This is a genomic window from Streptomyces hokutonensis (assembly GCF_042751305.1).
Taxonomy (GTDB): domain Bacteria; phylum Actinomycetota; class Actinomycetes; order Streptomycetales; family Streptomycetaceae; genus Streptomyces; species Streptomyces hokutonensis_A.
The window spans coordinates 239649-296229 of sequence record NZ_JBHYWD010000010.1 but is presented as its reverse complement, the minus strand read 5'-3'; the positions used below and the strand labels follow the sequence as shown (position 1 = coordinate 296229).

Below are 56581 nucleotides of genomic sequence, written 5' to 3'. Positions count from 1 at the left end.
CGTGGTCGGCGAGTTCCTGGATGAGACACAGGCCCCGGCCGTTCTCCGCCTCGCTCGGGGCCGGGCGGACGGCCTGTGCGCGCGCGAAGCCGGGGCCCGAGTCGGCGACCTCGATACGGCACTTCTCGCCGTCGAGGTACGCGGTGACGCGGTACGCCTCCGAGGACGCGCCGGGCTCGGTGTCGCCGCCGTGCTCGACGGCGTTGGCGCACGCCTCGCTGAGGGCGACCGAGAGGTCGTAGGAGATGTCCGGGTCGACGCCCGCGGTCTCCATCGTGCCGAGGAGAAGCCGGCGGGCGAGCGGAACGCTCGCGGCCTCGCGCCTCAGATGGAGTGACCACCAGATGCTCATGCTCCAGCCTCCCGGCCGCGGCTCGACATACCGATACCTATTGCCGCCAGTGCCCCTGTGTAAGCACGGAGTTGACGTGATGCCGCCCATATGGGGGATGTGTCCGAAACGTAATTGGTGTATCCGGAGGTAGCTCACGTCGGAGAGTGACCTTTGTGATCTATGACACATTATCGTCCCGGTGTGGCGGACCTGCCGTATGGCGCCCGCAGAGCCGGTGCGATGATGAGCCCGCCATGACTGCCCCCCACCCACGTACGGCGCGCTCCGGAGGTGAACTCCGGGTCCTGCGGGCCGCGGTGTTCGCCGCGGTCTGTGTCGTGCTGGCCGCGGCCGGTCATGGCATCGCCTCCTGCGCCACCGTGCCCCTGTGGACACTCGGCGCGGGCTTCCTCGCCACGTTCCTGGTCGTCGCGCCGCTCGCCGGACGCGAGCGCTCGCTGCCTGGGATCGCGGCGCTGCTCGCGGTCGGACAGACCGTGCTGCACACGCTGTTCGGGCTCGGCCAGACAGCCGGTACGTCGACCACCGGCGGCCTGTCCGCGTCCGACGCCTCGCTCGTCGCCCGCGCCGCGCATCTGCTGTGCGGGACCACCGCGGCGGCGATCAGCCCGGCACACGCCCACCAACTCCTCGTCAACGCGCGGCTGCTGCCGACCTCCGGCTCGATGAGCGGGATGAGCGGGATGAACGGCATGGGGCCGATGCACCACCCGGCGGACGCCATGTCCACCTCCGCCGCCTCCTCCATGTCGCTGTTCCCGTCCGTGTCCATGCTGCTCGGCCACCTCCTCGCGGCACTCGCCGCGGGCTGGCTGCTGCGGCACGGGGACCTGGCGCTGCGGCGCCTGATGGAACTGTCGGCGCACGGAGTCGCCGAAGGGGCGCTCGTACGGTCCCTGCGCGGGGCCCTCGCCCTGGTGCGCGCCCTGCGGGCCGGACTGCCGGGGGCGCCCGGGACAGGCCCGCGGCTGCGGCGTACCGCCCACTTCGCGCCGCCCGCGCCGCACACCACGGCGCTCCAGCACTCGGTGATCCGGCGCGGCCCGCCTTCGGCCGCCGCCCACGTCCTCGCCGCCTGACGCGACGCGACCACCGCCACCGCACTCCTTTCGTGCGTGGAGAGGCCGCCGTCGTGCGGCACGCGCGCGTGCCCGGCTTTTTCCGCCGGGAAACCCCTGGTGTCAACCCGGGTGTTCGCGCGCCCCCTCTTCACCACCGGAACTCACTCGAACTCGAAGTGGAGTGCTCCCTTCCATGAAGGCTTCTCGTATCGCCGCCGCCGCTGCCGTCGCCGGCTCGGCCGTTGTCGTCCTGTCCTCCCCCGCCTTCGCGCACGTCTCCGTGCAGCCGGAGGGCACGGCCGTCAAGGGCGGCTACGCGGTCGTCGACTTCAAGGTCCCGAACGAGCGCGACGACGCCTCGACCACCAAGCTCGAGGTCACCTTCCCGACCGACCACCCACTGGCCTCCGTGATGCCGGAGCCGATCAGCGGCTGGACCGTCAAGGTCACCAAGTCGAAGCTGGCCAAGCCCGCCGAGATGCACGGCGAGACGATCACCGAGGCCGTCACCAAGGTCACCTGGACCGCGACCGGCAAGGGCGTCGAGCCCGGCTACTTCCAGAAGTTCCCGGTCTCCGTCGGCATGCTGCCCACGGACACCGACCAGCTCGTCTTCAAGGCCCTCCAGACGTACTCCGACAAGGAGGTCGTGCGCTGGATCGAGGTGCAGAAGGACGGCGCGGAGGAGCCCGAGAACCCGGCTCCGACGCTTGAGCTGACCTCCGCCTCCGCCTCCGGCGCGACCGCCGAGGACGCCTCCGAGAAGACCGAGAACACCGCCGCAGACACCACGTCCGCCGCCGACTCCTCCGACACCACCGCCCGCGTCCTCGGCGTGGTCGGCATCGCCGTCGGCGCGGCCGGTGTGGCGTACGGAGTTCTCGCCGGCCGACGCCGTACGACCGTCTGAGGCCCGTCCGCTCATGGTGCGCACAGGGGTCCGTGCGACTCTTGCGTACGACCCCGGTGCGCGCCGGAGCTCTCACAACTGGGACATTTTTCCTATGCGCAAGAAGACGTTCGCGGCGGCAGCGCTGCTCGCCGCCGCCACCCTGACGCTCTCCGCCTGCGGCAGCGGCGACGACGGCAACAGCCCCGTCGCCGTGGTCTCCGAGGACACCGCGACCCAGGCCGCCACCGTGCTCGACACCCCGTTCACGAAGCCTGACCTGGTCCTCACGGACACGCACGGCAAGAAGTACGACTTCCGGGCGGAGACCAAGAACCGGCCGACGCTGATCTACTTCGGCTACACCCACTGCCCGGACATCTGCCCGCTGACGATGAACAACATCGCCGTCGCGAAGAAGTCGCTGCCCAAGGCCGAGCAGGACAAGCTGCTGGTCGTGTTCGTCACCACCGATCCGGCCCGGGACACCGCGTCGGAACTCGGCAAGTGGCTCAAGGGCATCGACACCCAGTTCGTCGGCCTGACCGGCGACTTCGCGACCATCCAGGCCGGCGCCCGCACCCTGGGCATCTCCATCGAGCCGACATCCAAGGACAAGAACGGCAAGCTCGTCTCCGTCCACGGCACCCAGGTCGTCGCGTTCTCCCCGAAGACCAACGGTGGTTACCTTCTCTACGGCCAGGACACCACCGTCGACGACTACACCAAGGACCTCCCCAAGATCATCAAGGGGGAGACGCCGTGAGGCGGTTCGCCGGGCCCGTCGCGGTGCTGACCGGCGCGCTGGTCCTCACCGGCTGCGGCGGCTCGGACGACGCGAAGGCCCAGCTCTCCGTCGGCTCCGCCTACATGCCCCAGCCGGTCTCGGACATGGCGGCGGGCTTCCTGGACATCGCCAACAAGGGCGGCGCGAAGGACGAGTTGACCTCCGTCACGAGCAACGTCGGCCCGGTCTCCGTGCACGAGACGGTCGGCCAGGCGATGGAGGAGGTGCAGTCGCTCGATGTGCCCGCGCACGGTCAACTCGTGTTCAAGAGCGGCGGCAACCACCTGATGTTCGACAAGCTGAAGCACACGCTGAAGCAGGGCGACAACGTGACCGTCAAGCTGCACTTTGCCAAGTCCGGCCCTCTCACGGTTGAGATGCCCGTGAAGTCGGCGACGTACAACCCCACGACCGGGCACTGAGGGAGGGACCCCCACCTTGAAGACGACCATCACCCCCCGAGTCCGCACGCTGGTGCTGCTGTTCGTGGCCGTCGTCGGCATGCTGTTCGCGGGTGCCGGGACGGCCTCCGCGCACGCCGCCCTGACCGGCAGCGACCCCTCTTCGGGGGTGGTGGTCAACAAGGCCCCGACACAGGTCTCGCTCACCTTCTCCGAGAAGGTCGCGACGAACAACAACTCGCTGCGCGTGCTCGACCCGAAGGGCAAACGCGTCGACGTCGGCAAGCCGTCCAACATCAGCGGTACGACGTACGCCACGCAGATCCGCAGCGGACTGCCCGACGGCACCTACACGGTGGCCTGGCAGGTCGTGTCCGCGGACAGCCACCCCGTGGGCGGCGCCTTCACCTTCTCGATCGGCTCCCCCTCGAAGACCACCGTCTCCGCGGCGGCCGAACAGGACGTCGGCGGCGGGCTCGTCGGCGGGCTGTACGGCTTCGGGCGCTACATGTCGTACGCCGGCTTCATCGTCATGATCGGCGGCGCCGCCTTCGTCCTGGCCTGCTGGCAGCGGGGCGCCGGGGTACGCGCCCTCCAGCGGCTTGTCGTCTCCGGGTGGGTCTCGCTCACCGCGGCGACTCTCTGGCTGCTGCTCCTGCGCGGCTCGTACACGACCTCCGGGAAGTTCGGCGACATCTTCGACCTGAACCTCCTCGGCCAGGTCCTCCAGACCAAGACGGGCGCCTCGCTCGTCTCCCGGCTGCTGCTGCTCGCCGCCGCCGCGCTGTTCATCGCCGTCCTCTTCGGGGCCTACGACAAGCGGGAGGACGAGGAGAAGCGGGACCTGACCTTCGGTCTCGCGATCGGCGGCGGTGTGGTGGCCGCCGGGCTCGCCGCGAGCTGGGCACTGTCCGAGCACGCCTCGACCGGCTTGCAGCCCGGCATCGCGATGCCCGTCGACGTCGTCCACCTGCTGGCCGTCGCGGCCTGGCTCGGCGGCCTCACCGCCCTCCTCGTCTCGCTGTACCGGGCGCCCGCCGACAACCCCGTCGGACGGGCCGTCGTACAGCGCTTCTCGCGCCTCGCGTTCGGCAGTGTCGTCGCGCTCGTCGCGACCGGCGTCTACCAGTCCTGGCGCCAGCTCGGCTCCTGGTCGGCGTTCACCGACACCGGGTACGGGCAGCTGCTGCTCGTCAAGATCGGGCTCGTGGCGCTGCTCGTGGGGATCGCGTCGATCTCCCGGCGGTGGACGGCGCGGCTGGCGGACACGGCCGGGACTTCCGCGGCGGCAAAGGCAGTTGAAGAAGCCCAGGCGAGCGAGCCGGAGAAGGAGCACGTCACGGCGTCCGCCAAGACCGGCGGTTCGTCGGCCGCGTCCGGTGACTCCAAGCGCGCCGCCCAACTCGCGCGCCAGCAGGCCGCCGTGGACAGCACCCGGCAGAAGCGGCTGCGGGACGCCGACCCGAACCTCTTCGGGCTGCGCCGCTCGGTCCTCGCCGAGGCCGCCGTCGCGGTGGTCGTCCTCGCCGTGACCACGGCCCTGACGGCCACCGAGCCGGGCCGAACGGAGGAGGACGCCAAGGCGGCGAAGGCCTCCTCCTCGTCCTCTTCCTCGTCGTCCTCGGGCGCGCTGACCCTGGACATGTCCTTCGACACCGGAGGCACGGACGGCAAGGGCGTCATCCGGGTCGACATCGACCCCGCGCGGGTGGGCGGCAACGAGATGCACGTCTATGTGCAGCGCCCCAACGGCCGGGCCTTCGACGTCCCCGAGGTGAAGGTCGCCTTCACGCTCGCCGCGAAGAAGATCGGCCCGCTGCCCGTGACGCCCGACCGCATCACCACCGGGCACTGGGCGGCGAACGGAATCCAGATCCCCATGGCGGGCGACTGGAAGATCTCGGTGACCGTGCGGACCTCCGACATCGACCAGACCACCGTCGACAAGAACGCGCAGATCGGCTGAACCACGCCATGCCTGACCAGTCCATTCCCGAGGCTCGCACCGTAAAGGCACCTCCCGGGGGGGTCGTTTCCGAAAACGCCTCCCCCGGGGAGGGTGTTTCCCGCCGACGGCTCCTCGGTACGGCCGGTGCCACCGGGCTCGTGCTCGGCGCGGCGGGCGGGGCCGTGGGGTACGCGGCTGCCCCCGCCGGGGCCACTCCGCTGACCTCGCTCGGCGCGGACAGGGCAATGTTTCACGGGAAACATCAGCCCGGCATCACCGAGGGCCTCCAGGCGCGCGGCCATCTGGTCGCCTTCGACCTGGCGGCGGGCGCGAGCCGCAAGGAGGCGGCGGCCCTGCTGCGCCGCTGGTCGACGACCGCCCAGCGGCTGATGGCGGGCGAGCCGGCGGCGCAGGACGACACGGATGTCGCCCGGGACGCGGGGCCCTCGTCGCTGACGATCACCTTCGGCTTCGGCAACAGCTTCTTCTCCCGTACGGGCCTGGAGAAGCAGCGCCCCGCCTCCCTCGACCCGCTCCCCGACTTCTCCTCCGACCAGCTCGACAGGTCGCGCAGCAACGGCGACCTGTGGGTGCAGATCGGCGCCGACGACGCCCTGGTCGCCTTCCACGCCCTGCGCACGATCCAGAAGGACGCGGGCAGCGCCGCGAAGGTCCGCTGGCAGATGAACGGCTTCAACCGGACGCCGGGTGCGACGGCCCACAAGATGACGGCCCGCAATCTGATGGGCCAGCTCGACGGCACCCGCAACCCCAAGCCGACCGAGTCCGACTTCGACAAACGGATCTTCGTGCCGGCGTCCGGCTCGAACGACCCGGCGTGGATGGCGAACGGCTCCTACGCCGTCGTACGCCGGATCCGCATGCTCCTCGACGACTGGGAGAAGCTCTCGACCGGCGCCCAGGAGAACGTCGTCGGGCGCCGCAAGTCCAACGGGGCGCCCCTTTCCGGGGGCGGTGAGACGACCGCGATGGACCTGGAGAAGACCGACGCGAAGGGCGCCCTGGTCGTCCCCATCAACGCGCACGCCCGAATCGCCCGCCCCGACCAGAACGGCGGCGCGGCGATGCTCCGGCGCCCCTTCTCGTACCACGACGGCATCGCGGCCGACGGCACCCCGGACGCCGGGCTCCTCTTCGTCTGCTGGCAGGCAGACCCGCTGCGCGGCTTCGTCACCGTCCAGCGCAAGCTCGACCGCGGCGACGCCCTGTCGACGTACATCCGGCACGAGGCGAGCGGCCTGTTCGCGGTGCCGGGCGGGGCGGCGGAGGGCGAGTACGTGGGGCAGCGGCTGCTGGAGGGGTGAGCGGTCGCCCGTTGGGGTGGCCGGTCAGGGAAGGGTGCACCGGCTTCCGCAAGGCCCATTAGGGTGAAGTCATGCCAGCCAGCTACGCGTATCTCGGCCCTGAGGGCACCTTCACCGAAGTCGCCCTGCGGACGCTTCCCGAGGCGGCCACCCGGGAGCTGATCCCGTATGTGTCGGTGCAGTCCGCGCTCGACGCGGTGCGTACCGGTGAGGCCGAGGCCGCGTTCGTGCCGATCGAGAACTCCGTCGAGGGCGGTATCACCACCACCCTGGACGAGCTGGTCGCGGGCGCGCCGCTGATGATCTACCGCGAGGTCCTGCTGTCGATCACCTTCGCGCTGCTGGTCAGGCCCGGCACGAAGATCTCCGACATCAAGACGGTCTCGGCGCACCCGGCCGCCCAGCCGCAGGTCCGCAACTGGATGAAGGCGAACCTCCCGGACGCCCTGTGGGAGTCGGCCGCCTCGAACGCGGACGCCGCCCGTCTGGTCCAGGAGGGCCGCTACGACGCCGCGTTCGCCGGTGAGTTCGCCGCCGCGCGGTACGGGCTGGAGGCCCTGGAGACGGAGATCCACGACGCGGAGAACGCGCAGACCCGGTTCGTGCTGGTGGGCAGGCCCGCCCGCCCGGCGGCGCCGACCGGCGCGGACAAGACGTCGGTCGTGATCTGGCAGCGCGACGACCACCCCGGCGGTCTGCGCGACCTGCTCGGCGAGTTCGCCACCCGCGGCATCAACCTCATGCTGCTGCAGTCGCGCCCGACCGGCGCCGGCATCGGCAACTACTGCTTCTGCGTCGACGCCGAGGGACACATCTCGGACCGTCGCGTCGCCGAGGCCCTGATGGGGCTCAAGCGGATCTGTCTGCAGGTGCGCTTCCTCGGTTCGTACCCGCGCGCGGACGTCGGCGTGGACGGGGTGCGGCCGCTGTTCCCGGGGACCTCGGACGAGGAGTTCCTGTCGGCTGCGGACTGGGTCGCGCACTGCCAGGACGGCCGTTTCTGACCGACAGTGCACCGGCAGTGCACCAACAGTGCTCCGGTAGTACCTGCGTATCTTCGTTATCCACAGAAGTTATCCACAGGCCCACTTCTCGACCTGGGGACAAGTCGACAGCGGAGCATCAGTCTGTCGACAAATCTCCCTACAGGCCCCCGGCGCGTGCACCGGCGCGTAGGTCACTCTTCGTCCACCCGTTTCCTTCGGGCAATCCTATGGAGCGACGCAATTCCACCCGAAAGTGGGTGTGAGGGACGTTTGGGTCGGGAATTCCTTGCCCCGGAGACCCCTTCAGGAATGATCACTTCCGGCATCCACAGATCTTCCACACAGCCTGTGGATAACTCTTCCGGGATGTGGATTCCTGTGGACAACCACGGCCTCAAGTCCCGTTTCCCACAAGGGATTCGAGTCAACGGGCCGCCCCGCGCCTGCCCCGTTCCAGGGAGTGGGACGCTCTTTTATTGACTCGTATCCACCGGCGTTGACACTCTGCGCAATTACCTCATAACTGGATGTAAGCCTCAGTTCGGAATACCAAGTCGTGAGCCGGAACCCCGCACCGGTAGCCTGGTCCGCGTGATTGACCTTCGCCTGCTCCGTGAGGACCCCGACCGTGTGCGCGCGTCCCAGCGCGCCCGTGGAGAGGACGTCGCGCTCGTCGACGCTCTCCTGTCCGCCGACGAGCGACGCAGGTCGTCCGGCGTCCGCTTCGACGAGCTGCGTTCCGAGCAGAAGAGCATCGGCAAGCTCATCTCCAAGGCCTCAGGGGACGAGAAGGCCGAGCTGCTCAAGAAGACGGGACAGCTCGCCGCCGACGTCAAGGCGGCCGACGCCGAGCAGCACGAGGCGGACGAGGAGACCAAGCGCCTCGCGCTCCAGCTCGGCAACCTCGTGCACCCGGACGTGCCCGTGGGCGGCGAGGAGGACTTCGTCGTCCTGGAGACGCACGGCACGATCCGCGACTTTGCCGCCGAGGGCTTCGAGCCCAAGGACCATCTGGAGCTCGGCGAGGCGCTGGGCGCCATCGACGTCGAGCGCGGCGCCAAGGTGTCCGGCTCGCGCTTCTACTACCTCACCGGCGTCGGCGCCCTCCTGGAGCTGGCGCTCGTCAACGCGGCGATCGCGCAGGCCACGGAGGCCGGCTTCGTCCCGATGCTGACCCCGGCGCTGGTCCGCCCGCGCGCCATGGAGGGCACCGGCTTCCTCGGCCAGGCCGCGGAGAACGTGTACCACCTGGAGAAGGACGACTTCTACCTGGTCGGCACCTCCGAGGTCCCCCTCGCGGCCTACCACATGGACGAGATCCTCGAGGCCGACAAGCTCCCGCTGCGCTACGCGGGCTTCTCCCCGTGCTTCCGCCGCGAGGCCGGCACCTACGGCAAGGACACGCGCGGCATCTTCCGCGTGCACCAGTTCGACAAGGTCGAGATGTTCTCGTACGTCCTCCCCGAGGACGCGGAGAACGAGCACCGGCGGCTCCTGGACTGGGAGAAGCAGTGGCTGGACGGCCTCGAACTGCCCTACCAGGTCATCGACGTGGCCTCGGGCGACCTGGGCGCCTCCGCCTCCCGCAAGTTCGACTGCGAGGCGTGGATCCCGACCCAGGGCAAGTACCGCGAGCTGACCTCGGCCTCCAACTGTGACAGCTTCCAGGCCCGCCGGCTCTCCGTACGGCTGCGCGACGGCAAGAAGGTGCAGCCGCTGGCCACGCTCAACGGCACGCTGTGTGCCGTACCGCGCACGATCGTGGCGATCCTGGAGAACCACCAGCTGGCCGACGGCTCGGTGCGGGTGCCCGAGGTGCTGCGCCCGTATCTCGGCGGCCGTGAGGTCCTGGAGCCGGTCGCCAAGTGAGCACCGGCTTCCCGTACAAGCTGATCGCGACCGACCTCGACGGAACGCTCCTGCGCTCCGACGAGTCGGTCTCGCCGCGCACCCGTGCCGCCCTCGCGGCGGCCGCGGAGGCCGGTGCCGCGCACATCGTGGTGACCGGCCGCGCGGTCCCCTGGACCCGGCACATCCTCGACGACCTCGGCTACGAGGGCCTCGCGGTCTGCGGCCAGGGTGCCCAGGTGTACGACGCCGGGGAGCACCGCCTGCTGACCTCGGTGACGCTGGACCGGCAGCTGGCGGGGGTGGCGCTCGCCAAGATCGAGGCGGAGGTCGGCCCGCTGTATCTGGCGGCGAGCCGGGACGGCCTGGACGGCGATGTGCTGGTCGGCGACGGCTACACGGTGACCGGTTCGCTGCCCTCGACCCCGCTCTCGGACGTGTCCGAGTTGTGGGCGGCGCCGCTGAACAAGATCTACATCCAGCACCCGACCCTCACGGACGACCAGCTCGCCGAGGCGGCGACGCTCGCGGCCGGCGGTTTCGTCTCGGTCGCGATGGCCGGCGAGGGCATCGTCGAGCTGCTTCCGCTGGGCCTGACCAAGGCGACCGGCCTGTCGCTGGCTGCCCGCCGCCTGGGCCTGAAGTCCGCCGACACGATCGCCTTCGGCGACATGCCCAACGACATCGCGATGTTCGCGTGGGCGTCCCACGGCGTGGCGATGGCCAACGCCCACGAGGAGCTCAAGGCGGTGGCGGACGAGGTGACGTCCTCGAACGAGGACGACGGCATCGCGGTCGTGCTGGAGCGGTTGCTCGCGTAGGTGTGGGCAACCGCCCCAGCTCGGCTTGCCCCCTCCGACGGGGGGCAACAGGGTGGGCGGCCCACGCGATAATGAGTCGCGTGCTCGAAGCGGCCGCCCCGGGCAGCTCCCCGTGGTGGGCGACTCGACGGAGGGGTAACTACTCCGGAGACCGCCGCGGGCTGCCCTGAAGGGAGTCGGACGTCCTGTCGTGCATCGACATCGTCCAGCTCCTCTCCCAGTCGGTGGCGCCGGCTGCTCCGGCGTCGACAGAACAACTGTGCCTGTACGCCGAGTTGGACGCCACCGAATAAAAGGGACAGCCGCGTGATGAGCAGGGGACGGCCGTGTGACGGCTAGCCCCGTCGCCACCTGCGCCGACGCGCCTTGCTGAAGAACCAGCCCGCGGGCGGCTCGTCCGAGCGCCAGGGCTGCGGCTCGGGCGACTCGTTGCGCCAGCGGGCCGCGAGCATCCGGGCGCGCGCGGACGGCTCGGCCGTCTCGGCGGACCGTATGAAGTCGTCGTCCAGGACCAACTTGTCCCAGCCGTCCCCCGGTTCGGCCTGACCGCCGCCGTACGTTGCCTCTCCAGCCATCCCCGTTCCTCCTAGCCGTGCGTCCCCGTTTGCCCAGTGTGCCCGGACAGAGATGAAGCCCCCGTCAAGATCAGGACCTGTCATTCCTCGCCGGCGAGGGTCAGCGAGCGCAGCTTCTGTCCGGCGTACCAGGTCGCTCCGACGGTGACCGCGACCAGGAAGATCGTCGCCGTGGTCAGCCCGACGTCCGAGGTCACCAGCTCCCCGCCGGACACCTTGTGGGCGACGGCCAGGGACCACTGCTGGACGCTGAGCGTGCGGGCGCCTGCGACCAGGGAGCCGAACAGGGCCTCCCAGACGAGGGCGTAGACGAGCCCGAAGACCACCGCGTGCCGCGAGACCGTGCCGAGCAGCAGGAAGAGTGCCGCGTAGGCGATGGAGGCGACCAGGGCGGCCACCGTGTAGGCGACGGCGATCTGCTGTCCGTTGCCGTTCAGGATGAGCCCGGAGATCAGCATGGGGACCGCCGAGAACACCATGGTGACGCCGACCGCCACGATCAGCTTGGTGAAGATGATCGTGGGCCGCTTCAGCGGCTTGGACAGCAGGTACACCACGGAGCCGTCGTCGATCTCCGGCCCGATCGCGCCGGTGCCCGCGATGACGCCGATGATCGGCACCATCGTGGCGAGGCCGAGGCCGCCCAGCACGTCGACGGCGGTCTGGTCGTCGGCGCCGGCGAGGGCACGCACCACCACGGAGATCACGATCAGCAGCAGGGGCAGGGCGCCCAGGATGAGGGCCCGGCGCTTGCCGAGCAGGGCCCTGTAGGTGAGTCGGGCGACTGTGGGGTCGTACATCTCTTGGCCTCCTACGCCGCGACGAGATACGAGAAGACGGACTCGAGGGACTCGTCCGACGGCGAGACCGTGAGCAGGCGGATGCCGTGGTCCTTGGCCACCCGGGGCAGCAGGGCGGTGAACCGGCCGAAGTCGACGGCCTGGATGCGCAGCGCGCCCTCGGCGAGGTCGACCTCGATGCCCGAGGTCGACGGGTCGGCGATCAGGGCGGCCGCAAGAGCGCGGTCGTCGCTGGAGCGGACCAGGTAGCGGTGCGGGCGGTCGGTCATCAGGCGGCGGATCTTGCGGAAGTCGCCGCTGGCCGCGTGCCGTCCGGCGACGACGACCTCGATGTGCCAGGCGAGCTGTTCGACCTCTTCGAGGATGTGGGACGAGAACAGCACCGTGCGGCCCTCGTCGCCCATCCGCCGCAGCAGGTCCATGAGCTGCATGCGCTGGCGCGGGTCCATGCCGTTGAAGGGCTCGTCGAGCAGGAGCAGCGACGGTTCGTGTACCAGCGCGGACGCCATCTTCACGCGCTGGCGCATGCCCTTGGAGTACGTGGAGATCTTGCGGTCCTGCGCGTACTCCATCTCGACGGTCGCCAGCGCCTTCTGGGCCGCCTTGGCGCCGAGACCGTGCAACTCGGCGTTGGCGACGACGAATTCACGCCCGGTGAGGAAGTCGTACATCCCCTCGCGCTCGGGGACGATCCCAATGTGCTTGTAGATCTGCTCGTTGCGCCACACCTGCTGGCCGTCGAGGGTGACGGTGCCGGTGGAGGGGGCGAGGAAGCCGCCCATCATGTTGATGAGGGTGGACTTTCCGGCGCCGTTGGGGCCGAGGAGTCCGGTGACTCCGGGGCCGACGTTCATGGTGATGTCGTTGACGGCGACCACGTTGCCGAACCAGCGGGAGACATGGTCGATGGAGAGCGTGGTCACAGGCCCACCTTCCGGTAGCGGCGGATCAGGAGGCCGTAGGTCGCGGCGATGAGGCCCAGGACGGCGAGGACGTAGACGACACCTTGCGCGTGGCTGGGGCCGACGCCTCCGGGGAACGCCGAACTCGCGCCCAGGAAGGCCGACTGGAGGCCGTCGATCAGCGTGACGGGCGAGAAGAGACCGATCCAGGGGATGGCGTTCGTGGCGTTCTGCGCGTCGGCGATGGCCTGGAGGGTGGAGACGGCGCCGTAGGAGATGGTCAGTACGGCGATGACGGCCGCGATGCCGAAGCCGCGGCGCGGGGTGACCGCCGCGATGACCAGGCCGATGCCGGCGAAGAGCAGGGAGAGGAGGGTCACGGAGACGAGGCCCTGGGCGAAGCCCTTGGTCTGGTCGGCGAAGTCGAGCTTCGCGAGCAACGCTCCTACGTAGAGCACGATCAGAGGCGCGGCGGTCAGGATGAACATGGCCGAGGCGAGGGCCGCGAACTTGGCCCGCACGTAGTCGGCGGTCTCGATAGGCCGCGAGAAGTACAGCGGGACGGTCTTGAAGCGCAGGTCGCGGGAGACGGACTGGGGTGCCTGGGAGGCGACATAGAGGCTGATGACGGCCTGCATGATGATCGCGTAGCGGGTGTAGTCGACGGGCAGGTCCTTGGCCTTCGTGGCGACCGCGACGGCCACCATGATGGCCGCGGGCACGCACATGACCACGAACAGCAGCATCGGCAGCACCTTGGACTTCACCGAGCGGCCGAGGCCGTAGGCGCCGCGCAGGGACTGCGAGTAGAGGGAGCGCCGGGCGTAGGCACGGCCCAGGCGGGGGCCGTCGTAGTTGCGGTAGCCGATGTTGTGGATACGGGTCTGGTCGCCCGGCTGGGGGACCAGGGGCTGGTCAATTGCCATGGCCTACGGCCTCCTTCCGCTCTGCGTCGCTGTCGGTGCCGGTCTCGGTGTCGGTGAAGACCTCGGAGATGTGGTGGCGGCGCTGCTCCATGCGCACCAGGCCGAGGCCCAGGTCCGCGATCACGTCCCGGACCACGTCGTACGTCTCCTCGCCCGAGGCCGTCAGGAGCAGGACGTGGCCCGCGCCCGGCAGGCCGCTGCCGTCGTGGGTGTCCACCCCGCGCGCGTGGAGCGCCTCGCGCACCGCGCGGGTGCCGTCCGGGTGCTCGTCGGTGTCGGTGACCTCGATCGCCAGGGTCGTCGTGGTCTGGGTGAAGTCCGTGGTGGAGCTGGAGCGCAGGAGCTTGCCGCCGTCGACCACGATCACGTGGTCGCAGGTGCGCTCCAGCTCGCCCAGCAGGTGCGAGGTCACCAGGACCGAGATGCCGAAGTCCGTGTAGATCCGGCGGATCAGGCCGAGCATCTCGTCGCGGCCGACCGGGTCGAGGCCGTTGGTCGGCTCGTCCAGGAAGACCAGCTGCGGGTCGTGGACAAGGGCCTGCGCGAGCTTGACGCGCTGCTTCATGCCCGTCGAGTAGCCGCCGATGGGGCGGTAGCGCTCCTCGTACAGACCGACATGGCGCAGCGTGTCCGCGGTGCGCTCGCGCGCGGCGGTGGGCGGCAGTCCGGACATGCGCGCCATGTGGACGACGAACTCGGTGGCCGAGACGTCGGGCGGCAGGCAGTCGTGCTCCGGCATGTACCCGACGCGCTCGCGGATGTCGGCACCCTTGGTGGCGACATCGAGTCCGAGCACTTCGGCTCGGCCCTCGGAGGCGGGGGACAGACCCAGCAGGATCTTGATCAAGGTCGACTTGCCGGCTCCGTTGGCACCGACGAGCCCCGTCACACCGGGGCCGACGTCCACGGAGAGCCGGTCAAGCGCGGTCACCCGGGGGAACCGCTTGCTCAGGCTTTCGGTCGCGATCACAGTCACGTCTACGAAGGTAGTGACGCGGACCACTCCGGTCGTCACCCCGCAGAGCTGTCCTCACGTCAGACTCCAGACGTACGGGCCCGTAGGGGATGCCCCTACCTGAGAGCTACACGACCCGCCCTCACGGTTGTCCACAGGTAGAGATCAAGGCTATTGACGCAGCCTCTAACAACTGTCACATTCACCAGTGTCAAGTTACGAGCACGTACCGCAGTCAATGTGGACAGGTGGGGCGGTGGCATGACTACGGCGGTGACACGCGAACTCTCCGCGGAACTGCGGGGGTTCAGGGAGGTCCAGCGGCTGGCGTACGAGTGCGCCGAAGCCGTCGCGGCCCGGCTGGAGCCCGGGGTGACCGAGCGGGACGCGGCGCGCATGCAGCGGTCGTGGCTGCGCGCGAGGGGTGTGAGGGACTGGTTCCATCTGCCCTTCGCCTGGTTCGGCGACCGCACGGCGTTCACCAACTTCCGGGTGCCGCTGCAGTTCTTCCCCACGAACCGCCGGCTGGAGCCCGGGATGCCGTTCATTCTGGACATGGCCCCCGTGTACAAGGGATTCACGGCCGACATCGGGTATTCGGGCTCCTTGGGCGCGAACCCGGTGCAGGACCGGCTGATGGCCGACCTGGAGGCCCATCGCGAGCTGCTGCTGCGCGAGGTGCGCGAGCGGCGCCCGCTGCGCGAGATCTACGAGGACGTGGACCGCCTCATGGTCCGCCAGGGCTACGCCAACCGGCATCGCGCGTATCCCTTCGGCGTGATCGCGCACAAGGTCGACCGGGTCGCCGAACGCCCTTGGTCCCCACGGCTGTTCGGGTTCGGCACCCAGGCACTGAAGGGCCTCGCCAGCGACGCTCTGCACGGCCACCGAGACGGCTGGTCCCCGCTGTGGTCGCCGTACCGCTTCTCCGACCACCCCCCGCACCCCGGCCTGTGGGCGGTCGAACCGCATCTCGGATTCCGGGGCACGGGCGCCAAGTTCGAGGAGATCCTCGTCGTCACCGACTCCAAGGACCCTGAACAGAGCGCCTTCTGGCTGGACGACGATCTGCCGCACGTGCGGCGCTGGGCGGAGGACAAGTGACGCTTGAGGGTGCGCGAGAGCGCCGGGTGCGGACCGGCGGGGTCGAGCTGTGCGTGGCCGAGCTGGGGGACGCGTCGAACCCCACCGTGGTCCTGGTGCACGGCTATCCCGACAGCAAGGAGGTGTGGTCCGAGGTCGCGTCCCGGCTGGCGGACCGCTTCCACGTCGTGCTCTACGACGTCCGGGGCCACGGCCGGTCCACGGCCCCGCGGCCGCTGCGGGGCGGGTTCACCCTGGAGAAGCTGACGGACGACTTCCTGGCGGTCGCGGACGCGGTCAGCCCGGACCGGCCGGTGCACCTGGTGGGGCACGACTGGGGCTCGGTGCAGTGCTGGGAGTTCGTCACGGTCGAGCGCACCAAGGGCCGTATCGCCTCCTTCACGTCGATGTCCGGGCCCTCCCTCGACCACTTCGGACACTGGATCAACAAGCGCCTGACCCGGCCCACCCCGCGCCGCGTCGGCCAACTCCTGGGCCAGGGCGCCAAGTCCTGGTACGTGTACCTGCTGCACACGCCCGTGCTGCCCGAACTCGCCTGGCGCGGCCCGCTCGGCAAACGCTGGCCGAAGATCCTGGAGCTCGTCGAGAAGGTGCCCGGCGGCGACTACCCGACCTCCTCGCTGCCCACGGACGCGGCCCACGGCGCCTGGCTGTACCGCGACAACGTCCGCGCCAGGCTGCGCAGGCCGCGCCCGGACGCGTACGCGCACGCGCGCGTGCAGCTCATCACGCCCCTGGGAGACGCGTTTCTCTCCGAGCGGCTCTACGACGGGCTGGAGGAGTGGGCACCGGAGCTGGTGCGGCGGACGCTGCCGGCCAAGCACTGGATCCCGCGCACGCGGCCCGATCAACTGGCCTCCTGGATCACTGAGTTCGTGACGGCCGACGAAGGGGGTCCGGTGACGGCCACGGGGACGGGTAAATACGCCGAGCGGTTCGGCGGGCAGCTCGTGCTGGTCACGGGGGCGGGCAGCGGGATCGGGCGGGCCACGGCGTTCGCGTTCGCCGAGGCGGGCGCGCGCGTGGTGGCCGTCGACCGGGATGCCGAAAGTGCCGCCCGCACCGCCGAGTTGGCCCGGCTGATCGGCGCCCCCGAGGCCTGGGCGGAGGAGGCCGACGTCTCCGACGGACCGGCCATGGAGAAGCTCGCCGCGAAGGTCGCCGGGGAGTACGGCGTGGTGGACGTCCTCGTGAACAACGCCGGAATCGGACTCTCCGGTTCCTTCTTCGACACCACCCCGGAGGACTGGAAGAAGGTCCTCGACGTCAACCTGTGGGGCGTGATCCACGGCTGCCGGCTCTTCGGGAAGCAGATGGCCGAGCGCGGCCAGGGCGGCCACATCGTCAACACCGCGTCGGCGGCGGCCTTCCAGCCCTCCAAGGCGCTGCCCGCCTACAGCACCTCCAAGGCGGCTGTCCTGATGCTCAGCGAGTGCCTGCGCGCGGAACTGTCCGGGCAGGGAATCGGCGTTTCGGCGATATGCCCGGGCCTCGTCAACACCAACATCACATCGACCGCGCACTTCGCCGGGGTCGACGCCGACGAGGAGAAGCGGCGCCAGAAGAGGTCGGCGCGGCTGTACGGGCTGCGGAACTACCCGCCGGAGAAGGTCGCCGACGCGATTCTGCGGGCGGTCGTCCGCGACCAGGCCGTCGTACCGGTCACCCCGGAGGCGCGCGGTGCCCATCTGCTGTCCCGGTTCGCCCCGCGCGCGCTGCGGGCGATCGCCCGCGTGGAGCCGCCGTTGTGACCGCCGCGCCCGAGCACCACCCGAACGAGCTTGATGTGAGCGAGCGCCACGCGATCGCGCCCCGCCGGGTCTCCTTCGACTGGTCGCGCACGCCCCTTCACTGGATCCCGGACGAGCCGACCGCCACGCATGTCGTCAACGTGCTGCACCTGCTGCTGCCGGCGGGGGAGCGGTGGTTCGTGAAGGTCCTCAAGGAGGGCCTGCCGCTGGTCAGGGACCCGGAACTCCTCGCGGACGTCAAGGGGTTCATGGGCCAGGAGGCCACGCACAGCGTGCAGCACGCGCACGTACTGGACCATCTCGCAGCCCAGCGGCTCGACACGGCGGACTTCACCAAGCACGTCGACTTCCTGTTCGAACGGCTGCTGGGCGAACGCCCGCCGCTCGGCGCGCCATTGCCCGAGCGCGAGTGGCTGCGCTTCCGGCTCTCGGTCGTCGCGGCGATCGAGCAGTTCACGGCGGTGCTGGGCGACTGGATCCTGGCCGCCGAGGACCTCGACCGGGCGGGCGCCGACAAGATCATGCTCGACCTGCTGCGCTGGCACGGCGCGGAGGAGGTCGAACACCGCGCGGTGGCCTTCGACATGTTCCAGCACTGCGGAGGCCGCGGTCTCCCCCGGTACGCCCGCCGTATCGCCGGCATGACGGTCACCGCGCCCGTGATGCTCTACCTGTGGGCCTGGGGCACGGCCTACCTGATCCGCCACGATCCCCAGCTCGCCGGGCGCGTCCGCTACTCGCTCGCCGAGCACAACAGGGCCGTACGGAAAGGCCTGTTGCCCACCTGGCGGTCGCTCGGCGCGGCCGTCCCGCGCTATCTGCGGCGCTCCTACCATCCGTCCCGGGAGGGATCGCTGAGCCGCGCGGTGGAGTACCTGAGACGGTCACCGGCGGCACGGACCGGGGCGGGGGCCGCGTGAGTGCCGGGACCGACCCCCGTGAAGTCACCTACCGGATCGAGGATCTCGCCCAGCTCAGCGGGGCCACGGTCCGGACGATCCGCGCCTATCAGGACCGCGGGCTGCTCCCCCGCCCCGAGCGGCGCGGGCGGGCCAACGTGTACGCGGACGTCCATCTCGCCCGGCTCCGCCAGATCGCGGACCTGCTCGACCGCGGCTACACCCTGGCCTCCATCAAGGAGTTGCTGGAGGCCTGGGACGCGGGCCGTGGCCTGGGCGGGGTGCTCGGGCTGGTCGCGGAGGTCGACGGGCCGTGGACGGACGAGGAGGCGGCCCGGATCTCGCGCGCCGAGCTGGAGCGGCGCTTCGGCGGCAGCCCGGACGACGCGGCCGTCGCCGACGCCGTCGAACTCGGCGTACTGGAGCCGGTCCCCGGGGACACCGACTCCTTCCTCGTACCAAGCCCCCAAGAGCTCGCCGTGGCCGTCGAGTTGTGCGCCTCGGGAGTACCGCTGTCCGCGATCTCGTCCCATCTGCGGGAGTTGAGGGTCCAGGTCGAGCACATCGCCTCCCGTTTCCTGGAGTTCACCACCGAGCACGTCTTCGCCCGCTACCTCGAAGGACCGCACCGCCCGACCGAGGCGGACGCGGCCGAGGCGGCCTCTCTCGTACGACGGCTGCGCCCGCTCGCGCAGCAGACTGTGGACGCGGAACTCGCCCGCGCGATGCGGCTGTTCGCCAACCGTTCGCTACGGCAGCACCTGGGGGCGGCGGAGTCTTCGCCGTCGGTGTCCTCGTCACGTTCCGTGGCCGTGCCCGAGGAGACAATGCGGGCTGTGGAGGCGCTGGTTGGAGCGGCGAACGCGGCGGAGTTCGTCGCGCTGGCGGCTGAACGGGAGCTGCGGGCAAGGGCGTTGGATGCGCTCATGCCAAGCGGGCGTCCCCCAGCTGATCTTGACGAACAGGTGTGACATGACAGGGAGTTGTCCACAGAAACGCCAAATCCCCTGTGGATAACTACAGTTGGTTGTGGACCAAACATCAGCCCCAAAAGAAAATGCGTGATCCGCGTCTCTCCCGTCATGCTGAGCGGATGGACGAAAGACGCACCGTGAAGGTGTCGAAGTACCTCTCGAAGCACCTGCGCCACCAGCCCGAGCGGATCGGGCTCACCCTCGACGAGGCCGGCTGGGTCGAGATCGACACGCTGATCGCCGCCTGTGCCGCGCACGGGTTCCGCTTCAGCCGCCAGGAACTCGACCATGTGGTGGCCACGAACGACAAGCGGCGCTTCGCGATCGAGGGCACCCGTATCCGCGCCAGCCAGGGCCACAGCATCGAGGTCGACCTCGGACTGCCCCCGGCCACCCCGCCGTCGTACCTCTTCCACGGCACGGTGGCACGCAACCTGGACGCGATCCGGGCCGAGGGGCTACGGCCCATGAACCGCCACGCCGTGCACCTCTCCGCCGACCGGGAGACCGCGACCCGGGTGGGCGCCCGCCGCGGCCGGCCCGTCGTGCTCGCCGTGGACGCTGGCGCGATGCACGGCGACGGCCATGTGTTCCGGGTCAGCGAGAACGGGGTGTGGCTCACCGAGGCGGTACCCACGCGCTATCTGCGGTTCCCCGAATCCCACTGATCCGCGCGGCCGAGATGTGCCACCGGTGATGGCCCCGGCCACACCACCCCCGGCATGATCAGAGGTATGGACCACTTCCCCAGCACCGAGGCGGCCGTCACCGCCCTGCGTGACATCGCCGCCGAGTACGCGCGTGAGATCGAGGTCACCCACGACATCGGCGCCGACCAGACCTCGCGCCGCACCTCCGCGGGTTTCGGCGTCACCACCGACCCCGACGGTTCACTCCCGCACGAGGCCTTCGTCGAGTTCGGCGGACTGCCCCGGGTGAGCGTGCGGCTCTTCCCCGAGGACGACGCCGTGATCACGGTCGAGGGCATCGCCTGCCCCGACATCGCCCGCGACGACGTCCCCGCCTTCCTCCGCTCCGTGTTCGACGGCCACGCCTACGTAAAGGCCCGCCGTTTCCCGCCCAGTTGCAACCTGATCGTCCCGCTGCCCGGCGACCGGACGCACAAGGAGTGGATCTCGATGATCACCCTCACGCCGTGGCTGAACGGCCGCATCAGATGACGGTTTCACGTGAAACACGGACAGCCGCTTAGCCTGGGATCCATGAACCTGCGCCTGAGCACCGTGATCCTCCCGTACCGCCGCTGGAACGAGGGGAGCCGCGAGGCATGGCAGCGCGCGGAGCAGCTCGGTTTCCACACCGCCTACACCTACGACCATCTGTCCTGGCGCACCTTCCGGGACGGCCCGTGGTTCGGCGCCGTACCGACACTGACCGCCGCAGCGGCAGTCACTGAGCGGATGCGGCTGGGCACGCTCGTCACCTCGCCCAACTTCCGGCACCCGGTGACCCTCGCCAAGGACCTCATCACGCTCGACGACGTCTCCGACGGACGCGTCACCCTCGGCATCGGTGCGGGCGGCTCCGGCTTCGACGCCACCGCCCTCGGACAGGACCCGTGGACCCCACGGGAGCGTGCCGACCGGTTCGGGGAGTTCGTTCCGCTGCTGGACCGGCTGCTCACCGAGGATTCGGTGTCGTACGAGGGTGACTTCTACTCGGCGCACGAGGCCCGGAACATTCCGGGGTGTGTGCAGCGGCCCCGGCTGCCGTTCGCGGTGGCCGCCACCAGGCCCCGTGGTCTGAAGCTCACCGCCCGCCACGGGCAGGCCTGGGTGACCACCGGTGATCCCCGGCTCTTCGAGAGCGGCACTCCCGAGCAGTCGGTTCACGCCATTCGCGGGCAGGCCGAGAAGCTGGCCGACGCCTGCGCGTCGATCGGCCGGGACGCGGCCGAGCTCGACAAGATCCTGCTCACCGGTTTCACCCCGGACCGCGGCCGTCCGCTGGAGTCCCTCGGTGCCTTCGTCGACTTCGCGGGCCGGCATCAGGAACTGGGCTTCACCGACATCGTGATCCACTGGCCGATCCCGGACTCCGACTTCGCGGCGGACGAGAAGGTCTTCGAGCAGATCGCGATGGAAGCCCCCACTCAGCTCCGCTGACCCGGAGGGCGCCCCTGGCCTCGGGCGCAACGACCACTGCTGGGGGCCGTAACCACTCACATGTGCGCACTGCCGCACGGCCGTGCGGGCATATGCGGGAGAATGGTCCGGTGACCTCAGCGACTCGACAGCCCGAGACCCCGGCCTCCGCCGTCCCGCCACGGCTGATCGCCACCGACCTGGACGGCACTCTGCTGCGCGACGACAAGTCGGTGTCCCCCCGCACGGTGGCCGCCCTGGCGGCTGCCGAGGAGGCGGGCATCGAGGTCTTCTTCGTGACCGGTCGCCCGGCCCGCTGGATGGACGTCGTCAGCGACCACGTCCACGGCCACGGCCTGGCGATCTGCGGCAACGGCGCGGCCGTGGTCGACCTGCACGGCGGCCCTGGTGCCCACCGCTTCGTGAAGGTCCGCGAACTGGCCCGGAACAACGCCCTCGACGCCGTACGACTGGTGCGCGAGGCGGCGCCCGGGACCGTGTACGCGATCGAGCAGACCTACGGCTTCTACCAGGAGCCGGCGTATCCGAAGCTGCACCTGGAGATCCCGGACACCCTGGCGCCCGCCGAGAAGCTCCTCGCGCCGGACGCCCCCGGGGCCGACGAACCGGTCCTGAAGATCCTCGCGTTCCACCCCGACCTCGACCCGGACGACTTCCTGACCACCGCCCGCCTCGCCCTGGGCGACCGCGCGAACGTCACCCGCTCCAGCCCCAGCGCCCTGCTGGAGATCAGCGGCCCCGGCGTCTCCAAGGCGAGCACGCTCGCCCTGTGCTGCGCGGAGCGGGGTATCGCGCCCGAGGAGGTCGTCGCCTTCGGGGACATGCCGAACGACGTCGAGATGCTGACGTGGGCGGGGCAGTCGTATGCGATGGGCAACGCGCACCCCGCCGTGCTCGCCGCGGCCTCGGGGCGGACCGTCGACAACAACGAGGACGGCGTGGCGGTCGTCATCGAGCGGATGCTGGCGGAGCGGCGGTAGCTCGCTCAGCCGACGGCCACTCCGCGTGCCTCCAGCCACGGCAGCGGATCGACCGCAGAGTCCGTCTCCGGGGTGGTCCGTACCTCGAAGTGCAGGTGCGGGCCGGTGGAGTTGCCGGTCGTGCCGGACCGGCCGATCCACTGGCCGGCGGTGACCCGGTCACCCTCGTCGACGGCGACGGAGGCGAGGTGGGCGTACTGCGTGCAGTAGCCGCCCGGATGCTCGACCACGATCTGGATGCCGAAGGCGCCGCCGCAGGACACTCGCACCACCCGGCCCGCTCCGGCCGCCCGGACCGGTGTGCCTACGGGCACCGCGAAGTCCTGGCCGGTGTGCCGGTTCGCCCAGCGGGAGCCGCTGCTGCCGAATCCTGCGGACAGTTCGCTCGACTCCACCGGCGCGACCCATGAGGCGGTTTCCGTGGTCGACGGCTGGTCGAGGCGAACGGCGCCCGGGCATGAACCCGCGGCGACCGAGGTGTCCGTCTGCCTGGCACCGAGGGTGTGGCTGTCGCTGTTGCCGGGGCGGGCCGCCAGCACGGCGATCGCGCACAGCAGTACCGGAACGAGCAGAGGGTGACGGCGAGATGAGGGCATGTCAGCGATCGTGACCCGTGCGACGGACCGGCGCCCTGTTCAAGTCGTACGCATGGGGGACAGGGTGGCGCGAACGGCTCAGTGGGGCGCCTGCCACACCACCGTCGTACCGCCTCCGCCGTTGCCGGGCCCGTACCAGCTGTCGCCGCCCAGGGATTCGGCCCGTCGCTTGAGGTTCTTCAGGCCGCTGCGGCGACCGCCCTCCGGGATGCCGACCCCGTCGTCCGCGACGGTGAGCCGGACGCCGGGCCGTCCGTCGGGCAGGGTCGCGGTCGCGTCGACGACGACCTCGATCCGGGTGGCCGCCGCGTGCCGGAAGGCGTTGGAGAGGGCCTCGCGCAGGGCCGCGATGAGGTTCTTGCCGGTGAGGTCACCGACCACGCTGTCGACCGCGCCGACGAAACGGTGCTCGGGTGTGAAACCGAGCGGCACGGCGGCCATGTTGATCTCCCGCAGCACCCGCGTGCGCAGCCCGGAGGGGGCTTCGGTGGGCCCCTGTTGGAGCGCGAAGATCGTGGTGCGGATCTCCTGGATGGTGATGTCGAGTTCGTCGACGGCGTTGCCGACGCCCTGCCGCACCTCGGGGACGAGCGAGTCGCGCCGGGCGCTCTCCAGCATCATGCCGGTGGCGAACAGCCGTTGGATGACCAGGTCGTGCAGATCGCGGGCGATCCGGTCCCGGTCCTCGTACACCGCGAGGCGTTCCCGGTCGCGCTGTGCCTCGGCCATCATCAGCGCGAGCGCGGCCTGCGAGGCGAACTGGATGGCGAGGGTGCGTTCCGCCTCCGTGAACGGCCGCTCGCCCCGCGCCCGAGGGGTGACGAGGGCGCCCAGGACGCGCCCGCCGCTCTGCAGGGGCAGCGCCATGATCGGCCCGTAGGCGCGCGCGAGGGCGCTGATCACACGCGGATCGGTGGCCGCGTCCGCGACGAACACCGGCTGTCCGTCGAGGAGTTGCGCGACGATCTCGCTGTCCGGCGGGACGACTCTGCCGAGCTGGTTCGACGGTTGTTCCGAGGCCACGGCGACGATCTCCATGCCGCCCTCGGTCGCGGGCAGCAGCACGATCCCGGCCGCCGAACCGGACAGCCGGCGGGCCCGTTCCGCGACGACCTGGAGCGCCTCCTCGGCATCCCCGCCGGACAACAGGGCGGTCGTGACGGCCACCGACCCGTCGATCCACCGCTCGCGCTGCTGGGCGGCCTCGTACAGCCGGGCGTTGCCGATCGCGATGCCGGCCTCGGTCGCCAGGACCCGGACCATGTTGACGTCGTCGTCGTTGAAGGTGCCCCCACCGCGTTTCTCGCCCAAATAGAGATTCCCGAAGACCTCTCCCTGGACCCGGATCGGAACACCGAGGAAGGCCCGCATCCGAGGATGGTGCGCGGGGAAGCCCCAGGAGCGCGGATCCTGCGTCACATCCACGAGCCGCACCGGCTCCGGCTCCCGGATGAGCGCGCCGAGCAGCCCCTTGTGCCCGTCGGGAAACCGCCCGATGCGCCGCGCGGTCCCCGCGTCTACCCCGTGGAAGACGAAGTCGGCAAGGGCGTCGCCCTCTTCGTCCACGACACCGAGCCCCGCGAAACGGGCTTCCGTCAGCGTGGCCGCCGCCTCACAGATCCGCTCCAGCGTGGAGTGCAACTCGAGCCCACTGCCCACGGACCGCATCGCGGCCAGCAACTGCGGCACGCGTACGGCCAGTTCGGCGGACAGCCCCGGGGAGGACGACGGGGGACCGGCACTCGCAGCGGCTGACATGCCCCGAGCCTAATTAGTCCTCTTTGTCACGGAAAGTCGAGCGCCTCGACCGCAAGCCTCCCTACCCGGCCGCCACCAGCAGCTCCGACTCCGCCTCCCGCTCCGCCATCCCCCGCAACGGCCCCTCCACCGAGACCAGTCCGGCGTACGGCCCCCGCTGCACGACCCGCCCCTCGTCCAGCACGATCACCTCGTCCACGTCATCGAGTCCCGCCAGCCGGTGCGTGATGAGGAGCGTCGTACGGCCCTCCGTGGCGGCCAGCAGATCGGCGGTGAGCGCGTCGGCGGTCGCCAGGTCGAGGTGTTCGGCGGGCTCGTCGAGCACGAGGACCGGGAAGTCGGCGAGCAGTGCGCGGGCGAGGGCCAGCCGCTGCCGCTGCCCGCCGGACAGCCGCGCCCCGTGCTCACCGACGAGGGTGTCCAGTCCGTCGGGCAGCCCGTCGGCCCAGTCGATCAGCCGGGCCCGCTCCAGCGCGGCTCGCAGTTCGTCCTCGGTCGCGTCCTTCTTCGCGAGCAGCAGGTTCTCGCGCACCGAGCTGTCGAAGAGGTGCGCGTCCTGCGCACACAGCCCGACGAGCCGTCGTACGTCATCACCGTCCAGGGCGTACGCGTCCACGCCGGCCAGCGTGTACGAACCGGCGTCCGCGTCGAGGAAGCGCAGCAGCACCTGCGCCAGCGTCGTCTTGCCGGAACCGGAGGACCCGACCACGGCGACCCGGCGGCCCTTCTCCAGCGTCAGGTTGAGCCCGGCGAGCGCGTCCCGGTCCTGGCCGTTGTGGCGCGCGGCCAGCCCCTGGACAACGAGCGGGAAGGGTGTCGCGGGCGCCTGGCGGGGCCGCTCCGGTTCCCGTACGGGCTCGGGGGCGTCCAGGACCTCGTACACGCGCTCGGCGCTCTTGCGGACCCGCTGCCTGTACTGCACAGCGAGGGGCAGTCCGAGGACGGCCTCGAAGGCGGCGAGCGGGGTGAGGACGACGACGGCCGTCAGGACACCGCTGAGCCGTCCCGCGGCGACGGCTTGGACGGCCACCAGGGCGGTGGCGGCGACGGTCAGTCCGGAGATCAGCGCGGTGAGGCCGTCGCCGAGCGCGGTGGCGGTGGCGGCGCGGGAGGCGATCCGGGTGAGGACGCCGTCCGCGCGCCGGGCCTCGGCGGTGCGGGCGGGCAGTGCGCCAGCGACCGTCAACTCGGCGGTGCCGGTGAGCAGTTCGGTGACGCGGGTGGCGAGCGCCCCACGGGCCGGGGCCAGCCGCCGTTCGGCACGACGGGCCACGGCACCGGTGACGAGGGGGACGCCGACACCGGCGGCGAGGAGACCGACCGCGAGGACGGCACCGGCCTCGGGCAGCAGCCAGGCGGTGAAGCCGACCGTCGCCGCCGAGACGGTGACCGCGACCCCGGCGGGCAGCAGCCAGCGCAGCCAGTAGTCCTGGAGCGCGTCCACGTCGGCGACGAGCCGGGACAGCAGATCGCCCCGGCGGGTGTCGCGGAGTCCGGCAGGTGCCAGCCGCTCAAGGCGCCGGTAGACGGCGACCCGGGTGTCGGCAAGCATCCGCAGCACCGCGTCGTGCGACACGAGTCGCTCCGCGTACCGGAACACGGCCCGCCCGATCCCGAAGGCCCTGGTCGCGGTCACCGCCACCATCAGGTACAGCACGGGCGGCTGCTGCGAGGCCCGCGAGATCAGCCACCCCGAGGTGGCCATGAGCCCAACCGCACTGCCCAGCGCGAGACTTCCGAGCACCAGGGCCAGGGCGAGGCGGCCACGCCGGGCGCCGGACATGGCGCGGACGCGGGAGAGGACGCTGCCCTTGCGGGCCGCGAGCTGTGTCTCGGGCACGTCGACGGCCACGGAACTCACCGTCGCCTCCGCGCTCGGACCGGCGAGCGTCGGCGCGGTCTCCGTGCGGACCACCGCATCGCCCTCCGTCACCCGCACCACCCGGTCCGCCACCGCCAGGAGAGCCGGCCGGTGCACCACGAGCAGGACCGTGCGCCCGACCGCCAACCGCCTCACCGCCTCGACCACTTCGGCCTCGGTCGCCCCGTCCAGCGCGGCCGTCGGCTCATCGAGGAGCAGAACGGGACGGTCGGCGAGGAAGGCCCGGGCGAGCGCGAGACGCTGCCGCTGCCCGGCGGACAGCCCGGCCCCGTCCTCACCGAGCACACTCCCGATGCCCTCGGGCAGCGCGTCCACGAACTCCAGGGCGCCCGCGTCGGCCAACGCCCGCCGTACGGCGGTGTCGTCGGCGTCGGGCCGGGCGAGCCGTACGTTCTCAGCGATCGTCCCGGCGTACAGCTGCGGGCGTTGCGGCACCCAGGCGATCCGTGAGCGCCAGCGCTCCAGGTCGGCGTCGGCGAGATCGACTCCCCCGACGCGGACCCGCCCCTCGGCGGGCCGCACGAATCCCAACAGGGCGTTCAGGAGTGTCGACTTGCCCGAGCCGCTCGGGCCGACGAGGGCGACCGTCTCGCCGGGTTCCACGGCGAAGGACACGTCCGACACGGCGTCCACAGACCGGCCGGGATACCGGACCGTCACACCTTCGAAGGCGAGCGCGTCGGAGGGCACTTCGGTGGTTCCCGTGGCCGGTACCGGTGTCTCCAGTACCGAGAAGATCTCCTCGGCCGCCGTGAGACCCTCCGCCGCCGCGTGGTACTGCGCGCCCACCTGACGCAGGGGCAGATACGCCTCGGGCGCCAGGACGAGGACGACGAGACCGATGTAGAGGTCCATGTCGCCGTGAACGAGACGCATGCCGATCGTCACGGCGACCAGGGCCACGGAGAGCGTGGCAAGCAGTTCCAACGCGAAGGAGGAGACGAAGGCGATCCGCAGGGTCCGCATGGTCGCCTGCCGGTACTCGCCGGTGATCCGCCGGATCGACTCGGCCTGCGCCTTGGCCCGCCCGAACACCTTCAGCGTGGGCAGGCCCGCGACCACGTCCAGGAAGTGCCCGGAGAGCCGGGACAGCAACTGCCACTGCCGGTCCATCCGGGACTGCGTGGCCCAGCCGATCATCACCATGAAGAGCGGGATGAGCGGCAGGGTGCCGACGATGATCGCCGCCGAGACCCAGTCCTCGGTGACGATCCGCGCCAGCACCGCCACGGGGACGACCACCGCGAGGCCCAACTGTGGGAGATAGCGCGAGAAGTAGTCGTCGAGGGCGTCGACTCCACGTGTGGCGAGGGCGACCAGCGACCCGGTCCGCTGCCCACTCAGCCAGCCGGGCCCCAGCTCCACGGAACGCTCCAGCAGCCGTCGCCGTAGCTCCGACTTCACGGAGGCGCTGGCTCGGTGGGCGGCGAGTTCGGTGAGCCAGGAGACCAGGGCACGGCCACCCGCGACCGCCACCAACAGCACCAGGGGAGTGCCGAGTTCACTCACGGACTTGCCGTGCTGGAAGGCGCCGACCACGACCTCGGCGATGAGCATCGCCTGCGCGATGGCCAGCAGCGCCCCGACGGCACCCAGGCCGACGACCGCCATCAGGAAGAGGCGGGTGGCGCGGGCGTATCGAAGTAGTCGTGGGTCGATTGGTTTCACGTGAAACACACCCTCTTCTCGGGAGGTCCCGACTTCTCATTAGGTCCCAACGGGGCATGTTTCACGTGAAACATGCCCCAATCAGGACTCAGTGCGCTGCTTCTGCAATGTGCTGCGTACCGATCCGCTTCCGGAACACCCAGTACGTCCAGCCCTGGTAGAGCAGGACGATCGGGGTGGCGATCCCCGCACACCAGGTCATGATCTTCAGGGTGTACGGGCTCGACGAAGCGTTGGTGACCGTGAGGCTCCAGTCCGCGTTGAGCGAGGACGGCATGACGTTCGGGAAGAGCGACAGGAAGAGCATCGCGACGGCGGCGATGATGGTGACCCCGGAGAACGCGAACGACCAGCCCTCGCGCCCGACTTGGATCGCCCCCAGCGCCGCGACCAGCGCGACGACGGCCACGACCAGCGCGACCAGGCTCTTGCCGTCACCGCTGTCGACCTGGGTCCAGATCAGGAAGGCCAGCGCCAACAGGGCGGTGACGAGACCGACTTGAAGGGCCAGCTTCCGTGCCCGCACCCGAATGTCGCCGACGGTCTTGAGCGCCGTGAACACCGCGCCGTGGAAGGTGAACAGCGTCAGCGTGACCAGGCCGCCGAGGATGGCGTACGGGTTGAGCAGGTCCCAGAAGTTGCCGACGTACTCGAAGTTCTTGTCGATCTTCACGCCCCGCACGATGTTGCCGAAGGCGACGCCCCACAGGAACGCGGGGAGCAGCGAGGTCCAGAAGATCGCGGTCTCCCAGTTGCGCTGCCAGTTCTCCTCGGGCCGCTTCGCCCGGTACTCGAAGGCGACACCCCGGACGATCAGGCAGACCAGGATGATCAGCAGAGCGAGGTAGAAGCCGGAGAAGAGGGTGGCGTACCACTCGGGGAAGGCGGCGAAGGTCGCGCCGCCGGCCGTGAGCAGCCAGACCTCGTTGCCGTCCCAGACCGGACCGATCGTGTTGATCAGCACCCGCTTCTCGGTGCGGTTCCGGGCGAGCAGCTTGGTGAGGATGCCGACCCCGAAGTCGAAGCCCTCCAGGAAGAAGTAGCCGGTCCACAGGACGGCGATGAGGACGAACCAGACGTCGTGCAGTTCCATGACAGTTGCAACTCCCTCGGCCTAGTACGAGAAGGCCATCGGCTTGTCGGCGTCCTGGGAGTCGCCGCCGATCTTCGTGGGCGGGTTGAGGTCGGCCTCGGTGAGCTCGGGCGGGCCGGCCTTGACGTACTTCGCGAGCAGCTTGACCTCGATGACGGCGAGGATCGCGTAGAGCGAGGTGAAGACGATCATCGAGGTGAGGACCTCGCCCTGGGAAACGCTGGGGGAGACGGCGTCGCGGGTCTGGAAGAGGCCGTAGACGACCCAGGGCTGGCGGCCCATCTCGGTGAAGATCCAGCCCCAGGAGTTGGCGATGAGGGGGAAGCCGAGGGTCCAGATGGACACCAGCCAGTAGAGCTTGGTGAGCTTCGGGCCGAGGGCCTTCTTCTTGAAGAGGACCACGTTCGGCACCTCGTCGTCGCCGACCCGCAGATGCTGGGGCAGCATGAACTTCTTGCGGGTCAGCCAGAGTCCGGCCAGGCCGACGGCGAAGGACGCCATGCCGAAGCCGATCATCCAGCGGAACGCCCAGAAGGTGACGGGGATGATGGGCCGGTAGTCGCCGGGACCGTACTTGGCCTGCTCGGCCTTGTTGGTGTCGTTGATGCCGGGGACGTAGGAGTTGAAGTCGTCGTCGGCGAGGAACGACAGTATCCCGGGGATCGAGAGCTCGACGGTGTTGTGGCCCTTGCTGACGTCGCCGTAGGCGAAGATCGAGAAGGGCGCGGAGTCCTGGCCGTCCCACAGGGCCTCGGCGGCGGCCATCTTCATAGGCTGCTGCTTGAACATGACCTTGCCGAGGGTGTCACCGCTGACGGCGGTGAGCAGGCCGGCGATCGTGACGGTGATCAGGCCCAGCCGCAGCGAGGTCTTCATCACGGAGATGTGCTTCTTGCGGTACAGGTGGAAGGCCGCGATGCCGACCATGAACGCGCCACCGGTCAGGAAGGACGCGGAGAGCGTGTGGAAGGCCTGCGCGAGCGCGGTGTTCTGGGTCAGCACATGCCAGAAGTCGGTGAGTTCGGCACGGCCCTTGGCTTTGTTGATCTTGTAGCCGACGGGGTGCTGCATCCACGAGTTGGCCGCGAGGATGAAGTACGCCGAGAGGATCGTGCCGATCGAGACCATCCAGATGCAGGCCAGATGGATCCGCTTGGGGAGCTTGTCCCAGCCGAAGATCCACAGCCCGATGAAGGTCGACTCGAAGAAGAACGCGATCAGCGCCTCGAAGGCGAGCGGGGCACCGAAGATGTCACCGACGAACCGCGAGTAGGCGGACCAGTTCATGCCGAACTGGAACTCCTGCACGATGCCCGTGACGACGCCCATGGCGATGTTGATCAGGAAGAGCTTGCCCCAGAACTTGGTGGCCCTGAGGTACTTCTCCTTCTCCGTGCGCACCCACGCGGTCTGCAGCCCGGCCGTGAGAGCGGCGAGCGAGATCGTCAGGGGGACGAACAGGAAGTGGTAGACGGTGGTGATGCCGAACTGCCATCGCGCCAGTGTCTCCGGCGCCAGAGCCAGTTGCACGTCGTCAGTCTCCTTATGTCGCCGTGGTCACAGCGGCAGTTTGCCCCTTATGCCCCACGCATCACTGGACAACCAGGACACGCTTGTGAACGCGTTCACATTCACAAGGAATTATGACGCATGGCAGTTCGAGACGTGAGAGGCGGGGGGTCCCCCAACGCGGCCGACCGGCCCCACCAGGGAGGGACCGGTCGGCCTATGGCGTCGACGACGCCCTACAGCTCCTTGCGGAAGCCCTCCGCCACCTTCAGGAAGATGTCGTTGGCCTCGGTCTCCCCGACCGTGATCCGGGCGCCCTCGCCCGCGAACGGCCGCACCACCACACCGTGCTGCTCGCACACCGCCGCGAAGTCGACCGTACGCTCCCCCAGCCGCAGCCACACGAAGTTCGCCTGCGTCTCCGGAACCGTCCAGCCCTGACCGCGCAGCGTGTCGACCACGCGGGTGCGCTCGCTCACCAAGGAGCCGACCCGGCCGAGCAGTTCGTCCTCCGCGCGCAGCGAGGCGACCGCCGCGTCCTGCGCGAGCTGACTCACCCCGAACGGCACGGCCGTCTTGCGCAGCGCCGCCGCCACCGGCTCGTGCGCGATCGCGAAGCCGACCCGCAGCCCGGCGAGGCCGTACGCCTTGGAGAAGGTGCGCAGGACACAGACGTTCGGCCGGTCGCGGTAGATCTGGACGCCGTCCGGCACCTCCAGGTCCCGGATGAACTCGCGGTACGCCTCGTCCAGTACGACCAGCACATCATCGGGCACCCGGTCCAGGAAGCGCTCCAGCTCGGCCCGTCGTACGACCGTGCCCGTCGGGTTGTTGGGGTTGCAGACGAAGATCAGCCGGGTCCGGTCCGTGATGGCGTCGGCCATCGCGTCCAGGTCGTGCACATCGCCCGGGGTCAGCGGCACCTGCACCGGAGTGGCACCGCTGATCCGCGTGATGATCGGGTAGGCCTCGAAGGACCGCCAGGCGTAGATGACCTCGTCACCGGGACCGCTGGTCGCCTGGATCAGCTGCTGGGCGACGCCGACCGAGCCGGTGCCGGTGGCCAGGTGGGAGAGCGGGACGCCGAACCGTTCCGCCAGCTCGTTCATCAGACCGGTGCAGGCCATGTCCGGGTACCGGTTGAAGGAGGCGGCGGCCGCCGTCACGCTCTCCATGACACCCGGCAGCGGCGGGTACGGGTTCTCGTTGGAGGACAGCTTGTAGGCCACCGGACCGTCCACCGCGGCAGGCTTGCCCGGCTTGTAGGTGGGGATACCCTCCAGCTCGGCGCGCAGCTTGGGGCTCGTCTCGCTCACCGCAGTCCTCCTTGTGACCCACCGGATTTCAATACTGCTCACCTTATGAGGATTCGACGCCGCCGCGTACAGGTCGCGTCCGGGTGAGCGGCCTGCGGACCCTGGCCGGGAATGTCTCACACGTCACATCCGCATCAGGGGCAACAGCGTACGAAGGCGCACGAACCGGGGGCGCGCTGTACATATATCTATGCGCCGGTAGCTCACGCCGTGGCGCGCATCCCTCGTGCAGGTGAGTTGAGACCTCTTCGAAACATCGGGGACTTGGCAGGCCCATGCGCGCCGACAAGTCACGTAATGCCATCGAAGCGTTTAACTGACTTTGTTTCCAAGGCAGTTGACCCTTTCTGACCTTGCAGAAACGTGCCTGTCAACGCGTGCATATGCGTCCGCACTACCCCACCGCATGAGCCCTACTATCGGCTCGCCATGACAGCAGCAGGGAAGCACCAGGTGAGCCGCGCGGAAACCTCTCGTCGAGGAAGCCGGCCGGGCCGGGCGGGAATCAGAGATGTGGCCGCCGCGGCCGGGGTCTCCATCACGACCGTCTCCGACGCCCTCAACGGCAAGGGCCGGCTCCCGGACGCCACCCGACGCCATGTCCGCGAAGTGGCCGACCGGCTGGGCTATCGGCCCTCCGCGGCGGCTCGCACGCTCCGTACCGGGAAATCGGGCCTCATCGGCCTGACCGTCACGACGTACGGGGATGAACCTTTCACCTTCACCGAATTCGCGTACTTCGCCGAGATGGCACGCGCCGCCACGTCGGCCGCGCTCGCCCGCGGCTACGCCCTAGTGATCCTTCCGGCGACCTCGCGCCACGACGTGTGGTCGAACGTCGCCCTGGACGGCACGGTCGTCATCGACCCGTCCGACCAGGATCCGGTGGTCAGCGAGCTCGTCCGGCAGGGTTTACCGGTCGTCTCCGACGGCCGCCCGGCCGGCTCGCTCCCGGTGACCGCCTGGGTCGACAACGACCACGAGGCCGCCGTCCTCGGCATCCTCGACCACCTGGCCGACGCCGGCGCCCGCCGGATCGGCCTCCTCACGGGCACGAGCACGGACACGTACACACACCTCTCGACCACCGCATACCTGCGTTGGTGCGAGCGGGTGGGCCAGGATCCGGTGTACGAGTCCTATCCGGCGCACGATCCGTGCGCGGGCGCCGTCGCCGCCGACCGGCTGCTCGCCCGGCCCGACCGACCCGACGCGGTCTACGGCCTGTTCGACCCCAACGGCACGGATCTGCTCGCCGCGGCCCGCCGCTACGGGATGCGGGTACCGGAGGATCTGCTGCTGGTGTGCTGCAGCGAGTCCACGGTGTACGCCAACACCGAGCCGCCGATCACCACGCTCTCCCTGAAGCCGCGCCGCATCGGTACGGCTGTGGTGCAGCTCCTCATCGACGCCATCGAGGGGGTCGATTCGGATCTGCCGGTCGAGCAGGTGATACCGACCGAACTGATCATCCGTACGTCGTCCCAGCGACGGCCACCGCGGACGACGGTCAGTCCGCCCCGGTCGCCGGAGGGGAAGTAGGGGGCGGGCGAGTTCCCCTCGGGGACGGGTGGCCGGTCGGTCGCTGAACCGGTCGACCGGTGGGCCGGACTGGCGGTGCGTCAGGTCGGCGGTAGGCCGAGGCGGCGCTACGGCGGCCCCGGTGAGCCTGCCGACGGGTCCGCCGTCCCGTGGGGCCGCTTGCCGCCGCCTGTCCGCGCCAAGGGCTGCTCGGGGTGCGGTGACGGGCGTGAGGGTGGGGGTCGTAGCCAGGATGTGCCGGCATTGTGCCCTTTATCGCGGCCCGCACCGTGAGGGCTGGGGGGAGAACGCCGTGACGGGCACCGCGAGGTGGTTGGCGCGGTGCCGGGCGTCTCTCGGGGCGGAGTGGCGGGCGGGCGGTGTCCGGGCGCTTCCCTCGGGCTCCGGTACGGGCCGGACGGTGCCGGGACTCCCAGCCGGCGCCGTTCGGGCCGTACCGCCCGATCCTGCCCCCTCGGCCGCCCGCGCAGCCCTGTCTCCCCGAGCACCCACCCGGCACCGGAGTCGACCACCGACCGGCCGACGGCAGGCGGTCGTACCGAAGTCGGAGGTGGCGTACGGCAACCGCCGGAGGTCACCGCACCGGCGAAATCCAGCCGCCCTTCCGGCGGGAACCGATCGTCCCTCGGGTGCTGGTCGAGTGGTCGAAGCCCTGCCCAATCGGGGCGAAAGCCACGGTGAACCGGAGTCCTGCTCTGATTCACCACCCCTGGGTCATCACATGGCGCGATCCGCATTCCTATGATGGGCCCACGACACCGCGGGCCGCTGCGACCAGGCAGTCCGACGCGGTGCAGACGCGGCGTGATGGTGGAGGGGTCGATGACTCAGGGGGCCGGTCAGGGACCCGAGGTGGAGCGGACGGCGACGTTGCGCGACTTCCGGGTACCGGCGTATGTCCACGAGACCGGTCCGTACGCCGACAGCGCACAGCCCGGCGGCGCCGTACGACCCGACGAGGAGGCCTTCGACGAGGCCCATCCCGACGGGTACACGCCGACTCGGCGCGATCTGCCGGTCATCAATAGGGGTGACACGGTTCAGGTCGCGGTGGACCCGGCGTCGGTGGGCATCCCCCGGCAGACGGAGGGCCCCGGTCCGCTGTTCGTCGTAGGGGATGTGCACGGCTACCTCGACGAACTGGTGGCCGCGCTGCGGGAGAAGGGCCTGATCGACGCGGCCGGCAGCTGGTGCGCGGGCACCGCGCGGCTGTGGTTCCTCGGCGACTTCACCGACCGCGGGCCGGACGGCATCGGCGTCATCGACCTGGTGATGCGGCTGTCCGCCGAGGCGGCCGCGGCCGGCGGCTACTGCAAGGCCCTCATGGGCAACCACGAGCTGCTGCTGCTCGGCGCCAAGCGGTTCGGCGACACCCCCGTCAACTCCGGCGCGGGCACTGCCACCTTCCAGGCGGCCTGGCTGCTCAACGGCGGCCAGAAGACCGACATGGACCGCCTCCAGGACGTCCACCTGCAGTGGATGGCCCGCCTGGACGCCATGGAGGAGGTCGACGGCCATCTGCTCGTCCACTCCGACACCACCGCCTACCTCGACTACGGCGACTCGATCGAGGCGGTCAACGACAACGTCCGCGAGACCCTCACGCGCAACGACGCGGACGAGGTGTGGGACGTGTTCCGCAAGTTCACCAAGCGCTTCTCCTTCCGTGACGAGGGCGGAGCCGAACATGTCCGCTCCCTGCTCGACATGTACGGCGGGACCCGGATCGTGCACGGCCACAGCCCGATTCCCTACCTCCTGGGCGACGTCGGCTCCGAGGACGGCGAGGACACCGCCCCTCCCGTGGTCGAGGGACCGCACGTCTACGCCGAAGGACTGGCCATCGCGATGGACGGCGGAGTGACCATGGCCGGAAAACTGCTGGTCCAGCAACTGCCGTTGGATATCTGAGCGTTTAACGGGCACACGTCCCCCTCGGAGGACCGGCGGACGACAGCGCTGGCCAGGGGCCAATTTCTGGAAACCCCCTGTCACCGTGTGCCGTCGCCGCTCTACCATCGGCTTATCCGTAGCAGGCTCCCCTCCGTTTCTGCCCGACGGCTCGTTGGCATGCGAGCCCCAAGCCCTACGGAGCATCGGGGGATGCACATGAACAGCGTTCCGCAGCACCTGCACAGCGAGGACCGCCAGGAGTACGAGCGGATCCTCGACGAGGCGCTGCGCTCCGCCCCTACCCGCCCGGAACTGGCCGCTGTCGGTAAGCGGCTCAACCCCGAACAGCTGCGCACCATGGCGCTGAACGCCACCGCGATCATCACGGCGGCCGCAGCGACCGAGTACCAGCACTATGTGAAGGTCCGCGAGGAACTGCGCCGGCCGGCGTCGTCCACCCCGTCGTCCGTCCCCGAGACCGGCTCCGAGGAGCCGGGCGGCGTGGGCGCGATGGGGCTCGCCACCACCCTGGGGGAGGCTGCCGAGGGTGCGGGTGCCGTCGCCGTCGCCGCCGTCCTCACCCCCGTCCTCGCCGGCACTGCCGCGGCGATATTCCTGCTCGTGGGTTACATCCTCAAGATGCTCACCCCCGAACCCGCGTTCGCGCAGACCATGCTCACCGCCGGCTGGGTGTTCGGTGCGATGACCGCCGCGGCGATCCTCGTCGCCGCCGTCGGCCTGCTCCTCACGGCCCTGCGCAACCGGCCGACGTTCGACGCCGACCCCTACGGCGAGTCGGGCGGTGAGGTGGCCCGGGCCAGGGAAGCCTGGCATGACGCCCTTCTGGAACGCGGCATCCTGCCGTTCCTCCAGGAGGCGCTCGCGGCCCCGGGCACGGCGGCCCTGCGCCGTACGACACCCTCGGCACCGAGTCGCATGCCGCACCTCGGCTACGACCGCCCGGGCTTCTCCAGCCCCGACGACGGCCCGAAACCGGGGCACCGCCCGAGCTTCACCAGCCCGGACTTCAGCAGCCCGGACTTCGGGGGGCCCGAGCACGCGCCGGAGTAGCCCCTCGGCTTGCGCCCCCACCCAGGGGAGCGCAAGCCGAAGACCCGGTCACGGGTTCCGCTGCTCGTCGCGCCCGTCGAACTCCTCGCGCGCCGCCCGCATGGCGGTGACGTTCGCCTGCGCCCAGACGGTGAGGTTCCGCACCAACCCGCCCACCTCCAGGCCCAGTTCGGTCAGCCGGTACTCCACGCGCGGTGGCACGGTCGGGTACACCGTGCGGGTCAGCAGCCCCTCGCGCTCCAGCGCTCGCAGGGTCCCTGTCAGCACCTTCGGCGTCACACCGTCCAGCCGTCGCCGCAGTTCGGCGAACCGCATGGGCCGGCCGTCCTCCAGGGCCACCAGCACCAGCATGGTCCACTTGCCCGCGATCAGCTCCAGTACGGCACGGGTGGGGCAGTCGCGCAGGAAGACCTCCACGCCACCGTGTTTCCTCAGGTCGAAGCCGGTATCCATGAGGAACCTCGATATCAGAGAAGTGCCTTCTTCCGCAGCGTTGTCGCGCGGTCGACCATGGAACACAGCACGCGCCACGCCTGTTGACGAGGAGTCAGGATGTCCGCCCGTATGCACGCCATCGTCCAATCCGTGTTCGGCGGCCCCGAGACGCTCACCTATGTCGAGACCGACGTCCCCGAGCCCGGCCCCGGCGAGGTGCTCGTGCGGGTCGCCGGCGCCGGCGTCAACCCGGGCGACGCGGTGCTCCGGTCCGGCCGGGTGCCGGAACTGGTCCCCCTGCCGTGGACGCCGGGCAACGACGTGGCCGGTGTCGTCGAGCGGGTCGGCGAGGGCGTGACAGGGTTCGCGCCGGGCGACGAGGTGTACGGCATGCTCTCCGTCCGCCCACGGGGCGCGTACGCCGAGTTCACCGCCGTACCGGCCGACGCGCTGGCGCCCGCGCCCAAGAACCTCGGCCTCGCCGACGCGGGGGCCGTACCCCTGGTCGCGATCACCGCCTGGCAGGCTCTGGCCGTGCTGGCGCGGGTCGGGCCCGGTGACCGGGTGCTGATCCACGCGGCGGCGGGCGGCGTCGGACACGTCGCCGTCCAACTGGCCAGGGAACTGGGGGCGCACGTCATCGGCACCGCCCGCGCAACCCATCACGACTTCCTGCGCGGGCTGGGCGCCGACGAGTTGATCGACTACACCACCACCGACTTCCGGAGCGCCGTCGCACCGGTGGACGCGGTCCTGGACCTGGTCGGCGGTTCCTACGGCCCGCACTCCCTCGACGTGCTCCGGCCGGACGGTCTGCTTGTCGGCGCGTCGATCGACCCGGGGACGGACGAGCAGCAGGCCGCCGCCCGGGGCCTGCGCTACACCTGGGTCACGGCCGAGCCCTCCGGCGCCCTGCTGAAGCAGATCACCGAACGCGTTGAAGCAGGTCGGCTGCGGGTCTCCGTCGAGCGCACCTACCCGCTGGCCGAAGCCGCCGAGGCCCACCGCGCCATCGAGGCCAAGCGCACCACGGGCAAGCTCGTCCTCGTGCCCTGACCCAATCGGCCCGCTCGTTCCCCACCGGGGCCCGACGGGGACGAACCCCAGGTCCGCAGAGGGGTTACGTCCACCCCGCACTCGGTGGACAGCCCCATCCTCCCCCGCGCCCCGATCCGGTTGTCTTGTGATCGTCACCGGTCAGGACCAGGAGCAACGGGGGATTCGGTCATGCAGATGCCGTCGACGAGGAAGACCGGCGCCGCCGTACTGGCAGCGGCGCTGCTCGCACTGGGCGCGCCCGTGGCCGCGACGGCCACCACCGGACACCCTGCACCCAACCACCCCTCCCACGTGTACGACGAGGCCGTGCTCCAGCGCGACCTGGCAGCCGTACGCAAGGGCCGGAGGCGGCGATGTGAACGTGCTCGCCAGGGTCGACGGACCGAACGGCGCACCGCTCATGGCCCGCATCGGCACCCGCACGGCCGACTCCACGGCCCCGATCCCCTGGAACGCGCACTTCCGTGTCGCGAGCACGACGAAGACCTTCGTGGCGACCGTCGTCCTCCAACTCGTCGCGGAGAAGCGGCTGTCGCTCGACGACACCGTCGAGCACTGGCTGCCGGGAGTCGTCACGGGCAACAGCAATGACGGCACCCGCATCACCGTCCGCGACCTGCTCCGCCAGACCAGCGGCCTCTACGACTACATCGACGACCCGGCGATCCAGGACCGCCTGATCAACCACTTCGACGAGAACCGCTACGACACCACCCCGGCGGCCGACCTGGTCGCCGTCGCGATGAAGCACCGCCCGCTCTTCGTGCCGCAGCCGGGCGGCGCCATCCGGTGGGCTTACTCCAACATCAACTACCTGCTGGCCGGGATGATCGCCGAGAAGGCCGGGGACGCGAGCTGGCAGGACCTGGTCGCTCACCGCGTCATCGCGAAGTTGGGACTGCGCAACACCTCCATCCCCATGCTCAACCCGTTCCTGCCCGACCCGCACGTGAACGCGTACCTCACGACCGCCGCCGGCAGGCGTCTCGACGTCACCGATCACAGCTTCCAGCACACCGCGGACTCCTGTGTGGTGAGCACCACCGCCGACCTGAACACCTTCTTCCGGGCCCTGGCCGACGGCAGGCTGCTCCCCGCCGCGCAGTGGCGCGAGATGCGGCAGACGGTGCAGCGAACCGACGACCTGGAGGACGTGGCCGAGATGCCCGAGGGCACCTACGGCCTCGGCCTGCGCAGGATCCCGCTCTCCTGCGGCGGCTTCTACTACACCCACGAGGGCGACGGAGCGGGCGTCAACACCCGCCCCGCGGTGAGCGCCGACGGCAGGCGCGCGGTGACCGTCTCCATCACGACCACCACCGCGCCGCCGGACCTCGCCGCCCTCAACCACGCGACCGGCACCCTCGTCGACCACGCCCTGTGCGACACGACGTCGGCCGAGGGCTCGCCGAAGAGCTGGACACCGTGCTGGACCGTGTCCGACCCCGCCGGTCGTCGTCAGTCGGCGATCGGCAGGTACACCCGGTTGCCCGCCGCCGCGAACTCCTTCGACTTCCGCGCCATGCCCTCCTCGACCTCCTCCTTGGTGCCGCCGTGTTCACGGCGGATGTCCTGGGAGATCTTCATCGAGCAGAACTTCGGCCCGCACATCGAGCAGAAGTGCGCCGTCTTGGCCGGCTCCGCCGGCAGTGTCTCGTCGTGGAACTCCCGAGCCGTGACCGGGTCGAGGGCCAGGTTGAACTGGTCCTCCCAGCGGAACTCGAAACGGGCGTCGGACAGCGCGTCGTCCCACTCCTGTGCACCTGGGTGCCCCTTGGCGAGGTCGGCTGCGTGGGCGGCGATCTTGTAGGTGATGACGCCGGTCTTGACGTCGTCACGATTGGGCAGGCCCAAGTGCTCCTTGGGCGTGACGTAGCAGAGCATGGCCGTGCCCCACCAGGCGATCATCGCGGCACCGATGCCGGAAGTGATGTGGTCGTACGCAGGCGCGACGTCAGTCGTCAGCGGGCCGAGCGTATAGAACGGAGCTTCATCACAGATCTCCTGCTGAAGGTCGATGTTCTCCTTGATCTTGTGCATCGGGACATGCCCCGGGCCCTCGATCATGGTCTGTACGTTGAAACGCTTCGCGATCGTGTTGAGTTCCCCGAGAGTCCTCAACTCGGCGAACTGTGCCTCGTCGTTGGCGTCCGCGATCGAGCCGGGGCGCAGGCCGTCGCCCAGCGAGTACGTGACGTCGTAGGCGGCGAGGATCTCGCAGAGCTCCTCGAAGTTCTCGTAGAGGAACGATTCCTTGTGGTGCGCCAGGCACCAGGCCGCCATGATCGAGCCGCCGCGCGAGACGATGCCCGTCTTGCGGTTCGCCGTCAGCGGTACGAACGGCAGCCGCACGCCCGCGTGGACGGTCATGTAGTCCACGCCCTGTTCGGCCTGTTCGACGACCGTGTCCTTGTAGATCTCCCAGGTCAGTTCCTCGGCGCGGCCGTCGACCTTTTCGAGCGCCTGGTAGAGCGGCACGGTGCCGATGGGGACGGGGGAGTTGCGCAGCACCCACTCGCGGGTGGTGTGGATATTGCGGCCGGTGGACAGGTCCATGACCGTGTCGGCGCCCCAACGGGTCGCCCAGGTCATCTTCTCGACCTCCTCCTCGATGGAGGAAGTGACCGCGGAATTGCCGATGTTGGCGTTGACCTTCACCAGGAACCGCTTGCCGATGATCATCGGCTCGATCTCGGGGTGGTTGACGTTGGCCGGCAGTACCGCACGCCCGGCCGCGATCTCCTCCCGGACCACCTCGGGCGAGACCTTCTCGCGTACGGCCACGAACTCCATCTCGGGCGTGATCTCGCCCCGTCGCGCGTAGGCGAGTTGAGTCACCGCCGTGCCCTCGCGTCCTCGGCGCGGCTGCCGGGGGCGGCCCGGGAACACCGCGTCGAGGTTGCGGAGTCCACCGCGCGGTGACGTGTGCTTGATCCCGTCGTCCTCGGGGCGGACGGGACGGCCCGCGTACTCGTCGGTGTCGCCCCGGGCGATGATCCAGTTCTCCCGCAGCGGGGCCAGCCCCCTGCGGACGTCGGTGTCGACGAGCGGATCGGTGTACGGGCCGGAGGTGTCGTACAGCGTCACGGACTGTCCGTTGGTGAGGTGCACCTGACGGACCGGCACCCGCAGATCGGGGCGCGAGCCCTCGACATACCCCTTGTGCCAGCCGGCGGACTTCGCGGCCTCCACGGGCTGCTCGGCCCCCGTCGGCTGCTCGGCCCCTGCGAACTCCTCGCCCGGAATGGGCTGTTCGTCCTGGCTGAAGGCAGGCGTGCGTGCGTCCTTGTTGGTCATGAGACCTACTCCCTACGCCGGCATTACCCGGTAACAGGTTCGGCGGTCGACGCAGCGGCTTCCGTCAGCCGATGTTTCATGTGAAACATCACTCGATACAGATGACGTTTCCCGTGAAACATCGCAGAGACGGAGGTCAGCGCCCTCTCAGCCCGGTGCTCCGAGCTCCCGCGTGTGCAAAGGTGGCTCCACGCTAGCGTCATATGTGGCGCGGTGAACAGTGGGCCTCCGGCGTTCTTGCGATGATCGGTCGGTGACCACGACGCAGCAGCCCTCGTACCCGCCGACCGGGCCGCCGCACGGCCATGACCACGGCCACGGTTCCGATGGCGACCATGGTTCCGGGTCCGGGGACGACCACGGGTCCCACGGGGACGGCGGACACGGCTCCGGTGCGGGAGGTGGGCACGGCCACTCGCACAGCCACGGCCCGGCCGCCCCCGTCTCCCGTCACCTTCGGAAGGTCATCGCGGCGATCCTGATCCCGTTCACGGTGGCGGTCGTGGTCGGCATGGTGGTGCTGTGGCCCGGCGGCGCCCCGTCGCACAAGCGCACCGGTGTCGGCTTCGACCGGCAGACGCAGCAGGCGACGGTCACCAAGGTCGTCAGCGTGAGCTGCGCCTCGGTGAACGCCTCGGGCGGGGGCGCCACCGGGGACACCTCGACGGCCGAGGGCTCTTCGGCGCAGCAGGAGGCGGGCGGCACCTGCAAGAAGGCCACGGTCACGGTCAGCACCGGCAAGGACAAGGGCCGTACGTTCACGGAGATCGTGCAGCCCGACCAGTCGCGGCAGTTGCATGAGGGCGAGAAGGTCGTGGTCGCGTACGAGCCCTCCGCGCCCAGGGATCTGCAGTACTCGGTCACCGATGTGAACCGTAAGTTCCCGATGGCGCTGCTCGCCGGCATCTTCGCGCTGGCCGTCGTGGTGGTGGGCCGGCTGCGTGGCGTCATGGCACTGATCGCACTGGCCATCAGCTTCATGATCCTCAACTTCTTCATCCTGCCCGCGATCCTGCACGGCTCGAACCCGCTGATCGTGGCGGTGGTCGGATCGAGCGCCATCATGCTGATCGCCCTCTACTTGTGCCACGGACTGTCGGCCCGTACGTCCGTGGCAGTGCTCGGCACGCTGATGTCGCTGGTGCTGATCGGCATCCTGGGTTCGGGGTTCATCGACTGGGCCGCACTGACCGGCAACACGGACGACAACACGGGGTTGATCCACGGGCTGTACCCGTCGATCGACATGAGCGGTCTGCTGCTCGCCGGTGTCATCATCGGTTCGCTCGGTGTGCTCGACGATGTGACGGTCACGCAGACCTCGGCGGTCTGGGAACTGCATGAGGCCAACCCGGCGATGGGCTGGCGCGGGCTGTACCGCGCCGGTATCCGGATCGGCCGCGACCACATCGCGTCCGTGGTCAACACGCTCGTCCTCGCCTATGCGGGCGCCGCCCTGCCGTTGCTGCTGCTCTTCTCCATCGCGCAGAGCAGCGTCGGGTCGGTCGCCAACAGCGAGTTGGTCGCCGAGGAGATCGTGCGCACGCTGGTCGGCTCGATCGGCCTGGTCGCCTCGGTACCGGTCACCACGGCGCTCGCGGCCCTGGTGGTCTCGGCGGACCGACCGGGACGCGAAGCGGCTCCGGCGGGGGTTGCGGCAGCGGCCACCGCGGCGCCGGGTGCCGGGCCCACGACAGCACCGGGTGCCAAGCCGGCGCCTGCGCGCGGCGGTAAGGGCCGCCGCCGTAAGCACTGAGGACGGCGGGAACCGCCGCAGGGAGCCCCGCAGAAGCGTTCCTGCGACTCCAGGGCCCGCCCCGGGCTTCCCCGGACCGCTCCGGACCCCTGTCGGCTCCGTAGGCCTTTCAGGGCGCCACAGATGGCTCCAGGGGCTTCAAGCCCTGTGGTGAAGCGTTACGCCAAGTCCCCCCGCCGCCATGGCAACGCTTCAGCCGGCGCTCTGCTCCTCCGCCAGGATGCGGTCCAGTGCCTCGTCGAGGTGGGCGTCGAAATCCGCGAGCGCGCCCTCCTGACCGAGCGGAACCAGCCGGTCGGTGCGGTCGAGGAACGCAACGAGCGGGGCCGCGCCGGTGCGGAACAGCGCCTGGTCGCCGCCCACCTGAAGCCTGATCAGCACTTCGCCCAGCGTCTCGGGATCGACGGGCTCGATCCGGACATCGCCGTCCCCGGACGCCCGGCCCACCCCGTCGATCAGCAGCTCCCGGCCGAAGGCCCAGGTCACCGGGGCATCACCCGGCAAATGGAAGGTCAGCCGTACGGCGTACGGATCGCACGTCTCGTAGCCCAGTTCGACCGGGATACGGAAGGAGAGCTCCTCGGAGACGAGGAAGCTCATCATGACCTCTGCCTGTACGGACTCGCGCATCGCCTATCCCGTCAATTGCCGCCGACTGGCTGGGAATGATCCCCGTGACACTGAAGGAATATTGCTGAACGTACACAACAGATCACAAGGAGTAAGTTTTCAGATACTGATAGAGAGCGCGAGCGACCCCAGCAGCCTGCCGACCTCGGTCTGCAACTCCCGGGCAGCGGACGGCAGACGGTCGGCCTGGTGCGAGGGGAGAGAAATGGCCATCGTGGCGGCCGTGCTGCCGAGCGTGATCGGAATCGCCGCGCAGACCGTCCCCAGCGCGTACTCCTGACGCTCCACCACCAGCTCCATCCGCCGCATCCGCTCCAGGCGCCGCAGCAGGGCGTGACCGTCCCGCACGGTGTACGGCGTGAGGGACCGCGCGGGGTAGCGGTCGAGATGGTCGCGCCGGGCGTCCTCGTCCAGCTGGGCCAGCAGACACTGGCCGATCGCGTGCGCGTGCCCCGTCTCACGGAAGTCGGCCCACTCCTCGACCGCAGGATTGCCGGGGCTGTCGGAGACGCACATGACCTCGATCTCGCCGTCGCGGTACATCGCGTAGTAGACCGGCACACCGATCGAATCCCGCCAGGCCGCCAGCGCGTCCACGAGCGTGCTGCGACGTTTCTCCTGCGCTCCGCTGCTGCTCAGCCTCTCGGCCGCTTCGCCGAGGAAGAACAGCCCTTTGTCACGGCGGAGATAGCCCTCGTGCACAAGGGTGCGCAGCAGGTGGTACGCCGTGGGCAGCGCGAGGCCGGTCTCGCGGGCCAACTGCTTCGCGGGGGCTCCGTGTTCGTGCGCGGCGACGGACTCCAGCAGCCGCATCGCCCGCTGGACGGAACCGATGAGGGTGGCGGCGGGCTGGGGCTGCCGCTCGGGGGCTGTCGCGGAGCGCTGCCGTGGCGGGGCCGCCACGGGACGCAGTTGTGCGGGGATCGCCACTGAACTCGGCCAGGTCGGCGGGCCGGGCTGGGTGGGGGGTGCGTGTGGTTCTACGGGTGCGGTGTCAACCGTGGCCAAGGGTCACTTCCGGAGCGCGAGGGAGGCAGCCCGTGCGGGGAACACGGGGAGGGGGTGCGCCGCCCGCGGGGTTCGTCCCCGCGTCGAATTCCGGACTGTAACCGCCCGCCACCGCCCGCAGACGGCCTGTCCGGAAAACTTCCCCCGCCCGAGGGAACCGGTGATTCCTGTTACCGATCACCGGTTGCCCGGCAGGGCCTCACCAGTCGCTGCGTGAGGAGGAACCCGCCGTGAACTTCCGTACGACATAGATCAGTCCGCCGACCAGTGCCACGAAGACCAGCGCCTTGAAGAGCAGGCCGATGACAAAGCCCACGACTGTCGCTATCAGGCCGCCGAACACGACCAGGGCGATGACCGGCACCGCGACCCACTTCACCCACCACGGCAGTCCGCCGAAGATCTCTCGCATCGCCCTCGTCCTTTACCTCTCCGCCCGTCGTTCGTACCGGGTCCTGTCGGTGTCCGGCACTCCTGTGCCGGACCTCTGATGTCCTGCACACGATGCTAGGGCGGCCGAAGGCGGAACGGGGGCCTCGCATCCCTTGTCCTCCCCTGACCGTTCCCCTAGGGAACCCTGAGACGCGGGGTCAGGCCTACGGGGGAGAGAGTCACGCCTCCGGCGGCGAGAACACCACCAGCACCCGCAGGTCCTCGCTGATGTGGTGGAACTTGTGGGCCACCCCGGCCGGCACATAGACCACGCTGCCGCGCGCCACCTGGGTGGTCTCCATGCCGACGGTGATCGCGGCCCGTCCGCTCACGACGAAGTACACCTCGTCCTGGTTGTGCGGCTGTTGCCGGTCGTGGTCGCCCGCGTCGAGCGCGTAGAGGCCGACCGACATGTTCTTCTCGCGCAGGAACTGCAGGTACGCACCGTCGTTGGCGGCACGCTCCGCCTCCAGTTCATCCAACCGGAATGCCTTCATCGCCCTCGTCCACGCTCGGAGTCGATCTCTTCTGTCACGATCAGACACATGAAGAATTTTCTAGTCAAGACGATCGCCAACGCGGGCGCCCTGGCGGTGGCCGTATGGCTGCTCGACAAGATCACCCTGACCGGCGACAGCACCTTCAAGAAGGTCTGGACCCTGCTCCTCGTCGCCGTGGTCTTCGGCCTGGTCAACTTCCTCGTGAAGCCGATCGTCAAGTTGCTGACCTTCCCGCTGTTCATCCTGACGCTCGGTCTGATCACCCTGGTGGTCAACGCGCTGATGCTGCTGCTCACCTCGTGGCTGGCCGACAAGCTCGACCTGAGTTTCCACGTCGACGGCTTCTGGACCGCCGTCCTGGGCGGCCTGATCATCTCGGTCGTCTCCTGGGCGCTCAACCTGGCCCTCCCCGACGGGGACTGAGCGCGCCATGACCTACCGCGTCAGCTTCGTCTGCACCGGCAACATCTGCCGCTCCCCGATGGCCGAATCGGTCTTCCGCGCGCGGGTGGAGGAGGCCGGGCTCGGCGATCGGGTCGAGGTCGAGAGCGCGGGGACCGGCGGCTGGCACGAGGGCGACGGCGCCGACCCGCGCGCCGTCGCCGTCCTGGCGGAGCACGGCTACGGGACCGACCATATCGCACGCCAGTTCCAGGCCTCCTGGTTCTCCCGCCTCGACCTCGTCGTCGCCCTCGACGGCGGCCATCGCAAGGCCCTGCGCCGCCTCGCCCCCACCGAGCAGGACGCCCAGAAGGTCCACCTGCTCCGCTCCTACGACCCCGCCGCCGGCGGCGACCTCGACGTACCGGACCCGTACTACGGGGGTCTGGACGGCTTCGAGGAGTGCCTTGAGATGGTGGAGGCGGCGAGCGAGGGCCTGCTCGCCGCGGTGCGCGAGGACGTGGAAGGACGAGCGACATGAGTGATTACGCCGCAGACGGAGGCGTCGGAGACGGCGCCGGGGACGGCACGCGCGCGGTACGCGCCGGCCTCCCCGAGCCGGTCAAATACGAACCGACGCTCCCCGGCCCGGTGTTCGCCGCGCACTTCCATCTCCCTGGCGAGGTGACGGGCCCGTACAGCTACGGCCGTGACGACAACCCGACCTGGACCCACCTGGAACGCGCCATCGGCGAGCTGGAGGCACCGGGGCGGAGCGATGTCGAGACGCTCGCGTTCGCCTCCGGCATGGCCGCCATCTCGGCGGTGCTCTTCTCGCAACTGCGCGCCGGCGACACGGTCGTACTGCCGAACGACGGCTACCAGGTACTGCCCCTGGTGCGCGCCCAGTTGGAGGCGTACGGCATCGAGGTGCGCACCGCGCCGACCGGCGGGGACGCCCAGCTCGACCTCCTCGACGGCGCGAAACTGCTGTGGCTCGAGACCCCCTCGAACCCCGGACTCGACGTGTGCGACATCCGGCGGCTCGTCGAGGCGGCACACGCGCGTGGCGCCCTCGTGGCCGTCGACAACACCCTCGCCACACCCCTGGGACAGCGCCCGCTGGAACTCGGCGCCGACTTCGCCGTGGCGAGCGGCACCAAGCAGCTCACCGGGCACGGGGACCTCCTTCTCGGCTACGTCGCCGGAACCGACGCCTCCGCGATGACCGCCGTACGCCGCTGGCGCAAGGTCGTCGGCGCGATTCCCGGGCCCATGGAGGCCTGGCTCGCGCACCGCTCGATCGCCACGCTCCAGCTGCGGGTGGACCGGCAGGACGCCACCGCGCTGATCCTCGCCGAGGCCCTGCGGGGACGGGACGAGGTGACGGGGCTGCGCTATCCGGGGCTGCCCGACGATCCCTCGCACAAGGTCGCCTCGCGCCAGATGCGGCGCTACGGGTGTGTGGTTTCGTTCACGTTGCCCACGCGCGCGCGTGCCGAGCGTTTTCTCGACGCGCTGCGGCTCGTGGACGACGCGACGAGTTTCGGCGGGGTGCGGTCGACCGCCGAACGCCGGGGACGCTGGGGCGGAGACGCGGTGCCGGAGGGCTTCATCCGCTTCTCGGTGGGCGCCGAGGACCCCGAGGACCTGGTGGCCGATGTGCTGCGTGCGCTGGACGAGTCGGCGCGGTGACCGCTTTACGTACCGCCGGTCGGTGTCCGGCTACGCACAACGGACGGTCCGAGCCTCCCCCCTCGTGGCTCGGACCGTCCTCGGTTCTGCGCGCGAAGAACCGCGCGCACAAGGCTAGTTGACTCTGTGTCAGTGTCCAATCACAGTAGCGACAGAGACCTATCGACTTATTTATAGTTGGGCCCTGCCCGGGGCCGGAGGAAGGGCGGGGAAAGGAGAGTGCGTGCCATGGATCTGGCCTTGCTGCGCACCTTCGTGACCGTGCACCGGGCCGGCTCCTTCACCCGCGCAGCAGCTCTGCTCGGTCTCTCCCAGCCCGCGGTGACGTCCCAGATCCGCACCCTGGAACGGCAGTTGGGCCGCCCCTTGTTCCTGCGCCAGGCCCGTGGAGTCACCCCCACGACCATGGGCGACGAACTCGCGCACAAGGCCGCGCCGCATCTCGACGCCCTCGTGGAGATAGCCGAGACCGGCCCCGACAACGACTCCTCCCTGCGCACCCTGCACCTCGCCGGGCCCCCCGAGTTCACCGCCGAGCGGGCGCTGCCCGCGCTCACGGAGCTGACCGGCGACGACGGCCAGCCCTTCGCGCTGCGCGCGTCCTTCGGGAACGCCGAGGAAACCCTGGAGGGGCTGGCCGCCGGACATCATGATCTGGCCATCAGCACGGCCCGTCCGCGTGGTGCGCTGCTCACGGCGACAACGCTCTGCGACGAGGAGCACATCCTTGTCGCCGCTCCGCGCTGGGCCGAGCAGATCAGCTCCGGCTCCAGCGCCGACTCCGCGAACCTCGATCCCAAGGACGCGCCCGCTCTGGACGACCTCCCCCTGATCGAGGTCCACGAGTCGCTGCCGTTCGTCTCCCGGTACTGGGCGTCCGTCTTCGACTCCCGCCCGGCAACCTCGGGCACGGTCATCGTGCCGGACCTGCGCGCGGTGCTCGCCTGCGCGAGTGCCGGCGCCGGACTCGCGGTGCTGCCCCGCTATCTGTGCGCCCTCGCACTGGAACGCGGTGAGGTCGTCCCGCTCCACGAACCGGCGGTACCGCCACTGCGGACGTATTTCCTGGTCGTGCGCACCGGAACTCTCGCGATGCCGCACATCACCCGGGCACACGAGTGGCTGCACCGCGCGGCCACCGGATGGGGCTGACCAGGTACTTTGCCGTCGCTTCGCGCCGACGCCGCCGAATGTCACGCTCTGAACCGCCCAGGTGACGTTTCGCGATGTTTCACGTGGAACCAGCCGGGCCACATTTCTCCCATGACCGTCCGACCCGTGGTCAAGCGCACCGCACGTGCCGTCCTCCTCGACGGCGACGACCTGATCCTGATCAAGCGCACCAAGCCCGGTGTAGATCCCTACTGGGTCACGCCCGGTGGCGGGGTCGAGCCCGAGGACACCACCGTCGTCGACGCTCTGCACCGAGAGGTGTACGAGGAGCTCGGCGCCAAGATCACTGATGTGGTCCCCTGCTTCGTGGACACCGTCGAGCACATCGGCGCGGACGCCACGGCGACCGGCGTGAAGGTCCAGCACTTCTTCGTCTGCCACCTGGAGTCCATGGACCCGGCGCTGCGCCACGGCCCCGAAGTGGACGCGCCCCTCGGCGAGTACGAGATCGTCAGAGTCCCGTTCACGCGGGTAGGCATCGCCTCCGTCCACCTCGTGCCCCTGTCTCTACGGCACTATCTGGACGGCAACATCGAAGGCGTCCGCGCGATGCACGCCCCCGACCTCGGCTGATCTCTCCGCCGCCGGGTCAGTCCCCGGCGGCCACCAGTTCCTCGACCGAGTCGTGCCGTATGCGCTCCGCCGGGACACCGACGTCTTTCAGAGCATCCACACCGCTGCGGATCATTCCGGTCGGGCCCGAGACATAGGCGTCGTATCCAGCCCACGGCCCGTACGTCCGTATGGCGTCCGGGAGTTGGAGACGCGCCTGCTGGTCGACGACCGTCCGGACCGTGAGCCACGGATACGACTGCTGGAGCCGGAGCATCGTGTCGATGTCATAGAGGTCGTGGTCGGTACGGGCCCCGTAGAACACTTCCACCGGCCGCCGCTCGCCGTGCTCGGCGACGTCCTCGACCAGTGCCTTGATCGGCGCTATGCCGGTGCCGCCGCCCAGGCAGAGCAATCCGCTGTCGGTGCTGTGGTTCACGGTCATCGAGCCGGTCGGCGGACCTAGCCGGATGACGTCGCCGGGCCTGGCCCGGTGCACCAGCGCGTTCGAGACCCAGCCCGCCGGGACGGCTTTCACATGGAAGGTCAGCAGTCCGTCCGAGCGGGGCGCCGAGGCGAACGAGTAGTGACGCCAGATACGCGGCCACCAGGGCGTCTCCAGACTCGTGTACTGCCCGGCGAGGAAGGGGTAGGGCTGGTCGGGGCGGACGGTGACGACCGCGATGTCCCGGGTCCTGAGATCGTGGGCGACGAGTTCCGCGTTCCACCAGGCCGGGGCACGCAGTTCGTCCGCGGCAGCCGCGTCGATCATCACCTGCGAGATCGTCGTGTACGCCCGGACCCAGGCCGCCTCCGTCTCGGCGTCCCAGGTGCCGGTGGCGTACTTGTTCAGCGCGCCGATGAGGCACTCGCCGACGGCCGGGTAATGCTCGGGCCGGGTGCCGTACTTGCGGTGCCCGCGGCCGAGGTTCTGCAGATACGCGACGAGCACCTCGGTGTTGTCGATGTGCTCGGCCGCGGTGAGCAGCGCCGTGAGCAACCGGTCCCGCTGGGTGTCCATCGCCGCCGGGAACAGCGACCGCAGTTCGGGGTGGCGTACGAAAAGCAGCGCGTAGAAGTACGAGGTGACCTTGTCGGCCACCGGGGCGACTTCGGCCATCGTCCGGCGGATGAGCACGGCGTCCGGGGAGGCGTTCTCGGTGACGGTGCCGGAAGAGCGCTGGGCGGGTACACGCACGACGGCCGAGCCGGTCGTCGCGACGGACGGGACGGGTGCGGGAGTCGACTGCTCGGGAGACTGAACCTGCGCGGGCGTGAAGGGCGACGAGGGCGCGGGATACAGGCCCTGCGCCTGCGTGGCGGGTGCCGAAGGCGTGGGGGGCGGAGGCTGGGCCGGCGTGGCGGCTGTCGAGGGTGTGGGGGGCGGGGCCTGGGCGGGCGCGACAGCTGACTGCGGTGTGGGAGGCGGAGTTTGAGCAGGCCCGAAGAGCTGCGGAGGGGTCGTGGGCGAGGCTTGGGCGGGAACGAGAGGCTGCGGAGGCGCGGGCGGCAGAGGCTGTGGAGGCTCGGGAGACAGAGGCTGGACCGAGGTGAAGGGCTGGGGGGCGGTCACAGCCGGCGGTATTCGCTCCTGGCCGGGCGGGACGCCCTGCGGCGAACCGTAGCTGTCCGGCTCCGGCTCGGCGCTCTGGGCGGGCCGCTCCGAACTCGGTGCCGGCGGGCGCTCGTTGACACCCGCCGCGGACCTGCGGACCGGTCGCATCACGGCCGGACGCCGTACCCCGGTCGTCTCCCGCTCCTCGCCCGGAGGCACCTCCGGCTGCTTGCGTGGCGTGAACCAGCCGGCTCCGCCGCTGCCGCCTCCGCCGGACGGGCCGTTGTCGGCCGACGTGGTGGTCGGAGCGTCCATGGTGTGCCTCGCCTCGAACATCTTTCGGTCGGTCGGCGTGCTTCCCCCATCGGAAGCTGCCTGCTTTCCGCGCGGACTGCTTGCTTTTCCCCGTTCGTTCAAGCGGCCGATACAGCCATATCCAACCCACATTCCCACCGCGTACGGACAAGTAAGGCGAGATGTGACATTGCCCGCAGTACTCGTCTGCGGCGCCCCGCTGCGGACAAGAACCGGAGTCGACCATACCGGCCCGTGATGCGGGCACAAGTCCGGCCCGGCTCCCCCGCGAACAGGGGGAGGCGCGAACCCTCAATTCCCTCAACTACCGGGCGCTGCGCACCAATTCGTAGGCATCCCACAGATCCCGCCCCGCATAGGAGTGGGTGGCAAGGCCCGCCAGGTGTCGATCGGCGTTCACCGCGACAGAGACGGGCACGGCGCCGAACAGATCCTTGTCCGACATCGAGTCGCCATAGGCGACACAGTCCGCCCTCGTCACCCCGAACTCCTCACAGAGCCGATCCGCGATCACCACCTTGGCAGCGGCGTTGAGGACTCCGGCAAGGTCCATCGATGGCTCGGTGAAGGGCACAGCGGGGAAGAGCGATCCGTGTGCCGCGTGCGCGCCCCAACCGGTGAGCCGTTCCACAAAGAAGGACGGCGAGAGCGATACGACGGCACAGTATTCGCCGGCGCTCCTGATCTCGGCCCAGACATCACGGATCCGCGCCAACCAAGGGGCCTCTTCAAAGGCAGCCGCAACATGCGCCTCCGTGAGATCCGCCCATAGCGCGTACACGCGGGTCGCATACTCCGGCGGACCGATCAGCCCGGCCGAGATCTCCTGTTCAAGCTCCACAGTCTCGGCTTCCAGACCGAGCTGACGTGAGATCTCCAGGGGCGCACTGGTTCCGGGCAGCAACGTGCCGTCGAGGTCGAAGAGATGAAGTCTCGCCATGGGCCACGAGGTTAGTGGGCGGAACTGTGGCACCTTCGGCGAGTCTGCCGGATGCTCGCCGTTCGCCGGTGTTTCACGTGAAACATCCGGCTTCGGCCGAGGTGTTGTGTCGTCGGACATGACATGGCCAAAAGCAAGTACGTCTCCCAGGAAACGGGTGGACGCCGACATCGCAGTCAGACAGCCTGACCTGCGTGCCGACTCATTCCCTCGCCGCTCTGCCCATCCGCCGGCTGACGCTCCGCGATCGCATCGCCTGCGCCGACCTTTCCGAGGACCGGGGGTGGCCACGCGAGGAACACAAGTGGGGCTTCCTCCTCAGCGCGGGGACGGGATACGGCATCGACAGTCCGGAAGGCGGCCTCGTCGCGGCGAGCGTCGTCACGGAGTACGGCCCGCAGGACCGCCCGGATCTGAGCGCCATCGGCATGGTCCTGGTCGCCGAACGCCATGCCCGTCAGGGCGTGGGGCGCCGACTGATGCGCCACCTGTTGTCAGTGCTGGGCCCCACACCACTGACCTTGCACGCGACCCCGAACGGGCGCCCGCTCTACGAGGAACTCGGCTTCAAGGTGACCGGCCGAGCCGAGAAGCTGCGCGGCCGTTTCACGCCGGACGGGTCTGACGGACCCGCGTCCCGGATCGCCACCCGCGCGGCCACGGCCGAGGACCTCACCGGCATCCTCCGGCTCGACGAAGAGGTGTTCGGCACCGATCGCACTCCTCTCATCACACGGCTGCCCGCCTTCGCCGACCAGTTGCGGGTGGCGCAGGACAACGGCCGGATCATCGGATATGCGGCGGCCTGGCCCAACATGGACACACACGTCGTGGGCCCACTGATCGCACAGGACTCGGAGACGGCCAAGGCTCTCCTCGCCTCGCTCGCCGCCCACACCGACCGTCCCCTGCGCACCGACATCGACGCACGCCACGAAGACCTGCTGTCCTGGGCCAAGGAACGCGGTCTGGAGTACTGCGCCTCCAACTCCGTCATGACGTACGGGATCGCGGAACTGCCCGGCGACTGGACGCGACGGTTTGCGCCCCTGACGGTCGCGGCCGGCTGACACCTCCGGACATGGAAAACGCCGGCTCCCGACATGATCGGGAACCGGCGTTTCAGCCGTCTTCAGACGTCAGACGAGTGCCTCGACGGCGGCCTGGGCGAAACCGTGGTCCTGCGACGGCGCGCCGCCACCGACCCCGATCGCGCCGATCAGCCGGCCGTCGCGGTGCACCGGGAGACCGCCCGCGATGAACAACAGCGGTCGGTCGAGCGCGGTCGGCAGGGTGTGGAAGAGGCCTCCGGGCTGGACCGCGTCGACAAGGTCGGCGGTGGCCGCGTTCAGCTGAAGCGCGGTGTACGCCTTGCGGGTACTGGTCTCCCCGGAGATCAGCACGGCCCGGTCGTCGCGCCGGAAGGCGAGCAGATGACCGCCCGCGTCCAGCACGGTGACGCTGACCGTGACTCCGGCGGCCTCTGCGGCACGTCGGGCCTGGTCGACGAGCGCTTCGGCGTCCTGGATGGTCAGCGGGGCTACGGCGCTGGTGGTGCTCATCAGGGTTTCTCCTTGCGGGTGTTGCTGTTGATTGTGTCGGTCGGACGGACAAGCGCGGTCGGGAGTCACAGAGACGGCCCTGGCCCCCGTGTCTCCCTGCTGGTGCCCGGTGGGGTCAGTGGTGGACGACGGTCCGCTGATCGCTCGGCAGGCCGCCCGCCGCGACCGTGCCGCGGGCGCCGGTGCGGCGCTCCAGGGCGGCCGAGAGGATCGCGAGGACCAGGGCGGCCGCGGCGAGGACGGCGCCGACCCAGTTCGGAGCGGTGTAGCCGAAGCCCGCCGCGATGACGATGCCGCCGAGCCAGGCGGACAGCGCGTTGCCGAGGTTGAAGGCTCCGATGTTCACCGCGGAGGCCAGCGTCGGGGCGCCGTGCGCCTGGTCCAGGACCCGCTTCTGCAGCGGCGGCACGGTGGCGAAGCCCAGGGCGCCGATGAGGGCGATGGTGACAGCGGCCGCGATCTTGTTGTGCGCGGTGACCGTGAAGAGCGCAAGCACCACGGCCAGGGCGCCGAGTGAGACGTAGAGCATGGGCATGAGGGCGCGGTCGGCGAACTTGCCGCCGATGAGGTTGCCGCCGACCATGCCGAGGCCGAAGAGGACGAGCAGCCAGGTGACGGAGCCGTCGGCGAAGCCCGCGACATGGGTCATCATCGGCGCGATGTAGGTGATGGCCGCGAAGACGCCGCCGAAGCCGAGGACGGTCATCGCCATGGCGAGCAGGACCTGGGTGTTCTTGAAGGCGCCGAGTTCGTGGCGCAGTTGTACGCCCTCGGGCTTGGGCAGGTCGGGCACGAGCTTGGCGATGCCGGCCAGACCGATGACGCCGAGGCCCGCGACGATGGCGAAGGTGACCCGCCAGCCGACGGACTGTCCGACGAGGGTGCCCAGCGGGACGCCGACGACGTTGGCGACGGTCAGCCCGGTGAACATCATCGCGATGGCTCCGGCCTTCTTGTCCGGGGCGACGAGCTCGGCCGCGACCACCGAACCGATGCCGAAGAAGGCGCCATGGGCGAGCGAGGCGACCACACGGCCGATCAGCATCACCGTGAAGCTGGGGGCGACGGCGGAGAGCAGGTTGCCGACGATGAACAGGCCCATCAGCAGCATCAGCATCCGCTTGCGGGGGATCTTGGTGCCGAGCACGGTCATCAGCGGGGCGCCGATCACCACGCCCAGTGCGTAGCCGGTGACCAGCAGGCCGGCGGTGGGGATGGAGACCCCGAAGTCACCCGCGACCTGGGGCAGCAAGCCCATGATCACGAACTCGGTCGTTCCGATTCCGAAGGCCCCGATCGCGAGGGCCAGAAGCGCGAGAGGCATGGGGATGTACCTTTCCCAGAAGATTGCAGGAGCGCTTTGCGTGCGTTCACAATAATTGCAGACGCGGGTTATATGCAAGCGCGGACTATTTCACCTGTGCTCTATCCTGGGTTCAGCCGCTCTGGGACGGAGGAAACGCCAATGACAGCTACAGACCCCGCGCTCACGGCCCTTGCCCAGGGCTGGTGCGCCCTCTCCCTGCTGCACGGGAGGATCGAGGCACACATCGAGCGCGCCCTGCAGGCCAAGCACGACCTGAGCATGCGGGAGTACTCCCTGCTCGACGTCCTCAGCCGGCAGCACGACGGCGACGGGGGCCATCTGCAGATGCGGCAGGTCGCCGACGCGGTCGTCCTCAGCCAGAGCGCCACCACCCGGCTGGTCACCCGGCTCGAGGACCGCGGTCTGCTCGCCCGGTATTTGTGCCCGACCGACCGGCGGGGCATCTACACCAACGTCTCCGAGGCAGGCCTCGCCCTGCTCGAAGAGGCCCGGCCCACCAACGACACCGCCCTGCGCGAAGCGCTCGACGCGGCGGCCGGAAACCCGGAACTGGCGCCGCTGGTCCGTGTCGTGGAGTCGATGCACGCGCCCGCATAGCCGGCCCCGTCCCCCACCGCACACCTCTGCCTAAGGTGTGACCATGGGAGATCTTGAGATTCGAGCCGCGGTCACCGAGGACGTCCCCGCCATCGTCGGCATGCTCGCCGACGATCCGCTGGGCTCCCAGCGGGAGTCACCCGACGACCTGACGCCCTATCTGGCCGCACTGGAACGTCTGACCGCCGACCCCAACCAACACCTGGTCGTCGCCGTGCGCGAGGGCCGCGTCGTCGGCACCCTCCAGCTCACGGTCATTCCCGGCCTGTCCCGCAGAGGCGCCACGCGCTCGATCATCGAGGCCGTACGCATCCACGCGGATGAGCGGGGCAGCGGCCTCGGCACCGAACTCATCGAGTGGGCGATCGCCGAATCGCGCCGCCAAGACTGCCAGTTGGTCCAGCTGACCTCCGATGCCACCCGCACCGACGCCCACCGGTTCTACGAACGACTCGGCTTCACGGCCTCGCACGTGGGCTTCAAGCTCCCTCTCTGAAGTGAGAGGGAGGCACCAGGCCGACATCGGGGAGGGGGGGGTTTTTTTAAAAAAAAAAAGCCCCCGCCCCCCCAAAACCCGGGTTGGGGGTCCCCCCCCCCCCCCCCCCCCCCCCCCCCCCCCCCCCAAA

General features: G+C 69.8%; 51 protein-coding genes and 2 pseudogenes (1 of these 53 running past the window's edge). 31 read left to right on the top strand and 22 right to left on the bottom strand.

What is annotated here, in order from left to right:
• Positions 1 to 352: the 5' portion of an ATP-binding protein gene (locus tag ACFXC1_RS27015; RefSeq protein ID WP_019073437.1), read on the bottom strand. The gene continues 95 nt to the left of window position 1, outside the view; only the first 352 of its 447 coding nucleotides appear in the window; its start codon is at positions 350 to 352; its stop codon lies off the left edge, out of view.
• Between the two features lie 236 nt (positions 353 to 588).
• On the opposite strand from ACFXC1_RS27015, the gene ACFXC1_RS27010 reads away from it, so the two are divergent.
• The 9 genes from ACFXC1_RS27010 (at position 589) to ACFXC1_RS26970 (ending at position 10421) form a co-directional block, all read left to right on the top strand.
• Positions 589 to 1434, top strand: a complete 846-nt coding sequence (locus ACFXC1_RS27010; RefSeq protein WP_381246718.1) for a hypothetical protein — start codon at positions 589 to 591, stop codon at positions 1432 to 1434.
• Positions 1435 to 1609: 175 nt separating this feature from the next.
• Positions 1610 to 2326, top strand: coding sequence for a YcnI family copper-binding membrane protein (locus ACFXC1_RS27005; RefSeq protein WP_381246716.1), 717 nt, complete (start codon positions 1610 to 1612; stop codon positions 2324 to 2326).
• 94 nt (positions 2327 to 2420) lie between these two features.
• On the top strand, positions 2421 to 3071 hold the full coding sequence (locus ACFXC1_RS27000; RefSeq protein WP_381246713.1) for an SCO family protein: 651 nt from the start codon (positions 2421 to 2423) through the stop codon (positions 3069 to 3071).
• Positions 3068 to 3514 (top strand): copper chaperone PCu(A)C, encoded by a 447-nt coding sequence (locus ACFXC1_RS26995; protein WP_381246711.1) that lies wholly within the window; start codon positions 3068 to 3070, stop codon positions 3512 to 3514. Before ACFXC1_RS27000 ends, ACFXC1_RS26995 begins: the two co-directional genes overlap by 4 nt.
• Before the next feature lie 16 nt (positions 3515 to 3530).
• A complete protein-coding gene (locus tag ACFXC1_RS26990) occupies positions 3531 to 5459 on the top strand; it encodes a copper resistance CopC/CopD family protein (protein WP_381246708.1) in 1929 nt (642 codons plus the stop codon).
• 8 nt (positions 5460 to 5467) lie between these two features.
• Positions 5468 to 6766 carry an iron uptake transporter deferrochelatase/peroxidase subunit gene (gene efeB, locus ACFXC1_RS26985; RefSeq protein ID WP_381246705.1) on the top strand — a complete coding sequence of 433 codons (1299 nt, stop codon included), beginning with the start codon at positions 5468 to 5470 and terminating at the stop codon, positions 6764 to 6766.
• 71 nt (positions 6767 to 6837) lie between these two features.
• Positions 6838 to 7770: a prephenate dehydratase gene (gene pheA, locus ACFXC1_RS26980; RefSeq protein WP_093627985.1), complete on the top strand. Its 933-nt coding sequence runs from the start codon at positions 6838 to 6840 to the stop codon at positions 7768 to 7770.
• Positions 7771 to 8343: 573 nt separating this feature from the next.
• Positions 8344 to 9621 (top strand): serine--tRNA ligase, encoded by a 1278-nt coding sequence (gene serS, locus ACFXC1_RS26975; protein ID WP_381246702.1) that lies wholly within the window; start codon positions 8344 to 8346, stop codon positions 9619 to 9621.
• Complete coding sequence (locus tag ACFXC1_RS26970; RefSeq protein ID WP_381246699.1) at positions 9618 to 10421, top strand: HAD family hydrolase; 804 nt, start codon at positions 9618 to 9620, stop codon at positions 10419 to 10421. The genes serS and ACFXC1_RS26970 overlap by 4 nt, the downstream gene beginning before the upstream one ends.
• Before the next feature lie 335 nt (positions 10422 to 10756).
• Here the strand turns inward: ACFXC1_RS26970 and ACFXC1_RS26965 are convergent, their stop codons facing one another.
• From ACFXC1_RS26965 to ACFXC1_RS26945, 5 genes are all read right to left on the bottom strand, one after another.
• Positions 10757 to 10996 carry an SGM_3592 family protein gene (locus tag ACFXC1_RS26965; protein ID WP_381246697.1) on the bottom strand — a complete coding sequence of 80 codons (240 nt, stop codon included), beginning with the start codon at positions 10994 to 10996 and terminating at the stop codon, positions 10757 to 10759.
• Positions 10997 to 11076: 80 nt separating this feature from the next.
• Positions 11077 to 11796, bottom strand: coding sequence for an ABC transporter permease subunit (locus ACFXC1_RS26960; RefSeq protein ID WP_200709318.1), 720 nt, complete (start codon positions 11794 to 11796; stop codon positions 11077 to 11079).
• Between the two features lie 11 nt (positions 11797 to 11807).
• Complete coding sequence (locus tag ACFXC1_RS26955; RefSeq protein WP_381246694.1) at positions 11808 to 12719, bottom strand: ABC transporter ATP-binding protein; 912 nt, start codon at positions 12717 to 12719, stop codon at positions 11808 to 11810.
• Positions 12716 to 13624 (bottom strand): ABC transporter permease subunit, encoded by a 909-nt coding sequence (locus tag ACFXC1_RS26950; protein WP_381246692.1) that lies wholly within the window; start codon positions 13622 to 13624, stop codon positions 12716 to 12718. The genes ACFXC1_RS26955 and ACFXC1_RS26950 overlap by 4 nt, the downstream gene beginning before the upstream one ends.
• Positions 13614 to 14594, bottom strand: a complete 981-nt coding sequence (locus ACFXC1_RS26945; protein ID WP_026179266.1) for an ABC transporter ATP-binding protein — start codon at positions 14592 to 14594, stop codon at positions 13614 to 13616. The genes ACFXC1_RS26950 and ACFXC1_RS26945 overlap by 11 nt, the downstream gene beginning before the upstream one ends.
• Before the next feature lie 246 nt (positions 14595 to 14840).
• Between ACFXC1_RS26945 and ACFXC1_RS26940 the strand changes: the two genes are divergently transcribed.
• From ACFXC1_RS26940 to ACFXC1_RS26905, 8 genes are all read left to right on the top strand, one after another.
• The gene (locus tag ACFXC1_RS26940) at positions 14841 to 15683 is read left to right on the top strand and encodes a M24 family metallopeptidase (RefSeq protein ID WP_381246690.1); all 843 of its coding nucleotides are present in this window, start codon (positions 14841 to 14843) and stop codon (positions 15681 to 15683) included.
• The gene (locus ACFXC1_RS26935) at positions 15680 to 17434 is read left to right on the top strand and encodes an SDR family oxidoreductase (RefSeq protein WP_381246687.1); all 1755 of its coding nucleotides are present in this window, start codon (positions 15680 to 15682) and stop codon (positions 17432 to 17434) included. The genes ACFXC1_RS26940 and ACFXC1_RS26935 overlap by 4 nt, the downstream gene beginning before the upstream one ends.
• Entirely contained in the window at positions 17431 to 18354 is a 924-nt protein-coding gene (locus ACFXC1_RS26930; RefSeq protein WP_381246684.1) for a metal-dependent hydrolase, read from the top strand. The genes ACFXC1_RS26935 and ACFXC1_RS26930 overlap by 4 nt, the downstream gene beginning before the upstream one ends.
• A complete protein-coding gene (locus ACFXC1_RS26925; protein ID WP_381246681.1) occupies positions 18351 to 19304 on the top strand; it encodes a MerR family transcriptional regulator in 954 nt (317 codons plus the stop codon). The genes ACFXC1_RS26930 and ACFXC1_RS26925 overlap by 4 nt, the downstream gene beginning before the upstream one ends.
• Before the next feature lie 122 nt (positions 19305 to 19426).
• Entirely contained in the window at positions 19427 to 19975 is a 549-nt protein-coding gene (locus ACFXC1_RS26920) for an RNA 2'-phosphotransferase (RefSeq protein ID WP_381246678.1), read from the top strand.
• A gap of 66 nt (positions 19976 to 20041) precedes the next feature.
• A complete protein-coding gene (locus ACFXC1_RS26915) occupies positions 20042 to 20488 on the top strand; it encodes a hypothetical protein (RefSeq protein WP_381246675.1) in 447 nt (148 codons plus the stop codon).
• A 42-nt stretch (positions 20489 to 20530) separates the two neighbouring features.
• The gene (locus ACFXC1_RS26910; RefSeq protein ID WP_381246672.1) at positions 20531 to 21433 is read left to right on the top strand and encodes an LLM class flavin-dependent oxidoreductase; all 903 of its coding nucleotides are present in this window, start codon (positions 20531 to 20533) and stop codon (positions 21431 to 21433) included.
• 92 nt (positions 21434 to 21525) lie between these two features.
• Positions 21526 to 22413 (top strand): Cof-type HAD-IIB family hydrolase, encoded by an 888-nt coding sequence (locus tag ACFXC1_RS26905; protein ID WP_381246669.1) that lies wholly within the window; start codon positions 21526 to 21528, stop codon positions 22411 to 22413.
• 5 nt (positions 22414 to 22418) lie between these two features.
• On the opposite strand, the pseudogene ACFXC1_RS26900 reads toward ACFXC1_RS26905, so the two are convergent.
• From ACFXC1_RS26900 to hisC, 6 genes and pseudogenes are all read right to left on the bottom strand, one after another.
• Positions 22419 to 22901, bottom strand: a pseudogene (locus ACFXC1_RS26900) (M23 family metallopeptidase); the annotation flags it as partial.
• A gap of 186 nt (positions 22902 to 23087) precedes the next feature.
• Positions 23088 to 24767: a sensor histidine kinase gene (locus tag ACFXC1_RS26895; protein ID WP_381246666.1), complete on the bottom strand. Its 1680-nt coding sequence runs from the start codon at positions 24765 to 24767 to the stop codon at positions 23088 to 23090.
• A gap of 61 nt (positions 24768 to 24828) precedes the next feature.
• Entirely contained in the window at positions 24829 to 28317 is a 3489-nt protein-coding gene (gene cydD / locus ACFXC1_RS26890; protein ID WP_381246663.1) for a thiol reductant ABC exporter subunit CydD, read from the bottom strand.
• A gap of 88 nt (positions 28318 to 28405) precedes the next feature.
• A complete protein-coding gene (gene cydB, locus ACFXC1_RS26885) occupies positions 28406 to 29410 on the bottom strand; it encodes a cytochrome d ubiquinol oxidase subunit II (protein WP_381246660.1) in 1005 nt (334 codons plus the stop codon).
• Positions 29411 to 29431: 21 nt separating this feature from the next.
• Positions 29432 to 30940, bottom strand: a complete 1509-nt coding sequence (locus tag ACFXC1_RS26880) for a cytochrome ubiquinol oxidase subunit I (RefSeq protein WP_381246657.1) — start codon at positions 30938 to 30940, stop codon at positions 29432 to 29434.
• Positions 30941 to 31155: 215 nt separating this feature from the next.
• Positions 31156 to 32235 carry a histidinol-phosphate transaminase gene (gene hisC, locus ACFXC1_RS26875; RefSeq protein ID WP_381246655.1) on the bottom strand — a complete coding sequence of 360 codons (1080 nt, stop codon included), beginning with the start codon at positions 32233 to 32235 and terminating at the stop codon, positions 31156 to 31158.
• Between the two features lie 429 nt (positions 32236 to 32664).
• Here hisC and ACFXC1_RS26870 point away from each other — a divergent pair, with 429 nt between their 5' ends.
• From ACFXC1_RS26870 to ACFXC1_RS26860, 3 genes are all read left to right on the top strand, one after another.
• Positions 32665 to 33777 carry a LacI family DNA-binding transcriptional regulator gene (locus ACFXC1_RS26870; protein ID WP_078532683.1) on the top strand — a complete coding sequence of 371 codons (1113 nt, stop codon included), beginning with the start codon at positions 32665 to 32667 and terminating at the stop codon, positions 33775 to 33777.
• An 822-nt stretch (positions 33778 to 34599) separates the two neighbouring features.
• Positions 34600 to 35688 (top strand): metallophosphoesterase, encoded by a 1089-nt coding sequence (locus ACFXC1_RS26865; protein ID WP_381246651.1) that lies wholly within the window; start codon positions 34600 to 34602, stop codon positions 35686 to 35688.
• A 192-nt stretch (positions 35689 to 35880) separates the two neighbouring features.
• On the top strand, positions 35881 to 36741 hold the full coding sequence (locus ACFXC1_RS26860; protein ID WP_381246648.1) for a hypothetical protein: 861 nt from the start codon (positions 35881 to 35883) through the stop codon (positions 36739 to 36741).
• Between the two features lie 48 nt (positions 36742 to 36789).
• Here ACFXC1_RS26860 and ACFXC1_RS26855 read toward each other — a convergent pair whose 3' ends face one another.
• Complete coding sequence (locus ACFXC1_RS26855; RefSeq protein ID WP_381246645.1) at positions 36790 to 37194, bottom strand: winged helix-turn-helix transcriptional regulator; 405 nt, start codon at positions 37192 to 37194, stop codon at positions 36790 to 36792.
• Positions 37195 to 37293: 99 nt separating this feature from the next.
• Between ACFXC1_RS26855 and ACFXC1_RS26850 the strand changes: the two genes are divergently transcribed.
• Together ACFXC1_RS26850 and ACFXC1_RS26845 are read left to right on the top strand one after the other, a co-directional pair.
• Positions 37294 to 38232, top strand: coding sequence for an NADP-dependent oxidoreductase (locus tag ACFXC1_RS26850; RefSeq protein WP_381246642.1), 939 nt, complete (start codon positions 37294 to 37296; stop codon positions 38230 to 38232).
• Positions 38233 to 38635: 403 nt separating this feature from the next.
• Positions 38636 to 39520, top strand: a pseudogene (locus ACFXC1_RS26845) (serine hydrolase domain-containing protein); the annotation flags it as partial.
• A 173-nt stretch (positions 39521 to 39693) separates the two neighbouring features.
• On the opposite strand, the gene thiC reads toward ACFXC1_RS26845, so the two are convergent.
• Positions 39694 to 41532: a phosphomethylpyrimidine synthase ThiC gene (gene thiC / locus ACFXC1_RS26840; RefSeq protein WP_381246639.1), complete on the bottom strand. Its 1839-nt coding sequence runs from the start codon at positions 41530 to 41532 to the stop codon at positions 39694 to 39696.
• A gap of 253 nt (positions 41533 to 41785) precedes the next feature.
• Here thiC and ACFXC1_RS26835 point away from each other — a divergent pair, with 253 nt between their 5' ends.
• On the top strand, positions 41786 to 43288 hold the full coding sequence (locus ACFXC1_RS26835; protein ID WP_381246636.1) for a YibE/F family protein: 1503 nt from the start codon (positions 41786 to 41788) through the stop codon (positions 43286 to 43288).
• A 192-nt stretch (positions 43289 to 43480) separates the two neighbouring features.
• Here the strand turns inward: ACFXC1_RS26835 and ACFXC1_RS26830 are convergent, their stop codons facing one another.
• From ACFXC1_RS26830 to ACFXC1_RS26815, 4 genes are all read right to left on the bottom strand, one after another.
• Positions 43481 to 43918, bottom strand: a complete 438-nt coding sequence (locus ACFXC1_RS26830; RefSeq protein WP_019073400.1) for an SsgA family sporulation/cell division regulator — start codon at positions 43916 to 43918, stop codon at positions 43481 to 43483.
• Positions 43919 to 44017: 99 nt separating this feature from the next.
• On the bottom strand, positions 44018 to 44821 hold the full coding sequence (locus ACFXC1_RS26825) for an IclR family transcriptional regulator (protein ID WP_381246633.1): 804 nt from the start codon (positions 44819 to 44821) through the stop codon (positions 44018 to 44020).
• 304 nt (positions 44822 to 45125) lie between these two features.
• The gene (locus tag ACFXC1_RS26820; protein ID WP_093627959.1) at positions 45126 to 45338 is read right to left on the bottom strand and encodes a DUF5326 family protein; all 213 of its coding nucleotides are present in this window, start codon (positions 45336 to 45338) and stop codon (positions 45126 to 45128) included.
• A 199-nt stretch (positions 45339 to 45537) separates the two neighbouring features.
• Complete coding sequence (locus ACFXC1_RS26815; RefSeq protein ID WP_019073397.1) at positions 45538 to 45855, bottom strand: cupin domain-containing protein; 318 nt, start codon at positions 45853 to 45855, stop codon at positions 45538 to 45540.
• A 48-nt stretch (positions 45856 to 45903) separates the two neighbouring features.
• On the opposite strand from ACFXC1_RS26815, the gene ACFXC1_RS26810 reads away from it, so the two are divergent.
• The 5 genes from ACFXC1_RS26810 (at position 45904) to ACFXC1_RS26790 (ending at position 49680) form a co-directional block, all read left to right on the top strand.
• Positions 45904 to 46281 carry a phage holin family protein gene (locus ACFXC1_RS26810; protein ID WP_381246629.1) on the top strand — a complete coding sequence of 126 codons (378 nt, stop codon included), beginning with the start codon at positions 45904 to 45906 and terminating at the stop codon, positions 46279 to 46281.
• Between the two features lie 7 nt (positions 46282 to 46288).
• Positions 46289 to 46780 carry a low molecular weight protein-tyrosine-phosphatase gene (locus ACFXC1_RS26805; RefSeq protein ID WP_381246626.1) on the top strand — a complete coding sequence of 164 codons (492 nt, stop codon included), beginning with the start codon at positions 46289 to 46291 and terminating at the stop codon, positions 46778 to 46780.
• On the top strand, positions 46777 to 47934 hold the full coding sequence (locus ACFXC1_RS26800) for a cystathionine gamma-lyase (RefSeq protein ID WP_381246623.1): 1158 nt from the start codon (positions 46777 to 46779) through the stop codon (positions 47932 to 47934). Before ACFXC1_RS26805 ends, ACFXC1_RS26800 begins: the two co-directional genes overlap by 4 nt.
• Positions 47935 to 48162: 228 nt before the next feature.
• Positions 48163 to 49086, top strand: coding sequence for a LysR family transcriptional regulator (locus ACFXC1_RS26795; protein ID WP_381246621.1), 924 nt, complete (start codon positions 48163 to 48165; stop codon positions 49084 to 49086).
• Positions 49087 to 49197: 111 nt separating this feature from the next.
• Positions 49198 to 49680: an NUDIX domain-containing protein gene (locus ACFXC1_RS26790; RefSeq protein ID WP_093627954.1), complete on the top strand. Its 483-nt coding sequence runs from the start codon at positions 49198 to 49200 to the stop codon at positions 49678 to 49680.
• Between the two features lie 16 nt (positions 49681 to 49696).
• Here ACFXC1_RS26790 and ACFXC1_RS26785 read toward each other — a convergent pair whose 3' ends face one another.
• Positions 49697 to 51529: a globin domain-containing protein gene (locus tag ACFXC1_RS26785; RefSeq protein ID WP_381246617.1), complete on the bottom strand. Its 1833-nt coding sequence runs from the start codon at positions 51527 to 51529 to the stop codon at positions 49697 to 49699.
• 304 nt (positions 51530 to 51833) lie between these two features.
• Positions 51834 to 52469 carry an HAD family hydrolase gene (locus ACFXC1_RS26780; RefSeq protein WP_381246614.1) on the bottom strand — a complete coding sequence of 212 codons (636 nt, stop codon included), beginning with the start codon at positions 52467 to 52469 and terminating at the stop codon, positions 51834 to 51836.
• Positions 52470 to 52663: 194 nt separating this feature from the next.
• Between ACFXC1_RS26780 and ACFXC1_RS26775 the strand changes: the two genes are divergently transcribed.
• Complete coding sequence (locus ACFXC1_RS26775) at positions 52664 to 53539, top strand: GNAT family N-acetyltransferase (protein ID WP_381246612.1); 876 nt, start codon at positions 52664 to 52666, stop codon at positions 53537 to 53539.
• 69 nt (positions 53540 to 53608) lie between these two features.
• Here ACFXC1_RS26775 and ACFXC1_RS26770 read toward each other — a convergent pair whose 3' ends face one another.
• Positions 53609 to 54031 (bottom strand): GlcG/HbpS family heme-binding protein, encoded by a 423-nt coding sequence (locus tag ACFXC1_RS26770; RefSeq protein ID WP_381246610.1) that lies wholly within the window; start codon positions 54029 to 54031, stop codon positions 53609 to 53611.
• A 115-nt stretch (positions 54032 to 54146) separates the two neighbouring features.
• Positions 54147 to 55355: an MFS transporter gene (locus ACFXC1_RS26765; protein WP_381246608.1), complete on the bottom strand. Its 1209-nt coding sequence runs from the start codon at positions 55353 to 55355 to the stop codon at positions 54147 to 54149.
• Positions 55356 to 55496: 141 nt separating this feature from the next.
• Here ACFXC1_RS26765 and ACFXC1_RS26760 point away from each other — a divergent pair, with 141 nt between their 5' ends.
• Together ACFXC1_RS26760 and ACFXC1_RS26755 are read left to right on the top strand one after the other, a co-directional pair.
• Positions 55497 to 55955, top strand: a complete 459-nt coding sequence (locus ACFXC1_RS26760; protein WP_019073386.1) for a MarR family winged helix-turn-helix transcriptional regulator — start codon at positions 55497 to 55499, stop codon at positions 55953 to 55955.
• Between the two features lie 43 nt (positions 55956 to 55998).
• Complete coding sequence (locus ACFXC1_RS26755) at positions 55999 to 56451, top strand: GNAT family N-acetyltransferase (protein ID WP_381246606.1); 453 nt, start codon at positions 55999 to 56001, stop codon at positions 56449 to 56451.
• The last annotated feature ends 130 nt before the right edge of the window (positions 56452 to 56581 follow it).

Excerpts from the sequence above, each read along its gene's own strand:
- ACFXC1_RS26780 (WP_381246614.1), bottom strand. The coding sequence starts at position 52,469 with ATGGCGAGACTTCATCTCTTCGACCTCGACGGCACGTTGCTGCCCGGA.
- ACFXC1_RS26760 (WP_019073386.1), top strand. The coding sequence starts at position 55,497 with ATGACAGCTACAGACCCCGCGCTCACGGCCCTTGCCCAGGGCTGGTGC.
- ACFXC1_RS27010 (WP_381246718.1), top strand. The coding sequence starts at position 589 with ATGACTGCCCCCCACCCACGTACGGCGCGCTCCGGAGGTGAACTCCGG.
- ACFXC1_RS26795 (WP_381246621.1), top strand. The coding sequence starts at position 48,163 with ATGGATCTGGCCTTGCTGCGCACCTTCGTGACCGTGCACCGGGCCGGC.
- ACFXC1_RS26855 (WP_381246645.1), bottom strand. The coding sequence starts at position 37,194 with ATGGATACCGGCTTCGACCTGAGGAAACACGGTGGCGTGGAGGTCTTC.
- ACFXC1_RS26965 (WP_381246697.1), bottom strand. The coding sequence starts at position 10,996 with ATGGCTGGAGAGGCAACGTACGGCGGCGGTCAGGCCGAACCGGGGGAC.
- ACFXC1_RS26905 (WP_381246669.1), top strand. The coding sequence starts at position 21,526 with ATGCGGGAGAATGGTCCGGTGACCTCAGCGACTCGACAGCCCGAGACC.
- thiC (WP_381246639.1), bottom strand. The coding sequence starts at position 41,532 with ATGACCAACAAGGACGCACGCACGCCTGCCTTCAGCCAGGACGAACAG.
- ACFXC1_RS26850 (WP_381246642.1), top strand. The coding sequence starts at position 37,294 with ATGTCCGCCCGTATGCACGCCATCGTCCAATCCGTGTTCGGCGGCCCC.
- cydB (WP_381246660.1), bottom strand. The coding sequence starts at position 29,410 with ATGGAACTGCACGACGTCTGGTTCGTCCTCATCGCCGTCCTGTGGACC.
- ACFXC1_RS26865 (WP_381246651.1), top strand. The coding sequence starts at position 34,600 with ATGACTCAGGGGGCCGGTCAGGGACCCGAGGTGGAGCGGACGGCGACG.
- ACFXC1_RS26815 (WP_019073397.1), bottom strand. The coding sequence starts at position 45,855 with ATGAAGGCATTCCGGTTGGATGAACTGGAGGCGGAGCGTGCCGCCAAC.
- ACFXC1_RS26800 (WP_381246623.1), top strand. The coding sequence starts at position 46,777 with ATGAGTGATTACGCCGCAGACGGAGGCGTCGGAGACGGCGCCGGGGAC.
- ACFXC1_RS26765 (WP_381246608.1), bottom strand. The coding sequence starts at position 55,355 with ATGCCTCTCGCGCTTCTGGCCCTCGCGATCGGGGCCTTCGGAATCGGA.
- ACFXC1_RS26920 (WP_381246678.1), top strand. The coding sequence starts at position 19,427 with ATGGACGAAAGACGCACCGTGAAGGTGTCGAAGTACCTCTCGAAGCAC.
- ACFXC1_RS26910 (WP_381246672.1), top strand. The coding sequence starts at position 20,531 with ATGAACCTGCGCCTGAGCACCGTGATCCTCCCGTACCGCCGCTGGAAC.
- ACFXC1_RS26785 (WP_381246617.1), bottom strand. The coding sequence starts at position 51,529 with ATGGACGCTCCGACCACCACGTCGGCCGACAACGGCCCGTCCGGCGGA.
- ACFXC1_RS27000 (WP_381246713.1), top strand. The coding sequence starts at position 2,421 with ATGCGCAAGAAGACGTTCGCGGCGGCAGCGCTGCTCGCCGCCGCCACC.
- ACFXC1_RS26805 (WP_381246626.1), top strand. The coding sequence starts at position 46,289 with ATGACCTACCGCGTCAGCTTCGTCTGCACCGGCAACATCTGCCGCTCC.
- ACFXC1_RS26790 (WP_093627954.1), top strand. The coding sequence starts at position 49,198 with ATGACCGTCCGACCCGTGGTCAAGCGCACCGCACGTGCCGTCCTCCTC.
- ACFXC1_RS26915 (WP_381246675.1), top strand. The coding sequence starts at position 20,042 with ATGGACCACTTCCCCAGCACCGAGGCGGCCGTCACCGCCCTGCGTGAC.
- ACFXC1_RS26960 (WP_200709318.1), bottom strand. The coding sequence starts at position 11,796 with ATGTACGACCCCACAGTCGCCCGACTCACCTACAGGGCCCTGCTCGGC.
- pheA (WP_093627985.1), top strand. The coding sequence starts at position 6,838 with ATGCCAGCCAGCTACGCGTATCTCGGCCCTGAGGGCACCTTCACCGAA.
- ACFXC1_RS26950 (WP_381246692.1), bottom strand. The coding sequence starts at position 13,624 with ATGGCAATTGACCAGCCCCTGGTCCCCCAGCCGGGCGACCAGACCCGT.
- ACFXC1_RS26870 (WP_078532683.1), top strand. The coding sequence starts at position 32,665 with ATGACAGCAGCAGGGAAGCACCAGGTGAGCCGCGCGGAAACCTCTCGT.
- ACFXC1_RS26820 (WP_093627959.1), bottom strand. The coding sequence starts at position 45,338 with ATGCGAGAGATCTTCGGCGGACTGCCGTGGTGGGTGAAGTGGGTCGCG.
- efeB (WP_381246705.1), top strand. The coding sequence starts at position 5,468 with ATGCCTGACCAGTCCATTCCCGAGGCTCGCACCGTAAAGGCACCTCCC.
- ACFXC1_RS26860 (WP_381246648.1), top strand. The coding sequence starts at position 35,881 with ATGCACATGAACAGCGTTCCGCAGCACCTGCACAGCGAGGACCGCCAG.
- ACFXC1_RS26940 (WP_381246690.1), top strand. The coding sequence starts at position 14,841 with ATGACTACGGCGGTGACACGCGAACTCTCCGCGGAACTGCGGGGGTTC.
- ACFXC1_RS26895 (WP_381246666.1), bottom strand. The coding sequence starts at position 24,767 with ATGTCAGCCGCTGCGAGTGCCGGTCCCCCGTCGTCCTCCCCGGGGCTG.
- ACFXC1_RS27005 (WP_381246716.1), top strand. The coding sequence starts at position 1,610 with ATGAAGGCTTCTCGTATCGCCGCCGCCGCTGCCGTCGCCGGCTCGGCC.
- ACFXC1_RS26810 (WP_381246629.1), top strand. The coding sequence starts at position 45,904 with ATGAAGAATTTTCTAGTCAAGACGATCGCCAACGCGGGCGCCCTGGCG.
- ACFXC1_RS26755 (WP_381246606.1), top strand. The coding sequence starts at position 55,999 with ATGGGAGATCTTGAGATTCGAGCCGCGGTCACCGAGGACGTCCCCGCC.
- ACFXC1_RS26770 (WP_381246610.1), bottom strand. The coding sequence starts at position 54,031 with ATGAGCACCACCAGCGCCGTAGCCCCGCTGACCATCCAGGACGCCGAA.
- ACFXC1_RS26830 (WP_019073400.1), bottom strand. The coding sequence starts at position 43,918 with ATGCGCGAGTCCGTACAGGCAGAGGTCATGATGAGCTTCCTCGTCTCC.